This window comes from Pseudomonas lundensis (assembly GCF_001042985.1).
Lineage (GTDB): Bacteria > Pseudomonadota > Gammaproteobacteria > Pseudomonadales > Pseudomonadaceae > Aquipseudomonas > Aquipseudomonas lundensis.
The window spans coordinates 1-49,550 of record NZ_JYKY01000031.1; the positions used below are offsets into that span (position 1 = coordinate 1).

General features: G+C 59.1%; 51 protein-coding genes and 2 pseudogenes. 26 read left to right on the top strand and 27 right to left on the bottom strand.

What is annotated here, in order from left to right; translation table 11 throughout:
* Both TU74_RS19725 and TU74_RS19730 read left to right on the top strand, forming a co-directional pair.
* Positions 1–119, top strand: a 119-nt coding sequence (locus tag TU74_RS19725; RefSeq protein WP_048377417.1) for an IS3 family transposase, incomplete at its 5' end; no start/stop codon positions are given.
* 7 nt (positions 120–126) lie between these two features.
* Positions 127–309, top strand: a pseudogene (locus TU74_RS19730) (thioesterase family protein); the annotation flags it as partial.
* A 134-nt stretch (positions 310–443) separates the two neighbouring features.
* On the opposite strand, the gene TU74_RS19735 reads toward TU74_RS19730, so the two are convergent.
* The 3 genes from TU74_RS19735 to TU74_RS19745 form a co-directional block, all read right to left on the bottom strand.
* Complete coding sequence (locus TU74_RS19735) at positions 444–698, bottom strand: hypothetical protein (protein ID WP_052959377.1); 255 nt, start codon at positions 696–698, stop codon at positions 444–446.
* A gap of 99 nt (positions 699–797) precedes the next feature.
* Positions 798–2,279, bottom strand: coding sequence for a methyl-accepting chemotaxis protein (locus TU74_RS19740; protein ID WP_047274142.1), 1,482 nt, complete (start codon positions 2,277–2,279; stop codon positions 798–800).
* 124 nt (positions 2,280–2,403) lie between these two features.
* Positions 2,404–3,216 carry a TatD family hydrolase gene (locus tag TU74_RS19745; RefSeq protein ID WP_048377419.1) on the bottom strand — a complete coding sequence of 271 codons (813 nt, stop codon included), beginning with the start codon at positions 3,214–3,216 and terminating at the stop codon, positions 2,404–2,406.
* Between the two features lie 239 nt (positions 3,217–3,455).
* On the opposite strand from TU74_RS19745, the gene TU74_RS19750 reads away from it, so the two are divergent.
* The 3 genes from TU74_RS19750 to TU74_RS19760 all read left to right on the top strand — a co-directional run bounded on the left by TU74_RS19750 (position 3,456) and on the right by TU74_RS19760 (position 6,003).
* A complete protein-coding gene (locus TU74_RS19750) occupies positions 3,456–4,874 on the top strand; it encodes an MltF family protein (RefSeq protein ID WP_048377420.1) in 1,419 nt (472 codons plus the stop codon).
* 103 nt (positions 4,875–4,977) lie between these two features.
* A complete protein-coding gene (locus TU74_RS19755; RefSeq protein ID WP_047292687.1) occupies positions 4,978–5,415 on the top strand; it encodes a DoxX family protein in 438 nt (145 codons plus the stop codon).
* 279 nt (positions 5,416–5,694) lie between these two features.
* Positions 5,695–6,003, top strand: coding sequence for a hypothetical protein (locus TU74_RS19760; protein ID WP_047277788.1), 309 nt, complete (start codon positions 5,695–5,697; stop codon positions 6,001–6,003).
* 52 nt (positions 6,004–6,055) lie between these two features.
* Here the strand turns inward: TU74_RS19760 and TU74_RS19765 are convergent, their stop codons facing one another.
* The 4 genes from TU74_RS19765 to TU74_RS19780 form a co-directional block, all read right to left on the bottom strand.
* The gene (locus TU74_RS19765; protein ID WP_048377421.1) at positions 6,056–6,910 is read right to left on the bottom strand and encodes a PI-PLC domain-containing protein; all 855 of its coding nucleotides are present in this window, start codon (positions 6,908–6,910) and stop codon (positions 6,056–6,058) included.
* Between the two features lie 109 nt (positions 6,911–7,019).
* Positions 7,020–7,517 (bottom strand): transcription elongation factor GreB, encoded by a 498-nt coding sequence (greB, locus tag TU74_RS19770; RefSeq protein WP_047274153.1) that lies wholly within the window; start codon positions 7,515–7,517, stop codon positions 7,020–7,022.
* Positions 7,518–7,551: 34 nt separating this feature from the next.
* Positions 7,552–10,056, bottom strand: a complete 2,505-nt coding sequence (locus tag TU74_RS19775) for an ABC transporter permease (RefSeq protein ID WP_048377422.1) — start codon at positions 10,054–10,056, stop codon at positions 7,552–7,554.
* Positions 10,056–10,739: an ABC transporter ATP-binding protein gene (locus TU74_RS19780; protein WP_047274157.1), complete on the bottom strand. Its 684-nt coding sequence runs from the start codon at positions 10,737–10,739 to the stop codon at positions 10,056–10,058. The genes TU74_RS19775 and TU74_RS19780 overlap by 1 nt, the downstream gene beginning before the upstream one ends.
* Before the next feature lie 10 nt (positions 10,740–10,749).
* Between TU74_RS19780 and TU74_RS19785 the strand changes: the two genes are divergently transcribed.
* From TU74_RS19785 to TU74_RS19795, 3 genes are all read left to right on the top strand, one after another.
* Entirely contained in the window at positions 10,750–11,355 is a 606-nt protein-coding gene (locus TU74_RS19785) for an arylesterase (protein WP_048377423.1), read from the top strand.
* 58 nt (positions 11,356–11,413) lie between these two features.
* Positions 11,414–11,707, top strand: a complete 294-nt coding sequence (locus TU74_RS19790) for a hypothetical protein (protein WP_003446817.1) — start codon at positions 11,414–11,416, stop codon at positions 11,705–11,707.
* A 109-nt stretch (positions 11,708–11,816) separates the two neighbouring features.
* Entirely contained in the window at positions 11,817–12,872 is a 1,056-nt protein-coding gene (locus tag TU74_RS19795; RefSeq protein ID WP_047274164.1) for a L,D-transpeptidase family protein, read from the top strand.
* 124 nt (positions 12,873–12,996) lie between these two features.
* Here the strand turns inward: TU74_RS19795 and oprI are convergent, their stop codons facing one another.
* Positions 12,997–13,248: an outer membrane lipoprotei OprI gene (oprI, locus tag TU74_RS19800; protein ID WP_003172710.1), complete on the bottom strand. Its 252-nt coding sequence runs from the start codon at positions 13,246–13,248 to the stop codon at positions 12,997–12,999.
* Between the two features lie 482 nt (positions 13,249–13,730).
* Here oprI and TU74_RS19805 point away from each other — a divergent pair, with 482 nt between their 5' ends.
* From TU74_RS19805 to ppk2, 3 genes are all read left to right on the top strand, one after another.
* On the top strand, positions 13,731–14,012 hold the full coding sequence (locus TU74_RS19805; RefSeq protein ID WP_047292697.1) for a GNAT family N-acetyltransferase: 282 nt from the start codon (positions 13,731–13,733) through the stop codon (positions 14,010–14,012).
* Between the two features lie 161 nt (positions 14,013–14,173).
* Complete coding sequence (locus tag TU74_RS19810) at positions 14,174–14,680, top strand: macro domain-containing protein (protein ID WP_047281719.1); 507 nt, start codon at positions 14,174–14,176, stop codon at positions 14,678–14,680.
* A 174-nt stretch (positions 14,681–14,854) separates the two neighbouring features.
* Entirely contained in the window at positions 14,855–16,024 is a 1,170-nt protein-coding gene (gene ppk2, locus TU74_RS19815) for a polyphosphate kinase 2 (protein WP_047274170.1), read from the top strand.
* Between the two features lie 57 nt (positions 16,025–16,081).
* On the opposite strand, the gene TU74_RS19820 is transcribed toward ppk2, so the two are convergent.
* Complete coding sequence (locus TU74_RS19820; RefSeq protein WP_048377439.1) at positions 16,082–17,158, bottom strand: 3-deoxy-7-phosphoheptulonate synthase; 1,077 nt, start codon at positions 17,156–17,158, stop codon at positions 16,082–16,084.
* Between the two features lie 131 nt (positions 17,159–17,289).
* The gene (locus tag TU74_RS19825; RefSeq protein WP_048377424.1) at positions 17,290–17,736 is read right to left on the bottom strand and encodes a PilZ domain-containing protein; all 447 of its coding nucleotides are present in this window, start codon (positions 17,734–17,736) and stop codon (positions 17,290–17,292) included.
* Between TU74_RS19825 and TU74_RS19830 the strand changes: the two genes are divergently transcribed.
* From TU74_RS19830 to TU74_RS19850, 5 genes are all read left to right on the top strand, one after another.
* Positions 17,735–18,121 (top strand): thioredoxin family protein, encoded by a 387-nt coding sequence (locus tag TU74_RS19830; protein WP_047281721.1) that lies wholly within the window; start codon positions 17,735–17,737, stop codon positions 18,119–18,121. The two genes, TU74_RS19825 and TU74_RS19830, sit on opposite strands and share 2 nt — an antisense overlap.
* A gap of 43 nt (positions 18,122–18,164) precedes the next feature.
* A complete protein-coding gene (locus TU74_RS19835; protein ID WP_048377425.1) occupies positions 18,165–19,082 on the top strand; it encodes a 5'-nucleotidase in 918 nt (305 codons plus the stop codon).
* An 83-nt stretch (positions 19,083–19,165) separates the two neighbouring features.
* Positions 19,166–19,666 carry a universal stress protein gene (locus TU74_RS19840; protein ID WP_047277774.1) on the top strand — a complete coding sequence of 167 codons (501 nt, stop codon included), beginning with the start codon at positions 19,166–19,168 and terminating at the stop codon, positions 19,664–19,666.
* Between the two features lie 114 nt (positions 19,667–19,780).
* Positions 19,781–20,755, top strand: a complete 975-nt coding sequence (cysB, locus tag TU74_RS19845) for an HTH-type transcriptional regulator CysB (protein WP_048377426.1) — start codon at positions 19,781–19,783, stop codon at positions 20,753–20,755.
* Between the two features lie 161 nt (positions 20,756–20,916).
* A complete protein-coding gene (locus TU74_RS19850; RefSeq protein ID WP_048377427.1) occupies positions 20,917–22,269 on the top strand; it encodes a hypothetical protein in 1,353 nt (450 codons plus the stop codon).
* Positions 22,270–22,286: 17 nt separating this feature from the next.
* Here TU74_RS19850 and TU74_RS19855 read toward each other — a convergent pair whose 3' ends face one another.
* Both TU74_RS19855 and TU74_RS19860 read right to left on the bottom strand, forming a co-directional pair.
* Positions 22,287–23,423: a catalase family protein gene (locus TU74_RS19855; RefSeq protein ID WP_048377428.1), complete on the bottom strand. Its 1,137-nt coding sequence runs from the start codon at positions 23,421–23,423 to the stop codon at positions 22,287–22,289.
* Between the two features lie 40 nt (positions 23,424–23,463).
* The gene (locus tag TU74_RS19860; protein ID WP_048377429.1) at positions 23,464–25,278 is read right to left on the bottom strand and encodes a di-heme-cytochrome C peroxidase; all 1,815 of its coding nucleotides are present in this window, start codon (positions 25,276–25,278) and stop codon (positions 23,464–23,466) included.
* Between the two features lie 266 nt (positions 25,279–25,544).
* On the opposite strand from TU74_RS19860, the gene TU74_RS19865 reads away from it, so the two are divergent.
* The 4 genes from TU74_RS19865 (at position 25,545) to TU74_RS19880 (ending at position 27,857) form a co-directional block, all read left to right on the top strand.
* Positions 25,545–26,282 (top strand): BamJ family beta-barrel-assembly machinery protein, encoded by a 738-nt coding sequence (locus TU74_RS19865; protein ID WP_047274188.1) that lies wholly within the window; start codon positions 25,545–25,547, stop codon positions 26,280–26,282.
* A 415-nt stretch (positions 26,283–26,697) separates the two neighbouring features.
* Positions 26,698–27,036: a helix-turn-helix domain-containing protein gene (locus tag TU74_RS19870; protein ID WP_048377430.1), complete on the top strand. Its 339-nt coding sequence runs from the start codon at positions 26,698–26,700 to the stop codon at positions 27,034–27,036.
* A complete protein-coding gene (locus tag TU74_RS19875; protein ID WP_047274192.1) occupies positions 27,033–27,401 on the top strand; it encodes a hypothetical protein in 369 nt (122 codons plus the stop codon). The genes TU74_RS19870 and TU74_RS19875 overlap by 4 nt, the downstream gene beginning before the upstream one ends.
* Positions 27,402–27,857, top strand: a complete 456-nt coding sequence (locus TU74_RS19880) for an SEL1-like repeat protein (RefSeq protein ID WP_047292714.1) — start codon at positions 27,402–27,404, stop codon at positions 27,855–27,857.
* 188 nt (positions 27,858–28,045) lie between these two features.
* Here the strand turns inward: TU74_RS19880 and TU74_RS19885 are convergent, their stop codons facing one another.
* Positions 28,046–30,127, bottom strand: coding sequence for a carboxy terminal-processing peptidase (locus TU74_RS19885; protein WP_169838526.1), 2,082 nt, complete (start codon positions 30,125–30,127; stop codon positions 28,046–28,048).
* A gap of 139 nt (positions 30,128–30,266) precedes the next feature.
* On the opposite strand from TU74_RS19885, the gene TU74_RS19890 reads away from it, so the two are divergent.
* The gene (locus tag TU74_RS19890; protein ID WP_047274197.1) at positions 30,267–31,229 is read left to right on the top strand and encodes a zinc-binding dehydrogenase; all 963 of its coding nucleotides are present in this window, start codon (positions 30,267–30,269) and stop codon (positions 31,227–31,229) included.
* A gap of 45 nt (positions 31,230–31,274) precedes the next feature.
* On the opposite strand, the gene TU74_RS19895 is transcribed toward TU74_RS19890, so the two are convergent.
* From TU74_RS19895 to TU74_RS19920, 6 genes are all read right to left on the bottom strand, one after another.
* Positions 31,275–31,928 (bottom strand): HAD family hydrolase, encoded by a 654-nt coding sequence (locus TU74_RS19895; protein WP_047282611.1) that lies wholly within the window; start codon positions 31,926–31,928, stop codon positions 31,275–31,277.
* A 34-nt stretch (positions 31,929–31,962) separates the two neighbouring features.
* Positions 31,963–32,952, bottom strand: coding sequence for an ABC transporter ATP-binding protein (locus TU74_RS19900; protein WP_048377431.1), 990 nt, complete (start codon positions 32,950–32,952; stop codon positions 31,963–31,965).
* A complete protein-coding gene (locus tag TU74_RS19905) occupies positions 32,949–33,749 on the bottom strand; it encodes an ABC transporter permease (protein WP_047274203.1) in 801 nt (266 codons plus the stop codon). Before TU74_RS19905 ends, TU74_RS19900 begins: the two co-directional genes overlap by 4 nt.
* Positions 33,736–34,572 carry an ABC transporter permease gene (locus tag TU74_RS19910; protein WP_047274205.1) on the bottom strand — a complete coding sequence of 279 codons (837 nt, stop codon included), beginning with the start codon at positions 34,570–34,572 and terminating at the stop codon, positions 33,736–33,738. Before TU74_RS19910 ends, TU74_RS19905 begins: the two co-directional genes overlap by 14 nt.
* Positions 34,569–35,384 carry an alkaline phosphatase family protein gene (locus TU74_RS19915; protein ID WP_048377432.1) on the bottom strand — a complete coding sequence of 272 codons (816 nt, stop codon included), beginning with the start codon at positions 35,382–35,384 and terminating at the stop codon, positions 34,569–34,571. Before TU74_RS19915 ends, TU74_RS19910 begins: the two co-directional genes overlap by 4 nt.
* A gap of 80 nt (positions 35,385–35,464) precedes the next feature.
* Positions 35,465–36,532: an ABC transporter substrate-binding protein gene (locus TU74_RS19920; protein ID WP_048377433.1), complete on the bottom strand. Its 1,068-nt coding sequence runs from the start codon at positions 36,530–36,532 to the stop codon at positions 35,465–35,467.
* Positions 36,533–36,866: 334 nt separating this feature from the next.
* On the opposite strand from TU74_RS19920, the gene TU74_RS19925 reads away from it, so the two are divergent.
* Positions 36,867–37,589, top strand: a complete 723-nt coding sequence (locus TU74_RS19925) for a UTRA domain-containing protein (RefSeq protein WP_047274211.1) — start codon at positions 36,867–36,869, stop codon at positions 37,587–37,589.
* Here TU74_RS19925 and TU74_RS19930 read toward each other — a convergent pair.
* The 7 genes from TU74_RS19930 to minC form a co-directional block, all read right to left on the bottom strand.
* Positions 37,586–39,742, bottom strand: a complete 2,157-nt coding sequence (locus TU74_RS19930) for a mechanosensitive ion channel domain-containing protein (RefSeq protein WP_048377434.1) — start codon at positions 39,740–39,742, stop codon at positions 37,586–37,588. The genes TU74_RS19925 and TU74_RS19930 overlap by 4 nt on opposite strands.
* Before the next feature lie 290 nt (positions 39,743–40,032).
* A complete protein-coding gene (locus tag TU74_RS19935; RefSeq protein ID WP_047281732.1) occupies positions 40,033–40,215 on the bottom strand; it encodes a hypothetical protein in 183 nt (60 codons plus the stop codon).
* Positions 40,216–40,350: 135 nt separating this feature from the next.
* Positions 40,351–41,640 (bottom strand): M18 family aminopeptidase, encoded by a 1,290-nt coding sequence (locus TU74_RS19940; protein ID WP_048377435.1) that lies wholly within the window; start codon positions 41,638–41,640, stop codon positions 40,351–40,353.
* Positions 41,641–41,762: 122 nt separating this feature from the next.
* On the bottom strand, positions 41,763–42,398 hold the full coding sequence (locus TU74_RS19945) for an RluA family pseudouridine synthase (RefSeq protein ID WP_047274219.1): 636 nt from the start codon (positions 42,396–42,398) through the stop codon (positions 41,763–41,765).
* Positions 42,399–42,488: 90 nt separating this feature from the next.
* Positions 42,489–42,743: a cell division topological specificity factor MinE gene (gene minE, locus TU74_RS19950; protein ID WP_010208824.1), complete on the bottom strand. Its 255-nt coding sequence runs from the start codon at positions 42,741–42,743 to the stop codon at positions 42,489–42,491.
* Between the two features lie 3 nt (positions 42,744–42,746).
* The gene (gene minD / locus TU74_RS19955) at positions 42,747–43,559 is read right to left on the bottom strand and encodes a septum site-determining protein MinD (protein WP_047292732.1); all 813 of its coding nucleotides are present in this window, start codon (positions 43,557–43,559) and stop codon (positions 42,747–42,749) included.
* Between the two features lie 201 nt (positions 43,560–43,760).
* Entirely contained in the window at positions 43,761–44,498 is a 738-nt protein-coding gene (gene minC / locus TU74_RS19960; protein ID WP_047274226.1) for a septum site-determining protein MinC, read from the bottom strand.
* 120 nt (positions 44,499–44,618) lie between these two features.
* Between minC and TU74_RS19965 the strand changes: the two genes are divergently transcribed.
* Together TU74_RS19965 and TU74_RS19970 are read left to right on the top strand one after the other, a co-directional pair.
* Positions 44,619–45,551, top strand: a complete 933-nt coding sequence (locus TU74_RS19965; RefSeq protein ID WP_048377436.1) for a lipid A biosynthesis lauroyl acyltransferase — start codon at positions 44,619–44,621, stop codon at positions 45,549–45,551.
* Positions 45,552–45,578: 27 nt separating this feature from the next.
* Positions 45,579–46,739: a patatin-like phospholipase family protein gene (locus TU74_RS19970; RefSeq protein ID WP_048377437.1), complete on the top strand. Its 1,161-nt coding sequence runs from the start codon at positions 45,579–45,581 to the stop codon at positions 46,737–46,739.
* Between the two features lie 83 nt (positions 46,740–46,822).
* Here TU74_RS19970 and TU74_RS19975 read toward each other — a convergent pair whose 3' ends face one another.
* Positions 46,823–47,173 carry a DUF6124 family protein gene (locus tag TU74_RS19975; RefSeq protein ID WP_047292739.1) on the bottom strand — a complete coding sequence of 117 codons (351 nt, stop codon included), beginning with the start codon at positions 47,171–47,173 and terminating at the stop codon, positions 46,823–46,825.
* 710 nt (positions 47,174–47,883) lie between these two features.
* Here TU74_RS19975 and TU74_RS19980 point away from each other — a divergent pair.
* Both TU74_RS19980 and TU74_RS19985 read left to right on the top strand, forming a co-directional pair.
* The gene (locus TU74_RS19980) at positions 47,884–49,182 is read left to right on the top strand and encodes a hypothetical protein (protein ID WP_048377438.1); all 1,299 of its coding nucleotides are present in this window, start codon (positions 47,884–47,886) and stop codon (positions 49,180–49,182) included.
* Positions 49,183–49,222: 40 nt separating this feature from the next.
* A pseudogene (locus TU74_RS19985) lies at positions 49,223–49,550 on the top strand (transposase); the annotation flags it as partial.

Below are 49,550 nucleotides of genomic sequence, written 5' to 3' on the forward strand. Positions count from 1 at the left end.
GAGATATTAGCCAGTACCTGATGGGCCACTACAACTGGCTCCGGCCCCATCAATTCAACAATGGACTGGCTCCGGCCAAAGCTGAAGAAAAACTCAAAACCGTGTCCGGAATGAGTTGACCACTACACTTTGACCTGGACCATTGAGTTTGTGCAGCCGCAGGTTCACATCAGCACCCTTGAGTGGTGCAAATACCTGGCCGTGATCGAGCATGCGCAGGATGGCTATGGCCATGTGGCGGCTAATCTGTGGTCGCCTGCGGGCGAGCTGATTGCGATCAGTCGCCAGACCGTCACGGTGTTTGGCTAGAGGATGAAAGACCACATGGCGCAGGTCGGCGTTGATCGATGCTTATTGGCTACAACTCAACCCCGCTTCTCTCGCCTTGCCCTGCACCCCCGTGGGTGTTCGTCGCGGCGGCTATTAAACGGGAACCGCCGCAGTCAGAACGCCTGACTGTGTGGTTCTTCATGCGCCTTGTGACGCTGGTGTTGCAGGCGTGTGGCCGCAAACAGCGTCACCAGGCCGATCAGCGCGCTGGTGGCGTTGCCACTGAAGATGCCCGAGGCCAGTAGCAGAAAGGCCACCACCATCAACGCGACAGCCATCAGGTCAATCGCCTGATGCGAGGCGCTCGCGTGGCTCTGTGGGTTCGAGCGCCATTGCCAGGCAGGCAGGTTGGGATGACGTTTGCCCATGATTGCACTCCTTGTTCGAGGGTTCAGCGATGGCTGAACCGGATGAACAGAGGATAGGCCCGCGCAAAGCACGCGGCGAATCGACAATGGCTATTGGCCTTATAGCTTTAACTGACCGATGGCCCGGTTCAGTTCACCGGCCAGCGTCGCCAACTGGTTACTGGTCGTGGCTGAGTCGACGGTTTGTTGCACTGTGTTTTCAGTGACGTCGCGGATGCTGACCACGGCGCGGTTCATTTCTTCGGCAACATGGCTCTGCTCCTGGGCGGCCACCGCAATTTGCGTGTTGCTCTCGCGCATCTTGGCCACCGCGTCGGTGATTTCCGCCAGCGCCTCGCCCGCCTCTTGGGCCTGCTGCACGCAGTCATCGGCCTTGAACGAGCTTTCCTGCATGAAGTCCACCGCGTCTCGGGTGCCCGCTTGCAGGGCCGATACCATGGTGGTGATTTCGTCTGTCGAGGCTTGCACGCGCTTGGCCAGGTTGCGCACCTCATCGGCCACCACGGCAAACCCGCGACCCATCTCGCCAGCCCGGGCGGCCTCAATCGCCGCGTTGAGCGCCAGCAGGTTGGTTTGCTCGGCAATGCTGTGAATCACACTGACGACGCCGTTGATCTTCTGACTGTCTTGGGCCAGTTGCTGAATCATCTCGGCGGTTTGTTGCACACCGTTGGACAGGCTGGCGATGGAGTCCTGAACCCGGCTGACCACTTGCTGACCACTGCCGGCGAGGGTATCGGCGGTTTGCGACAGGTCGCGGGTGGCGCCAGCGTGCTGGGCAATGTGATAGACCGTGGCAGACATTTCATTGATGGCAGTGGCGGCCTGATCGGTTTCGCTTTGCTGACCGAGCATGCCATGACGCACTTCGTCCATGCTGCTGGCCAGTCGCGCGGCACCGGCATCCAATTGCGCGGCGGTGTCGGCGACGGTCTGTACGATACGTTGATAACCGGCTTGCATGGCATTGAAGGCTCCCGCCATTTGCCCCACCTCGTCGGTGCAGGCCAAAGGCACGCGGGCGGACAAGTCGCCGGTTTTTTCGACGTGCAGCATCACGTCTTTGAGCGTGTTGAGCTGGCTGAGCAAGAACTGAATCAACAGTTGCGAAGCGCAGAGCATCGCCAGCATCAGCACGAACACCGCTACCGCGTAGTTCGCCAGACGTTCGACAAACACTTGCGCCAGGCTTGGCGCGTAGGCCAGTACCGCAACCCGTTGGCCGTCAGGGCGGGTGATGACCTCGGCGCCCAGCAGCGGGTTGTGCCCGAAGAACGGCATGGCGTGGAGGGAGACCCACCCATTGCCCTCACTGAGTTGCGGCAGGGGGTGTTCGTCCACGGTGGGAACCTGGCCCGGACTCATCGGCAGCAAGAAGTCGACGGCGGGCAAGGCCTGACCGCCCGGCCAGGCACTGAGCAATTGCGCCTGCGCATGGGCATTCGCGCGGGCGGCATCGGCGCGCGATTGTTGTTCGAGCTGCACGGCGTAGAGCACCAGCAACAGCGTGGTGACGAAGGCCACCGCGTTGACGGCCCAGAATTTGTATTTGAGCGAGATGTTGCTAAGCCAGGCACCCATGGAAGGTCTTCTCTGATTTGGCGGAAACAATATTGGCAAGGTGCCATCATTGTGCCGTCAAACCATGACGATCCTGTTGATGTGGGTCAAGGGCGTGAACCTGTGACGGCTCACCCCTGGTGCCTCAAACGTGTTGCAGGGGCGGCAAGCCAAAAAAGGCGCGGGCACAGGCGGTGCTGTGTTCGGCAAGATCGGCTTCGCTTTCACCCCGGTGCAGCGCCACTTCACGCAGGACTTCGGGGAGGTAGGCCGGTTCGTTGCGACCGTTTTTGGGTTTTGGGCGCAGGGTGCGGGGCAGCAAATACGGCGCGTCACTCTCGAGCATCAATCGACCGCGGGGAATGTTGCGCACCAGCGGGTGCAAATGCGTTCCGCGGCGTTCGTCGCAGATCCAGCCCGTGATGCCGATGTGCAGATCCAGGTCCAGATAACTGAACAGCGCCTTCTGCTCGCCGGTGAAGCAATGCACCACGGCAGCCGGCAGGCGGTCGCGGTAGTCGCGCAGGATCTCCAGCAGGCGCTGATTGGCGTCGCGCTCGTGCAAGAACACGGGCAGTTGTAAATCCACAGCCATCGCCAAGTGTTCTTCGAGCACTTTTTCCTGTTGCGGGCGTGGCGAAAAATCACGGTTGAAGTCCAGGCCGCATTCGCCCACGGCAAGCACCCGTGGCTCTGTGAGCAAGGCATGTAAACGCCGGGCGCTGTCAGTGTTCCAGTCGCTGGCCGAATGCGGATGGATGCCCGCTGTCGAGAACAGCCGCGTGGCGCTTTCATCCTGCTCATGGCACAACTGCAAGGCGTGCTCGCTGCCGTCTACGCTGGTGCCGGTGAGCACCAATTGGCACACGCCAGCGGCGTAGGCACGCTCCAGCACGGCCTCATGTTTGCCGTCGAAGCTGGGGTTGGTCAGGTTGACGCCGATATCGATGAGTTGCATGGTGCTACCTCAGGCCACAGGCCGCGAAGCATATCAGAGCTGTCGATTTAATAAGAAAAACCAAGAACTACAGAGAGTTGTGGTTGTCTTTGAATGCCGCAATTGCGCAATTCCCGGTACAGGATTCGCTGTATCCGCGCAATTGCACACGTCTCGCAGCGCACCTTATGCCCCAAAAAGGGCGACCGGTTGTCGGGTAATCCGGCACGCTGACGGGCTGTATTCTTTGCGGAGAACGGATGACAAGACTGACGCTGTGGATTGCGCTGTGCCTGATGCTGTTGCCCGGTCTGGCAACGGCACGCCTGCCCGGACCGCTCCAGGCGGCGCAGCCGAATCAGGTCCGCGATCTGGCCCAGATTCGTAGTAACCAGGTGCTGCGCGTGCTGGTCAACCAAAGCCGCAACAGTTCCGGTGAAGTGCAGGGCCAGTCGATTGGTGTCGAATACCATCGCTTGCGGGCCTTCGAGCGTTACCTCAACGGCCATGCGCGAACGGGTCAACAGATCACCCTCAAAATCATCCCTAAAGCCAAGGATCAACTGCTGGGTGCGCTGTTGCGCGGCGAAGGCGACTTAATGGCGCCCGGCGAGCTGCTGGACGTCAAGCCGAGCCATGCCATTAGCCCGAGCGAGCCGATCATTGATCGCGTGTCGCTGATTCTCGTGGGGGTCAAGGGGGAGCGACGCTTCACCCGGCTTGAGCAATTGTCGGGCCGCACGGTGGCGCTGACGACGGGCAGTGCGGCTGGCGAAGCGGTGAACCTGATCAATCAAAAACTGACACTGCGCAAACTGCCGCCGGTGAAAATCGAATGGGTGGACCCGACCCTGGCGGTAGAAGATGTGTTGGAGATGGTGCAAGCCAAAATCTACCACCTGACCCTGGTCGAACAGCCGATTGCCGAGCGTTGGGCTGCATTGATGCCCAAGCTGCGCTTTGATCGCAAAGTGCTGGTCAGCGAGCCAGGCGCCATACGCTGGTACGTGCGTCGCGATGCGTCGATGTTGCGGGCCAGCATCGATCGCTTCCTGACGACCTACCGCGTGCCTGACGATCAGAATGTGGCGTTCGAGCGCGTCTATCGACGCCTGTATCGCGTGCACTACCCGCTGGCGCGGGCAGACCGGCAGAAGCTTGAAAAACTGCGTCCGGTGCTGCAAAAGCATGCGCAGCAACAAGGCATGGACTGGCTCAATCTGGCGGCGCTGGCGTTCAAGGAGTCCACGCTGAACCCGAATGCCAAAGGCTCGGGCGGCGCCATGGGGCTGTTGCAGATCACGCCCTCGGCGGCGCAGCGGGTGGGCGTCAACAATATTCAAAGCGTCGACAGCAATGTGCAGGCCGGTGCCAAGTACCTGGCGATGATCCGGCGCAAGTTCTTTGCCAGCCCCAAATTAAATGAACGCGAGCGCATGGCGTTTGTGCTGGCGGCTTACAACATGGGGCCCGAACGCGTGCAGGGCATGCGCGCAGAGGCCCGACGCAGGGGGCTTAATCCCAATCAATGGTTCTTTCAGGTAGAGCGCATTGCCATGGAGCAGGTGGGAATGGGGGCGGTCAGCTATGTTAATAGTGTGAATAAATACTATTTGGCCTTCGACCGTGAACGCGACGCGCTGGAGCCCACGGAGCCGAAGTTGGCTTCCCGCAAATAATCGATAAATTCGATTGTTATTGGGCATTTATTCGGCTTTTAACCGGATAAAAACTGATTAATATGGCGCCACTCCCAACCTGACTGACGAAAAGGACTGCACCATGAATAAATTCACCCACACCGTTTTGGGGACTCACGCGGGCTACGGCTTGACCGTGTTGCGGGTTTTGGTCGGCATTATCTTCGCCGCCCACGGTTCGCAAAAACTCTTTGGCTGGTTTGGCGGGGGCGGTCTGGCGGGTACGGCGCAATGGATGGAAAGCATCGGTCTGGCGCCCGGGACCCTGATGGCGCTGCTCTCGGGCGGGACGGAGTTCTTTGGCGGGCTGGCGCTGATCATTGGGCTGCTGGCGCGGCCTGCCGCATTGGGGCTGACCTTTACCTTGCTGGTGGCGATTTTCACGGTGCATATCAGTAACGGTCTGTTCATGGCCAACAACGGCTATGAATTCGCCCTGGCGCTGCTGGGCGGCACCCTGGCGGTATTGATCGAGGGCGCGGGCAAATTGTCCCTGGATCAGGCGATTGCCCATAAGTAAGCGCAAAGGCCTGTTCGTCTGACCTGACTACAGACGAGCAGGCGGTTGCTCTCGGGGGTTCACTGCTTGGCGGACTGCCTGAGAACGTGATTCTTGACAGTTGTAACCGGGTTTATCTAGGATGTTTTCTTGCGCCGATTTAAACAGCTACTTGCGGGGCGCCGGGTGTTCGACTGAACACCCAAGAGGCTTGTAACAGGCCTTGAAATACCGCTAAAGCGCTGGTTCGGTGTTGCCTCTCACCTGCCACGCAGAATCCTGAGGCGGAGAAACCGATAGATGAGTCAGCCACGTCCCCTTGTACGTCTTGCGCCGATCACGGCGAATCAAACCTTCCGTAATCCAAAAATCCTGTTGGGCGGTAAACACCAGCCGACGCTGTTGCGTTATCTGGACGGTTGGCCGCGTCGAAAGGGACGGGCTTCGGCGTTCTTGATTCAGTTTGTAGAAGGCGACGACAGCCTGGCGCGGTTTGCCAATGACAGTTTTGATCTGGCCGTGATTCAGTCGCCCACTGCCCAACAGGCCGAGTCGGTGATTGGCAACTTGATACGTATATCCCGCCAAGGGCTGATTACCTTGCGTTGAGGCACGCGTGCGCCGAGTGTTCTGAACTATGCCCGGCGCCTCTACAAGCGTGTCAGGTTACACGTTGGGCTTTGACTTGATTGGCGTGTTTGCAGTTGTTGACCAGTTCACTGCGGGTTGCCCAGTCGGTATTAATAATGAAGAAATTTTGAATGTAACTTTCTGCATGCTCCGACTTGAACCACTGATTGATTTCCTCTTTGAAATCATCAGGCACATGCAGCGGCAAGACATATTTCGCGCACTGGATGGCAACCAACGCGTTTCGGCCTTTGTAACGGGTAATGGTGCTGTCCATAAAGTGTTTGAGGTCTGCCGTCGAGATCAGGTTTTTACCGCTCCAGCGTTGATTGACGCCCTCCCAGAGCGGCGTCGAACCGGTGTAATGGTTGTAAGCCGCGACCACGTTGGCCCCCGGATGGGTGGTGTAGAGTTCATCGAGCGTTAAGCCGGCCCATTTTTCAGACACGAGGCGTTCGCCCAGCAGGGAGAGGATCAGCGCCTGAAGTTCGCTGTGTGCCTCTGCCGTAAAGTCCCTGAACTCATGAAAGTCCAGGACGACGATCTCTTTAGATGCCCGTTTATCCGCGTAAAACGTCTTGAGCGCGTTCAGGATGTCGCCAGCGACCGTGCGCCCGGATGATGTTTTGTGAAACAGTTGAAAGCGGCGCGCGTCACCGCGCGGATACTTTCCGTAAAACGCGACCCTTAAATCCAGTGCCCTGATCCCGTGCCTGAGTTGCTGAAGGGGGGCGAAGTCTTGGGTGATTTCTTGTGGCCACTGGAAGTCGGGTGCTTGTTTATCGCTGCCTGAATCATGACTGCCGGGGAGGATAAGTTCGCCGATGCGCAGTCTGTTGATGTCAGGGACTTCACTCATCCAGTAATGGTTAGTTGTTGTGCTCATGGTCTTTCGCTCCTTGAATGACCGTTGGTGGATACACCTGAGCATAGGAGGGGAACTGAGCTTTTAAACGGCTGCTACATATGCCGCTACATCTTTGTGGGGGTATCGGTCAGGGGTAATCGATGGCGACGATATACACCCACTGTTCGCCGGTCGGCGTCTGGACCTGCACTTCAGCATCCAGCGCCTTGCCGATGAGCGCGCGCGCCAGAGGCGAGTCAATGCTGATCAAGCCTTGTTTCAAATCCAGCTCATCCGGGCCCACGATGCGGTAACGCGCCTGCTTGCCGTCTTCATCCTCAATGGTGACCCACGCCCCGAAATACACTTTGTTGGGGTCGCTGGGCTTGTCGCTGACCACTTTGAGGCTTTCGAGGCGCTTGGTCAGAAACCGCACGCGGCTGTCGATTTCACGCAGCATTTTTTTGCCGTAGGTGTATTCGGCGTTTTCCGAGCGATCGCCCTGCGCCGCAGCCTCGCTGACAGACTGCGTGACTTGCGGGCGACGCACGTGCCACAACTCGTGCAGTTCGGCCCGCATCCGCGCTTCACCTTCGGGGGTGATCAGCGCGGTGCCGGCGGGGCGAGGGGGGCGGTAGCGGCTCATGGGCAATCCATTGGCAGAGAAGGCGGCGAGTCTATCAGCCCTCGCGCAGCACTGTCAGGGGGCTGGTATTGAGCGCTTTGCGTGTGCCAAAGACACCGGCCGCCCCTACCATCAATGCCCCCGCGACCGGCAACAGCAACAGCCACGGGTGAGGATGCCAGGGCAGGTCAAACGCGAAGCGGTACAGCACCAGGCTGACCAGTTCGGCGCCGATCGCAGCGAGCAGACCGCTGGTTGCACCGAGCAGGCCGAACTCGATCCGTCGGGCCTTGATCAACAGTGCGCGCCGTGCCCCCAGTGCCCGGAGCAAGGCCCCTTGGCGGATGCGTTCGTCCAAGGTGGATTGCAGGCCGGAAAACAGCACGGCCATACCGGCCGCGAGAACAAACAGCAGCACGTATTCGACGGCAATGGTGACCTGCGCCAGGATGCTGCGCAGTTGGGCCAGCAAGGCTTCAATGGGCAAAATCGTCACGGCCGGAAAACGGCGGGATAGCTCGATGATTTCCCGGTCATGGCCCGGCGCCAGATAGAAGCTGGTGAGGTAGGTGGCCGGTAAGTCCTGCAAGGTGCCGGGCTGGAAGATCATGAAGAAGTTGGGTTGGAAATTGTCCCAGTTGATGCTGCGCAGGCTGGTAACTTGCGCTTCACGTCGCGCCCCGCCGACGCTGAAGGTCAGGTGGTCGCCCAGTTTGAGTTTCAGGCTTTGGGCCACTTTGGCCTCGACCGAAACGCCGGGGATGCCGTCGCCGGGGTCTTGCGTCCACCATTGGCCCTCCGTCAACTCATTGCCCGCTGGCAGGTTGGCGGCCCAGGTCAGGCTCAAGTCGCGCTGAATGGCTTTGTCGCCGCTGGAGTCCTTGCTGACGAGCCCTTGCACGGCTTGGCCGTTGATGCTGATCAGGCGCCCCGGGACCACCGGATACAGGGGCGCTGCCGTGGCCTGCAATTGCATCAGCCGCGTGCCAAAGGCCTCTTTGTCAGCGGGCAGGATGTTCAGGGCAAAGTAATTGGGCGCATCTTTGGGCAGTTGGTTCTGCCAGGTGTCGAGCAGCTCTGTGCGCAACAGGGCAACCAGCGCCATCGACAGCAAGATCAAGCCGAACGCCAGGGCTTGGCCGGCGGCGGCCAGGGGATGGCGCAGCAGTTGCCCCAGCCCCAGACGCCACGGCAGTGAGGCGCCAGCCAACAGGCGACGCAGGCTTTGCAGGCCCAACAGCAACAGGCCGCCCAAGCCCAGCGCAGCCAGCACTCCGCCACCCAGTAGGGCGAAGGTGAGCACCAGATCAAGGCTCATGCGCCACATGATTAACCCCAGGGCGAGCAGGGCGGCGCCATAGACGCTCCAGGTACTGGCGGGTATCGGCAACAGGTCGCGCCGCAATACCCGCAGCGGCGGCACCCGGCCCAGCGCCGCCAGCGGCGGCAGGGCGAAACCGGCCAGCGCCACCAGCCCGGTGCCCATGCCGGCGAACGCAGGCATCAGACCGCCCGGCGGGACGTCAGAGGGCAGCAGGTCATGCAGCAGCGCGAACAGGCCGAGCTGGGCGAGCCAGCCCAGCAAGGCGCCCACCAGGCTGGCCAGCAGCCCCAGTACGGTCAATTGCAGGGCAAACAGCCGCAAGGTTTCGCGACGGGACAACCCCAGGCAGCGCAGCAGCGCGCTGGCATCGAAGCGGCGATTGGCAAAACGCGTGGCGGACAGTGCCACGGCCACGCCCGCCAGTAACACCGCTACCAGGCTGGCCATGTTCAGGTAGCGCTCGGCTTTGCCCAGTGCGCCGCCTATTTGCTGGTTGCCGTCGCGGGCGTCCAGCAGGCGTTGATTGGCGTCAAGGCCGGGCTGGATGACTTGCCGGTATGAGGCAAGCGCGGGCGCTTCGCCGCGCCACAGTTCACGGAAATTGACCCGGCTTCCGGGCTGTACGATGCCGGTCGCAGCCAGGTCATCCAGGTTGATCAGTACCCGTGGGGTCAGGCTGTAAAGATTGCCGGCCCGGTCGGGTTCGTACGTCAGGACACGGGTAATGCGCACCGTTTTTGAACCCACGTCGATCGGGTCACCGACCTTCAGGTCCAGCGCTGTCAGCAGGCGTGATTCGGCCCAGGCCTCGCCCGGTTCAGGGCCGCCGCCGGGCTGCTCTTGGGCGTAAGGTTGGGCAGCGCTTTTCAGTTCGCCGCGCAGGGGATAGGCATTGTCTGCGGCCTTGATGCTGGACAGTTGAATGCCGTTGTCGGTGGCAATCACGCTGGAGAACTCCACGACCCGCGCATGCTTGAGGCCCAGTTCCTTGCCGAAACGAACCTGTTCGTCCCGGGCCGGGGAGGTGCCATCGAGGACCAGGTCGGCGCCCAGGAATTCAGTGGCACGCAGCAGCATGGCGCCGTTCAGGCGTGCGCCGAAATAACCGATGGCGGTACTTGCCGCCACCGCTACCAGCAGGGCGAAGAACAGTACGCGTAATTCTCCGGCACGTGCATCGCTCAGCAATTGGCGTACGGCGAGGCTCAACAGGCGTAACAGTGGCATGCGTGCCATCAAGGCTCCAGAGGGCCGACCAGATGGCCAGCTTCAAGGCGGATCAGGCGCCGGCAGCGGTGTGCCAGGCGTTCGTCATGGGTCACCAGCACCAGCGTGGTGCCGCGCTCTTGATTGAGCTCAAAGAGTAAATCGGTGATGCGCTCACCCGTGTGACTGTCGAGGTTGCCGGTGGGTTCATCGGCGAACAACACGTCGGGCTCGGCCGCGAAAGCCCGGGCGATGGCCACGCGTTGCTGTTCACCCCCGGACAATTGACGCGGGGAATGGCTCAGGCGCTGCCCCAACCCGACGCGCTCCAACAGGTGCCGCGCGTGATCGCGCGCGTCTGTGCGGCCCTCCAGCTCCATCGGCAACATGACGTTTTCCAGCGCATTGAGGCTGTCGAGCAATTGAAACGACTGGAATACAAAACCGACGTGTTCGGCACGAACCCTGGCGCGCTGGTCTTCATCCAGCGTGCTCAGGGCGTGCCCGGCGAGGATGACTTCGCCTGCGCTGGGCAGGTCGAGCCCGGCCAGTAATCCCAGCAGGGTCGACTTGCCCGAGCCGGATGCGCCGACGATGGCCAGGCTGTCGCCTTGACGCAGTTCAAGGCTCAGCGGGTGAAGGATGGTTAACTCGCCTTCCGCGCTGGGTACCACTTTGCTAAGGTTCTGCGCGGTGAGAATACGTTCGCCCATGGAGAATCCGATGCGTGTGTGGTTTGTAAGTGCTGCTCTGGCCCTGATGTGTATGGCGCAGAACGCAGCGGCGGGAACAATCTTGATCGTCGGCGATAGTATCAGCGCGGGTTTCGGCCTGGATACCCGGCTGGGCTGGGTGTCCTTGCTTGAGCAGCGACTTGAACGCGAAGGTCATGACGACCGGGTGATCAATGCGTCGATCAGTGGTGACACCAGTGCGGGCGGGCAGGCCCGGTTGCCCGCACTGCTTACAGAGCATAAACCGGATGTGGTGATTGTCGAACTGGGCGGCAATGACGGGTTGCGCGGTCAGCCGCCTGCGCAATTGCAACAAAATCTTGCCGCGATGATCGATACCGCCAAAACCGCCGGCGCTAAAGTGCTGCTGTTGGGGATGCAGTTGCCGCCCAATTATGGCCCGCGCTATACCGAGGCGTTTGCCGGTGTTTACACGCAGCTGGCTGACGAAAAACAGATCGCGCTGGTGCCGTTTTTCCTTGAGGGCGTAGGGGGGCATCCCGAGCTGATGCAGGCTGATGGCTTGCACCCTGCAGCCGCCGCACAGCAGCGCCTGCTGGATAATGTGTGGCCTGCGCTAAAACCGTTGCTTTGATGCTTTTCTAGTCGCAGCGTTTCGGCTAAGGTGGCGCCCCCCCGATTTGGAGCCCCCGATGTCGCGTCCTGCCTGGTCTTTATATGCCTATCAACTGATCGAGCCCGATGAACAGCTCGATTTGTTCGCCTGCCAGGAGGTACGGGTGCATCTGGTGACGCGTCAATTGGAGCTGGGAGGCACCATTGACCGTACGTTGTGCGGCTCGTTGCTGCCTGCGCAGCCGCGTTGGTCGGACGTCACGCGCAAGGTGTTTCAGGACCACCGCCTCTGCCCGCTGTGCCGCGCAATCATTGAATCGCAGCGCCGCGGCACCGAGCCAATCTGGCCCGAATTGCGCTTTGAACTATGATCTACCTTGCCTGACTGTTTCGGCGAGGTACGCCGCCTCCTGAACCCGGCAGGCTGCGTGTACACTTTCCCCCTTTTGTCCCCCGTTGATTATGCGAAGGATGTTCCGGATGTTGTCGCGCCTACCTGCCGTCACCCGTTGTCTGTCAGTTGCCGCACTGTGTGTGGCAGGCCCTGTTGCTGCTCTTGAGTTTCCGTTGCCACCGCCCGGTGAAGACGTGGTGGGGCAGGTACAGGTCATCAAGGGCCGCTACGAAGACTCCTTCGCAGACTTGGGCAATGAGCATGAGCTGGGCTATTCGGAGATGATCGCGGCCAACCCCGGCATCGATGCCTGGCTGCCGGTCAAAAAGCACCCCGATGGCACGCTGGTGGACACCGACATCGTGCTGCCAACCCAGTTCATCCTGCCACCCGGCAAGCGGGAAGGGATCGTGATCAACCTGGCCGAATACCGGTTGTATTACTTCCCCAAAGGTCAAAACAAGGTGTACACCTTTCCGCTGGGGATTGGCCGTGAGGGCTGGGGGTCGCCGTTGGGCCAGACCCGAATCACCGCCAAGACGCCGAACCCGACCTGGACGCCCCCTGCGTCGATCAAGGCTGAACATGCCCGCAATGGTGATCCGCTGCCCAATGTGGTGCCCGCGGGCCCGGACAACCCTCTGGGGCCTTTCAAGTTCACGCTGGGCATGCCGGGTTACCTGATCCATGGTTCCAATGCCAAGTTCGGTATTGGCACGGGCACGAGCCACGGCTGTTTCCGCATGCTGAACAAGAACGTCTTGCAAATGTCGCAGTTGGTGCCTGTGGGGACGCCCGTTCGCATTATCAACGAGCCCTACAAGATGGGCGTAAGTGGCGGCAAGGTGTATCTCGAAGTGCACGAGCCATTGAACGTCAAAGACGGGTCCCTGCTCGCCAAGAGCGACAAGTCGCATCTGACTCAAGAAGACAAAGAACAAAAGTGGGCTGGTTTCATGAACTTCGTGCTCAAGCACAAAGCACTGGAAAACAGCATTCAGATCGACAAGGAAAAAGCGTTCCCGGTGGTCGTGGCAGAAACGGGAATACCGGCTGAGATCGGAATCAGCACCGCTGTCGTACCGCAAGTGCCTGGCGTGCTTGAAGTGCCAGAAGGGCAATCGCTCGATTACGTGCAGTAATCGATCTGTTTAAAAGCCGCCGCAGTCACTGACTGCGGCGGCTTTTTAATGCCTGTTGAAAATACCTCAGGCAAAAAAAACCGACCCATAAAATGGGTCGGTTGGTAACAGCCCCGAAGGACTATTACTTGCGGCTTGCTTTTTCAAGCATGCGCAGAGCACGTTCGTTTGCTTCATCAGCAGTCTGTTGTGCTTTTTGAGCAGCAGCCAGCGCTTCGTCAGCTTTACGGTAGGCTTCGTCAGCACGAGCCTGGGAACGTGCTGCTGCATCTTCAGTTGCAGTCAGACGGGCTTCAGTTTCTTTAGATACGCTGCTGCAACCGGTAGCCAGAACTGCGGCCAATGCCAGAGCAGAGAATTTCAGAACGTTGTTCATCGTGTTCCCCTTCAAGGACTTTCTAATTGAAGCTGCTCCTTCAACATGAGGAAACAGCCGGCGTACATACTACCCATTACTTGTAGTAAGTAAACTGACCTAGCGCAAGAACCAAAAAAAATAATTGGTAATGACTGGCCATGGGCTAGCTTTAACAGATTGTGCTTGTAAAACAGTCGGTTTGACGCACTAAGCACATCGCCCTATTTGGGGACAGGTCATCAGGTTTCAAGTGACTTTAGTGCCGGAGTCACGTCATAGCTTCCACATTGCGCAAAATGTTCAATGGTCTGGCACGAGGCTGGGCGAAAGATGCTCCGGCCACGTCGCGTGCACCGAGCGTTTATGCCGAGTTTGACTACTCTTTACACAGGCTGGCGTCTTGCTATTGCGCGAGGTGCAAACCTGGTGCCCAGTGGTTCCCTCGGCCGACAAACAACAGTAAGGTAGGGGTCACGGTTCAAGACCCGCGAGGAGTAATGATGAGCGAGGCGTTGTCCATCCACCATGACCAGGCAGGTCACCAGTTTGAGACCACTGTCGACGGTCATCGTGCTTACCTGACCTACATGGATCTGGGAAAGCAGACTCTGGATATCTACCGCACCTTTGTTCCGAACGCCCTGCGTGGCCGTGGAATTGCCGCTGCATTGACCGAAGAAGCCCTCGATTACGCCGAGAAGATGGGCTATGACGTGATTCCTTCATGCTCTTACGTCGAGCGTTACATGGAGCGTCACAAGCGCGCTCAAGCCAAAATCTGACCCTTTACTGCTCGCCGTCTGCCCGCCCCGGGCGTTGCCCGACGCCGCTCTTGCCGCTATTGACCTGAATCAACGTGATCACTGACCCCCTCGCTTAGTCTGGAATCAGGCGGGGGCGGCGCGTTGCCGAGCCCGGGTTAATGACTGTGGAGAGAACGCATATGATCCGTGAAGTCGAAGGCGACATTTTACTGAGTCAAGCGCAGGTGATTGCTCACGGCATTGCGCCTCAGGATCCTTTCGATACCGGCCTGGCGCTGGCTCTGCGCGAGCGTTGGCCATCCTTGGTGGCGGATTATCGTCACGCCGCCCACAGCAAGGCCCCACAGCCCGGTGAAATCTGGTGCTGGTCAGGGGTTGATGACAAGGGCGCAGTGCGCAGCATTGTGAACCTGTTGACTCAGGATTCGTTGCATACCGGTCATGCGGCCAAGCCCGGCAAGGCAACCCTGAAAAACGTAGGGCATGCTTTGCGCGAACTGGCCCGGTATGTGGCTGACGAACACATTAAAAGTGTGGCGCTACCGCGGTTGGCCACGGGCGTCGGCGGGCTGGAATGGCACGACGTCAAGCCATTGATTGAAAAGCACCTGGGCGAACTCAACGCTGATGTCATCGTGTATGAGGTGTATCGCAAGGGTGTGAAAGCGGACGAGCAACTGGGTTAGATCCGCCGCACCCCCGTATAAAACGCACCCCCTGCACCCCGCGAGTCCTTCGTTCTCGCGGGGTGTCTGCGTTTGCTGCAAGGGTGATCGAGGGGGGGTTGATCTGTGTCTAGGCGGTCGGGCGACAGATGCTGTATTTATTTGAATCATCCGCCGTTCATTTAAGGAAATCTCATGACCGATGTGGTCACTCGCACTGCCTCCGTAAAGCCCGCAGCCAAAAAAGCGGCACGTACCTCCCGCCCACGCCGCACACAGTCCGGTGATGTCGCACCGACGCAAAGCCCTGCGCAACTTCAGCGGCATGTAGTCGAAGACAAAATTCAGTCGCGCCAGGCGGCCACCAGTGCGGCGGTCAAAGACATCCTGCAGCAGATTCCGCAGGGCGATACACAGGGCCTTATCCAGACCTTGGGCACCTTGATGTCGGGCATGTCTCCCGACGATGCGGTGGTGTTGCGCAACGCATTGCTCAGCCAGGAAAGCGAGTCGGTTTTCCACCAGCGTCCCCTGCACCCGGACGATCAATTGGCACCGGACTGGCGCAAAGGCAACTACCCCTACAAGAACCTGATGTCGCGGCGTAACTACGAGCGCGAGAAATATCGCCTGCAAGTTGAGCTGCTCAAGCTACAGGCGTGGGTCAAGGAAACCGGTCAGAAGGTCGTCATTCTGTTCGAAGGGCGAGATGCGGCGGGCAAGGGCGGATCGATCAAGCGCTTTATGGAGCACCTCAACCCACGGGGTGCGCGGATTGTCGCCCTGGAAAAACCCAGCGAAGTGGAACGCGGCCAGTGGTATTTCCAGCGCTATGTTCAGCATTTGCCCACAGCCGGCGAAATCGTGATGTTTGACCGGAGCTGGTATAACCGCGCGGGTGTTGAGCGCGTGATGGGCTTCTGTTCGGACGATGAATACCTTGAGTTCATGCGCCAGACCCCGGATTTCGAGCGCATGCTGGTGCGCAGTAACGTTCACCTGATCAAGTTCTGGTTTTCAGTCAGCCGCGACGAGCAACGTCGACGCTTCAAGGAGCGCGAGAAACATCCGCTCAAGCACTGGAAACTCAGCCCGATCGATCTGGCGTCGCTGGACAAGTGGGACGACTACACCAAGGCCAAGGAAGGCATGTTCTCCTACACCGATACCTCGGATGCGCCCTGGACGGTGATCAAGTCCAATTGCAAGAAACGCGCGCGGCTGAGCGCCATGCGCTATGTGCTGCACAAGCTGCCGTATGCCGACAAGGATTTGAAAGGTATCGGGGCGCTCGATCCTTTGATCGTGGGGCGCGCCAACGTGGTGTATGAGCGCGGCGAACGCCGGGCTTCGATTCCGCTGTAGCGCTGTAAAACCCCTGCAGGAGCGGGCGCGCTCCTGCAGGTTCAACCGTGGCTGTGCTTAGCCGCGAGCACGGTTTGGCAGTACATCCTTAAGCTTGGTCCGCATGCTGCGCAGGGTGCTCTCGGTGCTTGCCCAGTCGATGCACGCATCGGTAATCGACACGCCGTACTGCAAGTCTTCGAGGTTTTTAGGAATGGCCTGGCAGCCCCAGTTCAGATGGCTTTCGACCATCAGGCCGATAATCGACTGATTGCCTTCGGCGATCTGGTTGGCCACGTTTTCCATGACCAGTGGCTGCAAGGCCGGGTCTTTGTTGGAGTTGGCGTGGCTGCAATCGACCATGATGTTCGGGCGGATGTTCGCTTTGTTCAGCGCTTGCTCGCACAAGGCGACACTCACTGAATCGTAGTTCGGCTTGCCGTTGCCGCCGCGCAGCACGACGTGGCCGTACGCGTTGCCTTTGGTGGTGACAATCGAGACACCGCCTTCCTGGTTGATGCCCAAAAAGCGGTGCGGGCTGGAAACCGACTGCAACGCGTTGATCGCCACCGTCAGGCCGCCATCGGTGCCGTTCTTGAAGCCGACGGCCGAAGACAGGCCCGAAGCCATCTCACGGTGGGTTTGCGATTCGGTGGTACGCGCACCAATGGCCGACCAGCTGATCAGGTCTTGCAGGTACTGCGGGGAGATCGGGTCCAGCGCTTCAGTTGCGGTCGGCAGGCCCATTTCAGCCAGGTCCAGCAGCAGTTTGCGCCCGATGTGCAGACCGTCTTCGATCTTGAACGAGTCATCCAGGTACGGGTCGTTGATCAGGCCTTTCCAGCCGACGGTGGTGCGGGGCTTTTCAAAGTACACCCGCATGACCAGGTACAGCGTATCGCTGACTTCAGCGGCGAGGGCCTTGAGGCGCTCGGCGTATTCGTGGGCAGCCTTGATATCGTGGATCGAGCAAGGCCCGATGACAACGAACAGTCGATGGTCTTTGCCATCCAGGATGTTGCGAATCACCTCACGGCCCTTGGTCACAGTCTGCAAAGCAGTTTCACGCAGAGGCATCTCGCGCTTGAGCTGTTCGGGTGTGATCAGGGTTTCGTTGGAGGCAACGTTTAGGTCGTCGATCGGTAAATCAGCCATCGTGTTACTCGTCAGGTCACGGGTGCTGGCCGCCAGCGATCCCCGTGCGGCGGAGCACAGCATGATTGAGCGCAACGGGGAGCCGAACCTTAACGCGTAAAGCGGTTATCCGACAATGGGCACGCGCAGGTTTAATCCAGTGCCGGCTGGGCCAGCGCGCGCTCCAGAGTGGCTTGTGAGAAGTCCACGGCGTTCAGGCTGATCCATTCCAGTGCCAGCGCTTGCAGGTTGTCCACCTGCGGGTTTTGTAGTCGCTGCAAGCGGTAAAAGTGTTCGATCTGGCACACCTGTTCCCCCATGCGGGCACCAAACAGTGTTTGGGCATCGGTGAAGGCAATGCCCACGCGGTAGCCCTGTTCACGTTTTTCACACCACGCGATATAGCCTTGGTAATGCGCATCCTCGCCCAGGGTGGGCATGTGAATGTCAACGGCCGCTCCATGCTTCCAGCCTCGGTCGCTGTTGCATGAAACGCCGCCAAGGCTGATAGAGTGCAGCTTGTGGCGTGAAAGGGCGGGGTGTTTGCGGGGCGTAATCTCAGCGGGGATATCATCTGGGTGAGGTAAAAAACGACCCATGAATGCACACTCCAAGTGCCAGCACTTTGATATTGTTTGCCTCAGTATAGTGGGTGAAATGGAACTGACAGATTTTGATGCGGACCAGCACCTGCTGGCGCTGCCCGGTACATCGCTGGTGATCTTCACCAGCGTCGGGTGTTCGAGCTGCCGTGTCGCCCGGCACAGGCTGCCTGCGATGACGCTGCCCATTGACCGGCTGTGCTGGATCGATGCGGGTGACAACGGCGGGTTGGTGCAGCGTTATGGGATTTTCCATTTGCCGACCCTGCTGGTGGTGCGTGACGGCCAGTTTTATGGCGAGTTGAAATCGCGTTTGAGTGAAGGCGAGCTGGCGCATCACATCCGGCTGGCCTTGATGACGGAACCGGACGAACTGCCTTGACCCGGTCGTCCACCCCCCCCCATGCACTGCCAGCGGAGGCGACATGAATAAAGGCTTGAAAGGCAAGTTGGTGCTGGCGATCTCGTCTCGCGCCCTGTTCGATCTGAGTGCGAGCCATGAGGTGTATCTGGCCCACGGTATTGAGGCGTATCGCCAGTACCAGATTGAACACGAAGATGAAGTGCTGGCGCCGGGGGAGGCTTTTGCGCTGGTGCAAAAGTTATTGAGCTTCAACGCCACCCTCGGCCGCGAGCGGGTAGAAGTGGTGCTGGTCTCGCGCAACAGTGCCGATACGGGCTTGAGGGTCTTCAATTCGATCCAGCATTACGGGCTGGCGATTTCACGAGCGGCCTTCTCCGGGGGACGTAACCCGCATCCTTATCTCAATGCCTTTGGCTGCGACCTGTTTTTATCGACCCACGCCGACGATGTCCGCAGTGCGCTGGATGCCGGTTTTGCGGCCGCGACGATCCTGTCCGGGGGCACGCGGCGGGCTGAAAACAAAGAACTGCGCATAGCGTTCGACGGTGATGCGGTGCTGTTTTCCGACGAAGCCGAGCGCGTGTATCAGTCGGGCGGCATTGAAGCGTTTCAATCCCTGGAGCGTGAATCGGCGCGCAGCCCCTTGCGCGGCGGTCCCTTCAAAGGGTTCCTGGAGGCGCTGAACCTGTTGCAGCGTGAGTTCCCGGACGACGCCTGCCCGATTCGTACCGCACTGGTGACGGCGCGTTCGGCACCCGCCCATGAGCGGGTGATTCGCACCCTGCGTGACTGGGATATCCGGCTGGATGAGTCGCTGTTTCTGGGCGGCCTGGACAAGTCGGCCTTTCTCGAAGCGTTCGCGGCCGACGTGTTTTTCGACGATCAGGCCGGTCACTGCGAGCGCGCCCGCCACGTCGTAGCAACCGGGCATGTGCCCCACGGTATCAGCAACGAACGGCAGGATTTGCCTGCCGACTGACAGCACGGTGATAGCCCTCGCACTTCCCTTGGCGCTGCTAAGCTGAATCCATCTCGGCCACTCATTGAGTCGGGGGAGGTCGCATGATTCGCTCGATACTGTTTGCCAATGACCTCGGTATTTATGCGCCACTGGTGATGCAGCACGCCTTGGGGCTGGCGCGTACCTTCCGTGCGGACTTGTATGTGGTGCATGCCGTGGAGCCGATGGGGCTGTTCGCGGAGTCGGTGTTGCAGAGTTATCTCGATGAAGAGGCGTTCAGTGCGCTGCACCAGCAGGGCATGAGCACCATGCTGTCGAACATTGAGGGACGGGTGTTGCAAAGTCTGCGCGATGAGCTGGGCGAAGGCGGGCAGGAACTGGCCCTGATTCGCTCGGTCAAGGTGATTCAGGGCGAGCCTGCGCACGTGATTTTGCAGCAGTCCGACAGCCTGGCGGTTGACCTGTTGATCCTCGGCAGTCACGGCCAGCCTTCGGGCGGGCTCAGCCACTTGGGACGCACGGCGGCGCGGGTGATTGAGCTGGCACGCATGCCGGTGTATCTGGTGCCGCTGCTGCAGCGCCGTCGTCGCACGGAGGGTTAAGACGCTTGCAGGCTTGATAACGATAAAAAAGTTCTAGATTTCTTCTTCTGACCTTCCATATAGTTATATATCGCCGCCGATACCCTTGGCGTCTAATTGCTTTGAGGGATGCATATGAAGCTTCAACAATTGCGCTACATCTGGGAAGTGGCGCACCACGACCTCAACGTTTCCGCCACTGCGCAGAGCCTTTACACCTCACAGCCGGGTATCAGCAAACAGATCCGCTTGCTTGAAGACGAATTGGGCGTCGAAGTGTTTGCCCGCAGCGGCAAGCACTTGACCCGCGTCACGCCGGCCGGCGAGCGCATTATCACCACGGCCGGCGAGATCCTGCGCAAGGTCGAAAGCATCAAGCAAATCGCTCAGGAATTCTCCAACGAGAAAAAAGGCACCCTGTCGATTGCGACCACCCACACCCAGGCGCGTTATGCCTTGCCGCCGGTTATCAGCAACTTCATCAAGCAATACCCGGACGTGTCCTTGCACATGCATCAGGGCTCGCCGATGCAGATCGCCGAGATGGCAGCCGATGGCACCGTTGATTTCGCCATTGCCACCGAAGCCCTCGAACTGTTCGGCGACCTGGTGATGATGCCGTGCTATCGCTGGAACCGTTGCGTCGTGGTGCCCCAAGGGCATCCGCTGACCAAATTGCCCAAGCTGACCCTTGAAGCGCTGGCCGAATACCCGATCGTGACCTACGTGTTTGGCTTCACCGGCCGCTCGAAGCTCGACGAGGCGTTCAGCCATCGTGGCCTTACGCCAAAAGTGGTGTTCACGGCCGCCGACGCCGACGTCATCAAAACCTATGTGCGACTCGGGCTGGGGGTTGGCATCGTGGCCAAGATGGCCGTCGACACCAACCTTGATAAAGATTTGGTGGTGCTGGATGCCAGCGAGCTGTTCGAGGCGAGCATTACCAAAATCGGTTTTCGTCGGGGCACGTTCTTGCGCGGTTTCATGTGTGACTTCATCGAAAAATTCGCCCCGCACCTGACCCGCGAAGTGATGGCCAAAGCGATCCAGTGCCATAACAAGCAAGAACTTGAAGACCTGTTCGAAGGCGTCGAATTGCCTGTGCACTGAGGCTCGATACCTGCCCCGGCAAGCGGGGTACGTATTAAGGGGGCGTTTGCCGGGTAGTAACCCTGTAACGCCCTGGCACCGGGAATGACCTTGACACTGTTGCGTGATGGCCCGTTGAACCAAGTCGGCTCAACCCCCCACGCGACCTCAAGGACCCCCTTATGGACGACTCCACCCTCGACACCCCCCGCCCTTACTCAACGCTTGTTCCCACCCTGAGTCCTGCGTTTATCAGCGCAGACGATGCGGCGGTGTATGCCCACGATTTAATTGGCGATCAACGCGAAGAGGAGTACGGCGGCTTTATTTTGAGCAAAGACCATCAGTACTTTGCGACTATCCCGCAGAGCAGTGATGGCATTCTCTTCCGGCCCGCAGACGTGCTGTCGCCGGGAGAAAATGGCGATATTTTGCCGCCTGAAGGCTATGCCATTGAAGGGCTTTATCACTCACACACTGTTTTCGCGCACCCGCTGAACCTCAGTGATGAAGAGCGAGCCCTGCAAGACAACTTCTTCTCCATGATGGATCTGCGTACGGCCATTTCATTTCGCCACAATTACGGACGTTTCTACTTATCCAATCCCGATGGCAGCCTGCTGTGCTACGTCTCCAGCGATTCGCAGCTGGAGCGCGCCTTGATGCCTGTGTTCAGGTTGGTCCATCCGGGCCCGCGAGGGCACCTTGAACAATCAGATGCCGAGAATGTGCTGCTGCCGAGCAATTTTTTGGCGATGGTGTATCTGGCCGGGGAATTGAGTGTGGTGTGCCCCGGTACTTTCTGGCGTCGACGCGCTCGCATAACCGGCGATTGGCGAACCGGCCAGGTCATTGACACGCAGGTTGATGACCGGCCGCCTCTGTGCGGGCCGGTCGCGGCAACCGCTAACGCCGCCGCCAGACTGGCCCATGCCCAGATTCCAAAAGGCGAAAGGGTTCAACGGGTGGGCTTTATTCTCAAGCACGCGGAACACTCGCGCTTTGTCAGCACACGGCCTCACATTGCCGCGTTCGAACGATACGACCGCCCGCACGCCTATGGCAGAGAGCGCTCAGGTGCGCCTCTGCTGCCTGCCGGCTATCGGGTGGTGGCGGTGTATCACTCGGCTGATGACGCTGGCGTGCCTGTGCCGGCCAGCCAGCGCTTACTCATGAACAACTGTTTTTCGCCGGATAACGTGTGCATGGGTTTTTGGCTGATGCAAAACGCGATGGGCCACAAAATCTATTTTTCGGCGCCACAAGGGGCCTTGTTGTCGTATCGCCGGTTGCCAGAGGGCATCGACCGCGCCTTGATTGCCAGCGTGACCCGGCGCGAAGGTGAAGTCAGCGACTTCGAGCACTTGCTCAGTCTCGGTGTTCTGAGTGCCGCCGATTATGTCCGGCATGTGGCCCAGGGGGCTGTGTTGGAGGTGTTGGTGACTGACACGGTGTGGACGCGCAAAGGTCGGGTGACCGAGCGCTGGCAGCCCTTTTTGGTGCTTACGGATCAGGGGCAAAGCCCGTCTGCCTGAGACGGGCCTGTTGGCCTTTATTGTTCGGCGTTGCGCGAATGACGGTATTCACTGACCGACTCATACACGGCCTTGCGCAATCGGTTAATGCCGCCAATCGGCCGATGCGCCTCGATCCCGTGCCAGGGGTTGAAGGACAGGTTGTCGCACGTCAGGTTCTGGCGCGGGGTGTCAAAGTCCTGAGCCGGTACGTTGATGAGCGCGACGGTCTCGAACGGTGCATCGGACGTTTGCCACTCGATGCTGGTGTCTTCAATCGGCATGTAGCGATTGGCGTTCTGACGCTGGATTTGCAACACAAAACACGCCGGTACACGGTCAGTCGACAGTTGCCGGGTCAGCGCCTGGCGCAAGAAATTGGGCAGCGCCTGATTCTGCTCGGGCAGCGTGTAAGCCGGGCATCGCTCAGGGTCCGGGGCTACCCGGAACTTAGCGTTCACGCTGCCAAACTTGTAAGGCGAGACCGAAAAATAGGTGGTCTGCGTCGGGCTGGCCGGCGCCGGTGACAACGTCGCCAAGGCAATGAACAAATGGCGAACTTGCCAGTCTTTCGGGTTCCACGATGGGAAGAACGCCATGACCTTTTTGCCGTCAGCCTGCGCCCCGATGTTTTGTCGGTACTCGGCCACATCACTGACGAAGAAGTTGGGATGGTTGAACATCACAAAATCCTGTTCGGTGCGGCCTTGTTGACTGGGCATCAGTTGAGTGCCCGGGACGTCCAGCAGTTTGATGGCCATCCCCCGGGCATCGCGAATGCTGTCAAATTGCGGGTAGGCGTTGCCGTTGGACAGGCGCATCACGGCGTGCCAGGTCTTGCCCGGTTCGGCGAAGACACCCTGACGCAAGGCCGGATCTAGGTCGCTCAACACCTCAACCTCGGCGTTGACGCAACCATGTGCCTTGGCGTGAGCATCGCGCAGGTAGCGGGTGTTTTCCCGGTGCTGATCGACAATTTTGAGGGCGGTCTGAATCGTATCCCGGGTCATCGCGGCTTCGCCGGTCGGGATTTCCTCTTGCGTGGACACCGGCCCGCGGTGTTGCCAGGCATACCAGCCGCTGGCCAATGCCCAGCCGATCAACCCCAGCGCTATGAGTGCCAGCAGCAGCTTGCCCAGCCATGAGCCCAGGCGCATCCAAAGAGTGGTCAGCATGCAAAGATCCTTTCAGTTACCGTGCGTTGGAATGGCCTTTTCACAGTGCGGGCACCTGTTGTTCGAGCGGGCTGCCGAGGACTTTCAGGTACTCCAGCAAGGCCCAGCGCTCTTCAGGTTGCAGAAAGCGCCCGATGACCCCGTTGCCCTGCGGCCCGGCCCGAAACTCATGGCCGCTGTTGTGGTTGCCGCTGATGCGGGTGTCGAGCACAAAGCCCCCGTCAAAGGCTTCAGTGCGATAACCCAGATGGCGTGGATCGTACTCAAACGTGCCGCGGTAAAACGTTTCGTCGCGCTCGGACTGAGGCGACAGCAATTGATACAGCGTGGGCACCGAGCCGTTGTGCAAATACGGCGCTGTGGCCCAGATCCCGTCCAGCGGCCGCGCCTTGTATGCGCGCACTTCCTGCACGGCAATCGGCAGCCCGTAACCATTGAGGCGATCCTGTTCCTGCGGGCTGAGCCCGGCGGCGTCGTACGCATGCTTTTCAACAAAGGCGGTGATGTACGCCAGCCCCTTGGCAACGGACAGTTGATGCAAGTCCAGCGGTTCATCGCTGTGGGGAAACAGCGTCACGTTCATCTTCGCCAACTCGGCCGGGTCCCATTGCAGGGCGCTGACGTCATAGCGGTTATCGGCGATGTTATTGGCGGTATTGGGGTCCGTGCCGATCACGTCCAGTGCAATGACGGTCAGCTGTTGCACGCGACGGCCTGCTTCGTCCTTGACCTGCGGCACGTGACACCCGGCGCAGTTTTCCGTGAACAGGGCGCGCCCTTTGGCGGCCAGCGGGCGGTCGATCTGGCCGAAGAGTGCTTCAGGCCACACGGGCGGTTTGAGCTTTTGCAGGGTTTCTTCGATCAGGTGCAAGTCATGCACCCGCACACTGGAGGGGTAGCGCGCATCCCCTTGCAAAGGCTGGCCGTGGCTGTCGAAAAAGTTCAGGGTGGCGCCGACACCCAGGGCCTCACCGATGTTGCGTGCCATGGGTTGCTTGGCCGATGCGGTCCACTGCACCCAGTCGAATGTCCACATGTCCCACAGGTGCGGGTAATCGACCGGCGCATTGGCGACGCGGTAGTTGTCAGGGGAAATCGCGTCGCCAAAACTGGCATTGGCAATACGGCCGAAGGCGTCGGTACGGCCGGGGCCTTCCAGGGTGGGGTAGAGGCCGCGATGGGTGTCATTCCAGGCCACGGCGAGGAAAGTGTCCAGCGCGGTTTTGAATTCGCGGCGCAACTGTTTGTGCTGCGCTTGATAGTCATCGCCCAGCACGGCGTGGGCGAACCGCTCGAATTTCCACGGGTTGTAATAGGTGGCGGCCAGGCTGGCCACCAAGGCCTGGCCGAAGCTGCCACCGCGCAGGGTCGGCACGCTTGAAGGCAGCACGTGCTGGGCCGGGGCGCCATCTACGCGCAGGGCTTGCCCTTGATAACGCAATTCGCCGGTGTGGCAGGCGGCGCAGGTGATGTCGAGGTACTCAACCGTGCTGCCGGGATTGCTGTGACGGGTAAACCCCACAGGCAAATTGCCGGGGTTGGCAGCACTGGCTTTTTGTTGAGGGTCGACCAGAAAGCCGAAGCGCGCCAAGTACTCGGGCGCGGCAAAAGGTTGCTGCGAAAACGGCAACTCCAACGCGCTGAACCAGTTGTAGCGCAAGCCTTTCACTTGAGTGCCTTGGGGCGTGTAGTAATAAGTCTGGCGGTCTGCCGGGCTCCATTGATCCAGGTAATGCAGCTGCTGCGGTGGCTGATAGGCCGGTAAGTGTGGATGGGCGGTGAAATAGACCACCACGGCAATCAACCCCGCCACGGCCGCCAGCAGGATTAGCAGAACACGGTAAAACAGACGCACAGTCACGCTCCTTGTCAATTTTTTACCGTCTTATGCCTTACAGAGTGGCTGGCATCAAGTAGCCATTAGTTCCTGCTGAAAAATAGGCATCCGCCTTGACAGACCGTCTTAAGTGTTAACAAAAGTTGCAGCGATTATGAATTGTCTTTTAGGCGTGAACTTCTGATCGTTTTGTGGCTCTCATGCCGGTAGCCATTGGTCGCGGCCGCCTGATAAGCTCGCGGCTTTATTCGATTGCCCATTTGGCGCATGAACAAGGAAATAGCATGAAACAGCATCGGTTGGCGGCAGCTGTGGCTCTGGTAGGCCTGGTACTGGCGGGTTGCGATTCGCAGACCAGCGTAGAGCTGAAAACTCCGGCACAAAAAGCTTCTTATGGCATCGGCCTGAACATGGGCAAAAGCCTGGCTCAAGAAGGCATGGATGATCTGGATTCCAAAGCCGTCGCCCTGGGCATCGAAGATGCCGTTGGCAAGAAAGAGCAAAAACTTAAAGATGACGAGCTGATCGAAGCCTTCTCCGCACTGCAAAAGCGTGCTGAAGAGCGTCTGACCAAAATGAGCGAAGAAGCCTCGGCAGCTGGCAAAAAATTCCTCGAAGAAAATGGCAAGAAAGCCGGTGTCACCACCACCGCTTCTGGCCTGCAATACGAAGTGATCAAGAAAGCCGATGGCCCACAGCCAAAAGCGACCGACGTGGTGACGGTTCACTACGAAGGCAAACTGATCGACGGCAAAGTGTTCGACAGCTCGGTTGAGCGTGGCAGCCCGATTGATCTGCCAGTGAGCGGCGTGATTCCGGGTTGGGTTGAAGGCCTGCAACTGATGCACGTTGGCGAGAAGTACAAGCTCTACATTCCTAGCGAACTGGCTTACGGCGCGCAGAGCCCAAGCCCGGCCATTCCAGCCAACTCGGTGCTGGTGTTCGACCTGGAGCTGCTGGGTATCAAAGACCCGGCCAGCGCTGATCAGGAAGTTGCCCCGCAAGCACCTGCCAGCAAGTAAGCGAGTTGCAGCACATAGCGCCCCGTCTCGACGGGGCGTTTTCGTTTCTGTAGTTCATTTCCTACGCTCTGTTTGACCTCTGATCGGAACATCCCCAAAGCGCTGTGTGCGGGTTGCTAGTGCCACTCGGCTGCCAAGTCAATGAATTTATGGGTTTTTTTATGTGTGTAAAAAATGCCCGATCTGAGCGCAGCCCTTATGGAACGGGGCTTTCAGGGATCGAAATCAGCTCTGTTCACAAGGTTATCCACAATTTGTGTGGATAACATTTGCAGCGCCCCGCCCCGTTTTCCTCGCCGGTCGTAGGTTTATCTGACCTCACATCAAAAACCCCCAAGACCTTAGCGGCTGTTAGGATTAAGCTTCTAGGGAAAGTTCCGACTCGATTTATTTAAAAGTCTGACGGGGTTTAGTAATGGATCTTCAAATTATCAAGCGCAACGGGGAACCCGAATACGCGGTTCTGTCATGGGAAAGCTATCAGGCACTGCTCAAGGCCGCGGGTATGAGCCAGCAGCCAGCACCCGCCGAGGCGCCAGATGCGCCTGTTCCTGAGCACACGCTGCCAGGGCTTGATCAACTGCGAAGCTTGCGGGAAGCAAAAGGCCTGGCGCTCGACACGCTGGCGCGCACGGTCGGTATCAGCCCGTCTTACCTGAGCATGATCGAACGGGGTGAGCGCACGCCGGACAGCGCCATCAGCCGCAGCCTTGGCTGGGAGTTGGGGATCACCGGCTGGAGGGACGCGTCATGAGCGTACGCATCAGTCGTCAACATTGGGACGCTTTGCTGGCAGAACTCGATCAGGCCCGCCGCCAGCGGCACCTGGTGACCTATCGGGCCTTGCTGGAGCGTTTGCAATTGCCCAGCCCGGCCATGTTGACCCTGACCGCCGCACTTGAGCATCTGGCCGCGCTGGACACCAAAGCGGAACAGCCGATGCGCAGTTCATTGGTCATCAGCCAGGGGGCGAGCCGTTTGCCCCGTACCGGTTTTTTCGAATGCGCAGAGCGGCTCGGCCGTTTCAGCGGGCCGCCTGACGGTATTGCAGCTGCTTCCTGGCATGCCGCTGAAGTGGTTCGGGTCTTTGAACATGTTTACGAACATGAGGAAGCCTGAGTGATGTGGCGACTCAAGGCGCGCTTAAGCTACTGGCTGGCGCGCAAGTTGTTTCACTGGCGCTGGTGTGTTCGCCAGCCACGGTTATGGCGCTGGATGGAAGGCCAGTTCGCGCGCATGGCCAACCTGGGTGATGCCGATGCCCAGAGCTTCTATGGGCACATTCTGGCGTTTCGTGGGCAAGGGCTGGGGGCCAAGGAGGAGGGCGTGCGCCTGTTGCGCCTGGCGGGTCTGGCGGGCGATGGCAAGGCCGCGTACCAAGTAGGTGTGTTCAGCCTCGCGGGAAGTGTGAGCAAAGCCCCTGACGCCGCTGAAGCCGTTCGCTGGTGGACAATGGCGGTCAAGGCAGGCCACCCGCTGGCGCCGATCAAACTGGCGGCGCTGTACGAGCAAGGTGCTGCGGGGGTGCAAGCCGATCCCGAACAGGCTCAGCATTATCGGGCCGGGTTGCGTTAAGCCCCCGACGTGACAAAAAAAGGGCGGACCGCTTTGCGCGGCCCGCCCTTTTTGGTCAGTGAACAACACGGCTGTTCCCGATCAAACGCCCGTGCCGGGGTGGATCAGAAACCAGGCTGAGATCGGGATCGGCTTTAACGGCTGATCCCGATCGTGCGCTGCCACTGCGCCACGACACGCGTGCGTCGTTAGCGGGTGGCCACCTGACCATTGAGCTTGAGGTAGTCGAGCAAGATGCGCCCGGTCTCGCTCAGGTAGGCGTCATCTTCCGGTTTGGTCTTTTCAGGCTCGACCGGCAGCGCGTCTTCGTCTTCTTTTTTCATTTCCTTGAGCGGTGCTTCGCCTTTGGCCTGACGACGGGCGTTTTCCATCGCCAGTTGCTTGGCTTCAATGTCGGCGTGCTGCGCGCGGCGCTCGGCTTCATTGAGGCTGACGGTCTTCTCGTTCATCAGCTTGTCAGCCAGCGCCAGCTTGTCACGGATAAAGATGAATTCTGCATCCTTGGCCGTGCGCGCTTCATGGTCCGCCTTGAGCTTGGCAATGAACGGCTTGAACGGGTCGACCGCAGGCTTGATTGCCGGGCGGATGGTGTCCCATGGCATGGCTTCAGGCAGGGCGCTTTCACCGATTTCCTTGGTGTCGATGATCGACGGGAACGCGACGTCAGGCAGAACGCCCTGATGCTGCGTGCTCTGGCCGGAAACCCGATAGAACTTGGCCAGTGTCAGTTTCAGTTCACCATGGTTGAGCGGTTGAATGGTCTGCACGGTGCCTTTGCCGAAGGTCTGGCCGCCGATGATCAGTGCACGGTGGTAATCCTGCATGGCGCCAGCAAAAATCTCCGAGGCCGAAGCCGACAGGCGGTTGACCAACAACGCCATCGGGCCTTTGTAGAAGGCGCCCGGATTTTCGTCTTCCAGCACGTCTACCTTGCCGTCCGCGTTACGCACCAGCACGGTCGGCCCTTTGTCGATAAACAGGCTGGTCAGCTCCGTCGCTTCCTGCAACGAACCGCCGCCGTTGTTGCGCAGGTCGATAATCACGCCATCGACTTTTTCTTTCTGCAACTCGGTCAGCAGTTTCTTGACGTCGCGGGTGGTGCTCTTGTAATTCGGGTCACCGGCACGGAATGCCTTGAAGTCCAGGTAGAAGGCCGGAATTTCAATCACGCCCAGCTTGTAGTTCTTGCCGTCCTGTTTCAGGTTCAGGATCGACTTCTTGGCCGCCTGTTCTTCCAGCTTCACGGCTTCGCGGGTGATGGACACCACTTTGCTGGTCTGGTCATTCGGCGCATTGCTGGCCGGAATCACTTCCAGACGCACCACCGAGCCTTTAGGGCCGCGAATCAACTTGACCACTTCATCCAGACGCCAGCCGATCACGTCGACCATCTCTTTGTCGCCCTGGGCAACGCCGATGATCTTGTCCGCCGGGGCCACCTGCTTGGTCTTGTCCGCTGGGCCTGCCGGCACCAGACGCACGACTTTCACTTGGTCGTTATCGCTTTGCAACACGGCGCCAATGCCTTCCAGCGACAGGCTCATGTTGATGTCAAAGTTTTCCGCGTTATCGGGCGACAGGTAATTGGTGTGCGGGTCGTAAGACATGGCGAAGGTGTTGATATATGCCTGGAAGATGTCTTCGCTACGGGTCTGGTCAAGGCGCGACAGTTGGTTCTTGTAGCGCTTGGTCAGCAGTTCCTGGATTTTCGCGGGCTCTTTGCCGGCGATTTTCAGGCGTAGCACTTCGTCCTTCAGACGTTTGCGCCACAGGTCGTTGAGTTCGGCTTCGGTCTTGAGCCATGGGGCGTCCTTGCGGTCGACCTCCAGGGTCTCTTTGGCATTGAAGTCGAACGAGTCGACCCCCTTGTTCAGTTCGGCAAGGGCGAAGTCCAGACGCGATTTGACCCGGTCCAGGTAGCGCTTGTAGATCGTGAAGCCGGGGTTGAGGTCGCCGCTTTTGAGGAAATCGTCAAATTGGGTTTTCCATTTGTCGAATTCGGCAATATCGCTGGCCAGGAAATAACTGCGCGAGGGGTCGAGCAGTTTCAGGTAGCTGTCATAGATGATCACGGAACGTGCGTCATCCAGTGGCGGCTTGCTGTAATGATGGCGTTTGAGCAGCTCAACAACGTTAAGACTGGCAATTACCTCATCACGATCGGGCTGAAGGTTATCCCAACTGTTAGCGGCGAATGTATTGGCCGAGAGCGGCAAAACGCTGAGGCCAATGAATAGGGCAAGTGCGGTGCTAGGGAATAAATGCTTCATGCTGATTCGACGCGGGGGCAATTGATAACGCATATTAGGCCGTCTTTGAAGTCGCCGGTTCCATCAAGGACCGGTCGCATAATGCAAAAAGCCCGGTGCTTCAGCGCCGGGCTCAGTCCGGACTCACTATGGAGGCACTGTGAAAGCATTGCAAGGCGTTGAAGGTCATGTGAAGTGGGTTGAAGAGCCAAGTCCCACCTGCGATGCAGGGCAAATTCGGATTCGTGTGGCGGCAGCGGGGCTTAACCGCGCCGATCTTTTACAGCGTGCGGGGCTCTATCCACCCCCGCCCGGCGCCAGCCAGGTGTTGGGCCTGGAATGCTCGGGCGTGATCAGTGAAGTCGGCCCCGGATCGTCGTGGCAAGTGGGTGACCGTGTGTGCGCGCTGCTGGCCGGCGGCGGCATGGCTGAAGAGGTTGTGGTGGATGCGCGCCACGCTTTACCGGTGCCCGAAGGTCTGTCGCTGGTCGAAGCCGCGGCCTTGCCCGAGGTGTACAGCACCGCCTGGTTGAACCTGTTCCAACTGGCCGGTTTGAAACCCGGTGAAAAAGTGCTGTTGCACGCCGGAGCCAGTGGCGTCGGTTCAGCGGCCATTCAATTGTGTAAAGCCTTTGGCAGCCCGTGCTGGGTCAGCGTGGGGTCTGCAGAGCGTCTGGCGTACTGCCAGTCTCTCGGTGCTCAAGGTGGCGTTTTGCGCAATGACGGGCTCGACAGCCTCAAGGCGCTGGGACCGTTCGATGTGGTACTGGACCCGGTGGGCGCCAATTACGTGGAGTCCAACCTCCAATTGCTGGCCCAGGACGGTCGCTGGGTGCTGATCGGTCTGATGGGCGGGCGCAAGGCTGAGCTGGATCTGGCCCTCGTACTGGGCAAGCGCATCCAGCTGTTGGGCTCGACCCTGCGCAGCCGCGATGACCAGTTCAAGGCGGATTTGCTCAGCGATTTGGGTCAGCAAGTGTGGCCTTTGTTCACCGAGAAGCGCTTGAGCCCGCAACTGGCCAAGACCTTCCCGATCGAGCAGGCACAAGCAGCGTTTGATGAACTGGCCGGCAATCAAGTGTCCGGCAAGCTGGTGCTGGTGATCGACCCGGACCTGCTCTAAAACGGCGGCCATGCCCCTGTCCCTTGTGGTCAGGGGCTTGTTCGCCTACTTCCAGTGGTGGATCGGCCACCCGGCTTTTTCAGCGTGTTCACGCAAAACCGGGTCAGGATTGACCACGTGTGGGTGATCCACTTTCAACAGCAACGGCAAATCGTTGCGTGAGTCGGAATAAAAACTCGCCCCTTCCAGATTTTCTTCTTCGGCGTCCAGCCACTCCAGCAAGCGCGTGATTTTGCCTTCCCGGTACGTCAACGTGCCGACAGTGTTGCCCGTGTAGACCCCGTGCTTGACCTCCAGCTCAATGCCCAGCACCTCGTCGATGCCCAGTCGTTCGGCAATCGGCTTGACCAAATGGGTGCCCGACGCAGAGATCACCAGAATCCGGTCTCCGGCCTGGCGATGGGCAGCGATCGTGCGGGTGGCATCACTGAAAATGATGGGCTCGATATGGTCCTCGACCCATGGGCCCACCAGGTGGGCAACTTCTTCAGGCGTACGACCGATCATCGGCTCCAGGCTGAAGGCCATGTACGTCTCCATAGCCAGTTCGCCCCGGCTGTAGGCGTCCATGAGTTCGTTGTTACGCTGCATGAACGAAATGGGATCGACCCAGCCAAGACGGCCCATCTGTTCGCTCCACAAGGTGGCGCAGTCGCCGTGAATGAGGGTTTCGTCCAGATCAAAAATTGCCAAAGCCATCAGCGCCACTCTCTTTGCAATGAATTGAAGCGCATCAGGCTACCTCACACAGGGTGCCCGGATCGATGGTCAGGGCAACCCGTTGGCCATCTGCAAGCAAATCCGCGGATGAGCGATTGAGTACGTCAACGATCAACTCCACGCCGCGCACCTCAACCCGATAGCGAATCACATTGCCCAACAAGCTGTGGCCGCGGATCACCGCGTCCGGCTCACCGTGCAGGCTTAAAGCGAGCGTTTCGGGACGGATTGCAATGCGGCTGGTGACCGGGCGTTGCAACAGGCGCGTGGCGGCCTCGGGGTCAAGCAGGTTGTAGTTGCCAATGAAACCGGCCGCGAAGGCGTCCACCGGGGCCGCGTACAGGGTTTGAGCATTACCGCTCTGGACGATGCGGCCCTGATTCATCAGGAAGATGCGATCACTCATCGTCAGCGCTTCTTCCTGATCGTGGGTCACGAAAATGGTGGTCAGGTTCAGTTCGCGCTGGATCTGCCGGATCTGCTCGCGCAAGTGTTTGCGAATGCGCGCATCCAGGGCAGACAGCGGCTCGTCCAGCAGCAACAGGCGTGGGCGGGTGACCAGCGAGCGCGCCAGTGCCACGCGCTGGCATTGCCCGCCTGACAACTGATGCGGGTAACGTTTGGCGTAGTCATTGAGCTCCACCAGTTGCAGCGCCTCTGTCGCCCGCTTGTGGCTGTCATTGGCATTGACCTTTTGCATGCGCAGGCCAAAGGCCACGTTTTGCTCGACCGTCATGTTGGGGAACAGCGCGTAACTCTGAAACACCATGCCAATGCCGCGCTTTTGCGGGCTCAGCGGGACGATGTCCTGACCGTCGAGCAGGATCTTGCCGTCATCCACGGGGGTGAGCCCGGCGATGCAGCGCAGCAGGGTGGACTTGCCGCAACCCGACGGGCCGAGCAGGGTGACGAACTCTCCCTGGGCGATGCTGCAATTGATGTCGCTGAACACGGGCGTGCCGGAATAGCTTTTTTGCAGATGTTCGACGCTGACGAAGCTCATTGGCTTTTGTCCTTGTTCAATAAGGTGGCAACCCAGGTCAGCACCAATACAAAGAGGAAATACGAGATCACCAGTGCGCTGGTGAAATGGCCGCTGCTGTTGCGCATGTTGTTGAGGAACACTTGCAAGGTTTCGTAGCGGGTGCCCACCAGAATGTTGGCAAACACGAACTCACCGAACAGGAACGAGAACGACAGCAGCAGTGCCACCAACAAGCCTTTGCGCAGGTTGGGCAACACCACCAGAAACGCCGCTTGCCAAGTGTTGGCACCCAGCAATTGCGCGGCGTCCATCAGGTCTCGCAGGTTGATCGCCTGCAGGTTGTTGGTGATGGCGCGGTACATGAACGGCAGGGCCACCGTGAAATAGCAGCCGATCAGAATCCACGGGGTTCCGACCATTTGCAGGGGGCCGGAGCCATACAGTTGCAGCAGGCCCACCGACGACACCACGGGCGGCACGGCAAAGGGCAACAGGATCAGAATGTTCATCAGCGCGTCGAGCTTGGGAAAGTGGTAATGCACCACAAACAGCAACGGCAAAATCAGCACCACTGACAGCGCCAGTGCCGCCACGCACACCAACAGCGACTGCCCGAACGCTGCAAGGAACCGTGGATCGCCCCACAACTGCACATACCACTTGAACGTAAACCCGCTGGGCATAACGGTGGCCGACCAACTGCTGGCGATGGAGTAAATCAGCGTGCCCAGTAGCGGCAGCAGCAGGATCAGGAACAGCAGCCAGACCACGCTGCGGTGGTAGAGGCTGGCGGAGGTGGATTCAGCGCGCGACATGGTAAGTCCTCTTCAACAGCCACTGATGCACCAGCGTTACCAGGGTCATCAAACCCACCAAAATCACCGCCAGCGCACTGGCCATGTTCGGGTCGAGGCTGATATCACCGGACACCAGCGCAGCAATCCGGATCGGCAATACGTTGAAGTTGCCGGTGGTCAGGGCGTACACCGTGGCGTATGCGCCCAGGGCGTTGGCCAGCAAAATCACAAAGGTGCCGAGCAGGGCGGGGGTAAGCACCGGCAAGCCGATAAAACGCCAGAATTGCCAACTGCTGGCGCCCAGCAGCGAAGCCGATTCGCGCCAGTCTTCACGCAGCGCGTCGAAGGCGGGGTACAGCAGCAATACCCCCAGCGGGATCTGGAAATAGGTGTACAGAATGATCAGCCCGGTTTTGGAGTACAGGTTGAAATCTTCGATGATCCCCGCCTGTTTGAGCATGATCGTGATGCTGCCGTTGAACCCCAGCAAAATGATGAAAGCAAAGGCCAGCGGCACGCCCGAGAAATTACTGGTCATGTTGGCGAAGGCGTTGACGAAATTGCGCAGCCGCGAATCCACCTTGCGCAGCGAATAACTGCCGAGCACCGCGATCACAATGCCAAACACACTCGACCAGAAACTGATCTGCAGGCTGTGCTCAATGGCCTGTCGGTAAAACTTTGAGCTGAAAATCTTGCTGAAGTTGGCCAAGCCCCAGCCGCTGTCTTGCGATTGCACGCTGTGGATCAGCACCCACACCAGCGGCGCAATCTGAAACACAATAAAAAACACCGCGAACGGCAACAGACACAACAGCGCCAGCCCTTTGCTTCGACTCATACGGCGGGCCTCAGCAGGTCGCGGCACACCGGCTTGTCATGGGCCACGCCCAGCAACGCGCAGACCGTGCCGCACAGCTCGGTTTGCCGGGGTTCGACGTCGGGGTTGAAGCTGAACGCATCGCCCAGCACAAACAGCGGCACCTGGCGTTCCTCCTCCAGCAAACCGTTGTGCGAGCGGTCGTTGTTCATGCCGTGGTCGGCCGTCACCAGCACCTGATAACCTGCGTCCAGCCAGCCTTGCAGATAGTCGGCCAGAAGGATGTCGGCCGAGCGCGCACTGTTGCGGTACTGCGACGAGTCCAGACCATGCTTGTGCCCGGCATCATCAATGTTCATGGGGTGAACCAACAGAAAGTCAGGCGAATGCTTGACGCGCAAATGCTCCGCGTCAGCGAACAGGTGCGAGTCGGGGTAATGATCGTTCCAGTAAAAATGCCCGTACTGGATCGGGAAGTCCGGTGCTTCGGTATGACGGTCGCGGGAGATGACAAACGGCGAGCGGTTATACAGTTCGCTGACCCAGTGATAGGCCGCCGCGGCCGTGCTCAGGCCCGCTTCACGTGCGTAGTGGAACACGCTGCGCTGGTGGGACAGGCGCGACACATTGTTGTGCACGATGCCGCTGTCAATCGGCGGCACGCCGGTCAGGATGCACTCGTACAGCGGGCGTGACAGGGCGGGCAATTCGCACGTGAGCGTGTACAGGGCCGCGCGCCCGGCGGCGGCATACGCTTGCAAGTGCCCCATGGCATGGCGGGCAACGCCATCGTTGAGCCCGTCGAGCACCACCAGAATGACCTTGTGTTTCATGTACGACTCCACCAGGGAAAGAGCATGCCTTCCAATCGCGGCTGCCGCAGTCTGCGACAGCCGCTCCAGGGTTAAGGGCGTTACTGCATATTGATGATGACTTCTTCCTGCCACATCTGCGGCAGTGCCTTTGAGGTGTTCTCCCAGGCTGCGGCATCCTTGATGGGCGTTACATGTTTGTACTGTTCATTGGGCAGCAACTGCTTTTGCACGTCTTCGGGCAGCTTCAGGTGTTCAGCCCGAATCGGCCGTGCGTTGCCGCGTGCCAGGTTGGTCTGCCCTGCATCGCTGAAAATGAATTCACGGGTCAATTTGGCCGCGTTGGGGTGCTTGGCGTATTTGTTGATGATGGTGGTGTAACCGGAGATGACCGAGCCATCTGACGGGATCAGCACCACGTAGTCATCCGGGTTGGCCATCTTGGCTTTATAGCTCAGGCCGTTGAAGTCCCAGACCACGCCCACTTCGACTTCACCTTTTTCCAGGGTGGCGATGGTCGGGTTGGCCAGCGACAGGCGCCCTTGTTTGGCGATGTCAGCAAACATCAGCAACGCCGGTTGAATGTTCTTTTCGTCCCCGCCATTGGCAAGTGCGGCGGCCAGTACCCCATTGGCGGCTTGGGCCGCTGTGCTGACATCCCCGATAGACACTTTGTATTTTCCATTTTTCAGGTCCGCCCATCGGGTGGGGACGTCGGAGCCGTGCAACAGTTTTTTATTGACGATAAACGCAATGGTGCCGGTGTAAGCCAGCGCCCAGTTGCCGTCTTTGTCCTTGGCCCAGTCGGGGATTTGCGCCCAGGTGGTCGGCTTATAGGGCTGGGTGACGCCCTTGGCCACGGCAATCGGGCCGAACGCCGCGCCTACGTCACCGATGTCGGCGCTGGCGTTATCTTTTTCAGCCGCAAACTTGGCCACTTCCTGTGCCGAACTCATGTCGGTGTCGATGTGTTTGAGGCCGTAGAGCCGGTTCAAATCGGCCCAAGTGCCTTTCCAGTTAGCCCACTCATCGGGCATGCCCACGCTGTTGACAGCACCCTCGGCACGCGCAGCGGCTTCCAGGGCTTTCAGATCGACGTCGGCGGCCATGGCCGTGCTGCACAGAGCGATGCTTGAACCTAACAGTGATGCCAGAAAAAACTGTTTCATCCGTAGCTCCTTGGGCGTTTTCACGCTGATTTTTTATGGGTCTTTTGCAGGTGTTGGTCTAGGTCAGCAATACCCGAGCCAATTTAGGCCGGGCGTATGACACTTTGATGTCGGCATCAACCGTGCAAGGGCTGAACGAGCCCGATGCGCTCATTGCGAGTAAGCGTAGACCATGCCTTTGCCCCCGTTTTTCGGGGCGTTGAGGGTGCAGTGGGCCTGCAGTGTCATCGAACGGTCATGTGAGCTGCCTAGTCTTGGTACCTCAGGAACGCGGGGCAGATGACCCTGCCTTTGCCCATATTTGGTGCTGGACTAGTCCAGATAGGTAACGTTGATGCGTGAAGAGGCCCCCAAGGCGGTGACAGCCATCAGCCGTGCGTTGCAGGAGCAAATCGGGCACGGTTTGCTGGCGTGCGGCAGCCAGTTGCCTGCCGAGCGCAAGCTCAGTGAGTTGTTCGATACCACGCGCGTGACAGTGCGCGAAGCCCTGTTGCAACTCGAAGCCCAAGGGGTGGTGTACCGCGAAGAGCGGCGCGGCTGGTTTATCTCGCCACCGCGACTGGCCTACAACTTGATGCAGCGCAGCCATTTTCACGCCATGGTCAGCGCCCAGGGGCGAGTGCCCACCACAGATGTGATATCGGCGCGGCTACAGCCCGCGTCGGCAGCGGTGTGCGAGCGTTTGAAGTTGCCGGCACTGTCCAGCGTGATTCAAATTTGCCGGGGGCGGCGTATCGACGGACGACGGGTGCTGTATGTCGAGCACTACTTGAACCCGCAGTATTTCCCGCGAATTTTAGAGTTTGATCTGACGCAATCCATCACCGAGCTGTATGCCCGGCACTTCGACCTGCATTACGGTCGGGTGCAATTCGAAATTGTGCCGACTGCGTTACCCACACAAGCCGCCGCCACGTTGAAAGTCTCAACGGGCAGCCCGGGGTTGTGCATTGCGCGGGTCAACTACGATCAGCACGGGCGGCTGATCGATTGTGACCTGGAGTACTGGCGCCATGACGCGATTCATGTCGGCGTGGAGGTGCCGGCGCAGGGTTAATCCTTCTGCAAGATCCCGCTGCCGGCCGTGACGACTTGTACGCTCAGGCGCGGCGTGGCCAGATCAAGCCCGGCTTCGTCCAGATGGCGTTTGAGCGACAGGTTGAACGCACGTGATACTTCCCATTGCTTGATCGGCGCGGTCTTGAAGCGCGCCCGCAAAATGGCGCTGCCCGATTCAAAACTTTCAACCCCCTGAATTTCCAGCGGTGACCAGATGTTGCGGCGCTGAAGCGGGTCGGAGCGCATCTTTTGCCCCACTTCGCGCATCAGCTTGATCGCGTCGTCGATTTCCATGTTGTAGGGAATGGCCACGCGAAAGATCGCGTAGCCGAATTCGCGGGAGTAGTTCTTGATGCTTTTGATTTCGCTGAACGGAATGGTGTGCACGATGCCGTCGATGTCGCGCAAGCGCACGGTGCGAATGGTCAACCCTTCGACCGTGCCCAGGTGGCCGCCAACATCCACGTAATCATCGATGGCCAATGAGTCTTCAATGATGATGAACAGGCCGGTAATCAAGTCCGCGACCAGCGATTGCGCACCGAAACCGATGGCCAGACCGATGACACCGGCACCGGCCAGCAGCGGCGTCACGTTCATGCCCATGTTGGCGAGGGCAACGATCAGCGCAATGATGAAAATGGCCGCGAACAGCACGTTGCGGATCAGCGGCATCATGGTTTGCGCGCGGGCGTTGGCCAGCCCTTTGCGCGAGCGGGTCAGGGCGTGGTGAATGGCGGTGTCGGCCAGAATCCAGATCAGCCAGGCAAACAGCAGCGTGCCGCCCAGCCCGAACAGCTTGACGGTGATCTCGTGGCCGTCGCCCTCGGTGATGCGAATCAGCGACAGCCCCCACACCCGCAGCCCCAACTCAATGAACACCAGCCACACCACCAGGTGCGCAAGGGTGTAGACAAAGCCTTTAAGGCGCTCGGAATACAGGGCGTGACGTTTGTGACCGCGTTGCGGTTTTTGCGCGTGGCGACGCACCAGCCCGTTAATCACCATGCACAGCACCACCAGCACGGTGCAGATCAATGACTGACGCAACGCGGTGCTGGTGTCGCCGGCCGAAATAAACGTCGCGGCCAGCGAGATGGCCACCAGAATCAGCGCCGCAATCCACCAGTACGTGCCGAGCAATTCAATGGTGTCGCTCAAGGCACGACGGGTCAGGCGCCGCGACAAAGGCTGGTTACGAATCAGGTGAGCAATCGGGCGCCGGAAGCGAATGATGAACAAACCGGTGGACAGCGCCGCCATCACATTGGCAAACGTGGCGGCCGTGTGGGCCAGGTGCACGCCCAAGGTGGCGACCAGTCGCGGGTCGCTCAGGGCCTCGCCGAAGGCGGCAAAGCTGCCGATCCACCACAGCGGACGAAAGGCCTGATGCCGCAGGATGTGCAGGGCGCGGTGGCGGTGCGGGCCGTCGAGCAGGGAAAAAGCAATCACGCAAATGGCCGAGAAACAGGTGCCGATGACCAGCGCATACGCCAGCACCATCGCCAAGTCCTTGCCCAGCGACGACGGCAACGAATAGCTCATGTACACGGTAATCACCAACGCCACCAGCCACGGCCCCAGCTTGCGCAAGGCAAACCGCAGCATGTCCACCGCCTTGGGGTGTTGCGGCAACTCTTCGCTCAGGCCAAAGCGCAGGCGCACCCGGTGGCTGACCCAAATCAGCAGCGCGGCCAGCAGGCTCCAGACCATGATGATCAGCGCAAAGGCAAAAATGATCGGCAGCCATTGACTGGCCGGCAGCATCAGCGCCTTGAGTTCGTCCTGTGCCTGATCGATCTCCCGTGCCCAGCGCGAGGTCGGGCTGTCATTGCCCAAAAACTGTTTTTCGAGGTCGGTGAGGGTGCTACCTATCAGCCCGAGCACGCCGATCTCGGCCTCGGGTTGCGCCTTTTTGGTGGCGTCGCGCAGCTTCTTCAAGTCGGCCAGCAGCTTGCTGCGTTGCTGGTCGTTCTCCAGGTTTTTGATCACTTCGTCCAGCGATTGACCCAGGGGCTCGGTGGGTTGGGCCTGGGTTTTATCCGGGCTGAGCAGGCCAGGCAGGCCGACAGCCTGCGCAGACGTGATGGGGAGCAGCGTCAGCATGCAAACGAGCAGTAAATACGGCAGGGCGAACAAACGAACAAGCACTGGGCGGTCAACCTCAAGGGGGCAGGTCGACCGAGTGTACGCTAGGGTCTGTTCCCGTTTCACTGCAAACCGCGTCGCGGGGTCACATTTAGCCAGGCAAGGCGCAGAGCGAAGGCAATGGTTGTTCCCTTCTCAAGCGCTGCAATGCAGCCTGACTAAATGCAACCCGCGCCCCGTGGGTGTTCGTCGCGGCTGCTATGAAACGGGAACAGACTCAGGGGCAGCGCTGATTCGTTTCTTGTGACACATGAAATCAATCAGCGCTGGATTTTGCGAAAAAACGCAGGTGTTCAGGAATTCAGCTTGGCCAGAATCTTGAACACAATCGTGCCGAATATCAGCAGCATGCCGCACCAGATCATCAGGACGCCGATGCCGCTGGTTCGCTCGCGAAGGGTGAAACCGACAGTCAGCAGCAACATGCCGCACACAATGGGAATCATCATGGAGTGGAACGCAGACATCTCGATCATTGTTATGGACCTGAAGGAATGAATGGGCTCCAGTCTAGGCCCGATTGTGAAAGTGTGCGGTGACGTGTATCAAAATTGAGCGGCACGCCTGGACTTTGCAGGGTTTGGAGCGGGGCAGGCCCGCTCCGAGGCCCTTCACGGGAGTTGCTGGCTGGCGTAGAACGCGCTCAGCACTTTGACCAGATGCGCCAGATCATGGCTGCCGGCCAATTCGCGAATGGAGTGCATGGCAAACGTTGGCAAGCCGATGTCCACCGTGCGCACCCCCAAGTGGCTGGCGGTGATCGGGCCGATGGTCGAGCCGCAGCCCATGTCACTGCGTACCACAAAACTTTGCACCGGCACTTCTTCGGCCATGCACAGGTGGCGGAAGAAACCGGCCGTTTCGCTGTTGGTGGCGTAACGCTGATTGCTGTTGACCTTGATCACCGGCCCGGCGTTGAGTTTCGGGCCGTGGTTGGCGTCGTGTTTGTCGGCGTAGTTGGGGTGAACGCCATGGGCGTTGTCAGCCGACACCAGCAGGGATTTCTGGATGGTGCGTACGAACTCATCCCCTTCTGGCAGCAGGCGTTGCAGGATTTGCTCCAGCATCGGGCCATCGGCGCCGCAGGCCGAGCAGGAGCCGACTTCTTCATGGTCATTGGCCACGAACAGGCAGGTTTCGTCGGTCTCGGTATTGAGCAACGCTTGCAGGCCGGCGTAGCACGACAGCAAGTTGTCGAGACGGGCGCCGGCGATAAAGTCACCATTGAGACCAATCACCGCAGCGCTCTGGGTGTCGTAGAAGCTCAACTCGTAATCGAGCACCACGTCAGCGTTCAGGCCGTGTTCGCGGGCCAGTTGGTCGGTCAGCAAGGCACGGAAGTCCACACGTTCATCGCCCGCGACCTGGGCCAGAATCGGCGGCAACTCGGTTTGCGGGTTAATCGCCCAGCCTTCGTTGGCGGTACGGTTGAGGTGGATCGCCAGGTTCGGAATGGTCGCAATGGGCGCCCTGAAATCGATCAGCTGGCTTTCGACTTTACCGTCGCGGCGGAAGGTCACGCGCCCGGCCAGTGACAGGTCGCGGTCAAACCACGGGGCCAGCAAGGCGCCGCCGTAGACTTCGACGCCCAGTTGCCAAAAACCCTGGCGTTGCAGTTCGGGTTGAGGCTTGACCCGCAGGCAGGGGCTGTCTGTGTGCGCGCCGACCATGCGAATGCCGCCGTGCAAGAGCGAGTGTCGGCCCAGCTTGAACGCGACAATGGAGGAGTCGTTGCGAGTGACGTAATAGCGACCGTTGGCTTCGGTGAACCAGGTCTCGCGCTCATCGAGGCGCTGATAACCGGCGGCCTCCAGACGCTGCACCAGGCTGGCGGTGGCATGAAAGGGGGTAGGGGAGGCCTTGAGAAAGTCGATCAGGCCTTGGTTCAACTCTTCGCGCATAAGTTACTCCAGACAGCAAGGCCGCGAGTTTAGCGCATTGGTCACAAAAATTGACCCCGATTGAACCTCAATCCCGCAGCCGCCGCCTGTGTTGCCTGGCAGCGACCACGCAGGGGCGGGTGTCAGAACGGCGCCGGGCACTCGAAGCGCAAGCGCTCACCGGTTTGCGGGTGAGTGAAGCTCAGCATGCTGGCGTGCAGGCACAGGCGTGGGTAAGCCGCTAGCGCCTGTTCATGGGCGTACAGGCCGTCGCCCAGCAGCGGGTGGCCGATGGACAGCATGTGGACCCGCAGTTGATGCGAGCGGCCGGTGATCGGCGTCAGTTCCACGCGGCAGTAATCTCCACAGCGCTCCAGGACTTTCCAGAACGTCAGGGCGTTTTTGCCAAACTCGTGATCCACCACGTGCCGGGGTTTGGTCGGCGGGTCGTAGCGCAGCGGCAGATCAATGGTGCCGCTGTCCAGCGCCGGTTGGCCCCACGCCAGTGCGGTGTAGGCTTTTTCGGTTTCGCGGTCATGAAACTGGCGAGACAGTTCGCGGTGGGTGTCAGCATCCCGCGCCAGCAAAATGATCCCGGACGTTTCCCAATCAAGGCGGTGTACGATCCGCGCTTCGGGGTAGCCGTTTTCTTGCAGGCGGGTAATCAGGCAATCCTTGTTGTCTTCTGCGCGGCCGGGCACGGACAGCAGCAACGTCGGTTTGTTGACCACAAGAACGCCAGCGTCCTCGTGGATGATGTGGATGTTGGACAACGGCATTAAAACAGCCTCTTGAGAAACGCCAACGGCGACGTGGGAACCGTCTCCGCAAAGAAGGTGCCCAGGTCGCCGTGGTGTCGGCCGGATCGGTTAACGATCTGGCAGGGTGATGTTGAGTTCCAGAATCGAGCAACTGCCGTCGTTTTCCAGCGCGACATGCACGTCATCGTTGCCGATATTGACGTATTTGCGAATCACTTCTACCAGCTCTTTCTGCAAGGCGGGCAGGTAATCCGGCGTGCTCCGTTGGCCGCGTTCGTGCGCCACGATGATCTGTAGACGCTCTTTCGCGACCGACGCGGTGGTTGGCTTTTTGTTGGCGCGAAAGAAGTCGAGAAATTTCATTGTTTAGTTGCCTCCAAAGATACGCTCGAAGAATCCCTTCTTCTTGACATCGAGGAATCGATGTTCCACGGACTTGCCCAGCAAGCGATCGACGGCATCGCTGTAGGCCTGGCCAGCGTCGCTCTGGTCGTCAAGAATGACCGGCACACCTTGGTTGGAAGCCTTCAAAACAGCCTGGGACTCCGGAATCACGCCCAGCAGGGTCACGGCGAGGATTTCCTTGACGTCTTCAACGCCGAGCATTTCTCCGTTGCTGACACGCTCCGGGTTGTAACGGGTGAGCAGCAAGTGCTCCTTGATCGGGTCCTGGCCTTCTTCAGCACGCTTGGACTTGCTGGCCAGCAGGCCGAGCATGCGGTCCGAGTCACGTACCGAGGACACTTCAGGGTTGGTCACGACAATCGCTTCGTCAGCGAAGTACATGGCCAGGTGCGCACCGGTTTCGATACCGGCCGGGGAGTCGCACACCACGTATTCGAAGGTTTGTTTAAGTTCCATCAGAACTTTTTCGACGCCTTCTTTGGTCAGTGCGTCCTTGTCACGGGTCTGGCTGGCGGCCAGCACGTACAGGTTTTCCAGGCGCTTGTCTTTGATCAGGGCCTGTTGCAGGTTGGCTTCGCCGTTGACCACGTTCACGAAGTCATACACCACGCGGCGCTCGCAGCCCATGATCAAGTCCAGGTTACGCAGGCCGACGTCGAAGTCGACGATCACTGTTTTATGGCCGCGCAGTGCGAGGCCGGTACCGATAGCGGCGCTGGTGGTGGTCTTACCCACACCACCCTTGCCGGATGTAACCACGAGAATCTTGGCCAAGGTGTTTCACCCCTAAGGAAAAAGGACTTTTTAGCCCCTGAATAACATCTCTATTAACGACGGCAGGTGAACAGTCCTGGCGGATGATCGTTCAGGTCGGCGTTTACAAGCCGTAAGCGCTGGCTGATTGTTGATTTCCTACAAGGTTTAAACTGTTTTCTCTACGCTGTTGAGATGGTTGGAAAATGGCGAGAGTATCCGTTAAAGACGGGTGATGTTCAACATGTCACTTGACAGACTGATTTGAACCCCTGCACCCCACAATGGATCACGGCGCAGGTCTTCCGACACTTTGTACTTGCCGGCAATCGACACCAGCTCGGCGCTCAACTGCTGGCAGAAAATGCGCGCCTTGGTGTTGCCTTTATGCCCGGCCAGTGCTCTACCGCGCATTGGCCCGTACACATGGATGTTGCCATCGGCCATAAGTTCCGCACCGGGGCTGACCGCCGCCATGACCACCAGGTCGCCCCCTTCGGCATACACCGTCTGGCCGCCGCGTACGGGGCTGGTGATGATGCGGGTCGGCTTGACCACAGGCTCGGGCGGTTTTTCGGGTTTTTTCTTGACCTCGGCTTCGACCGGTTCAATCGGCCGCTCACGGGCGCCGGACGGCGGCAGCACAGGCAGGTCGATAGCAATCGCGGCGGCAATGTCTTCAATGCGGCTGGCGCGAATGGCCAGTGTGCGCAGGCCATGTTGACGGCAGACACGCATCAGGCCTGGCAAATCAATCGCACCTTCACCGGCGGGCATTTTGTCCAGCGCCAGGACGAGCGGGGTATTACTGAAAAAATTCGGGGCTTGGGCCACTTTGGCAGCCAGTTGGCGATCCAGGGCTTCAAGGTTGTTTTTGGCCAGTTCCAGCACCGTGATGGCGAGCATACTGCCCTTAAGCTGGAACACAGGGGCTTGGTCTAGCGATTCGGTTTGGCTCATGGTCGGCTTAATGCGGCTTGTCACTTAAAGTGCTGAGACTTATAACGAGATCGCCCGCGAGCCGCAAGCGGGGTCGAACGATGTAGAATGCCCGGCCCTTGTGTCTGTCCGGAATCATTAATGGATCGCCCGCGTTTTCGTGCTGCTTTTTTTCACCCGCGTTTTTGGCTGCTGTGGCTTGGCCTTGGCCTGCTGTGGCTGGTGGTGCAGCTGCCTTATAAAGTGCAATTGGGGTTGGGGCGTGTGTTGGGCGCGCTGATGTACCGGGTCGCCGGTGATCGTCGGCGCATTGCCGCGCGCAACCTGCAATTGTGTTTCCCCGAAAAGTGCGCCGCCGAGCGCAAGCACTTGCTCAAGCAGAACTTTGCGTCCACCGGTATCGCATTTTTTGAAATGGCCATGAGCTGGTGGTGGCCCAAGCCGCGTCTGGCCCGGCTGGCCCACGTAGAAGGGCTGGAGCACCTCAAGCAGGCGCAGCTGGAAGGCAAAGGGGTGATCCTCATGGCGTTCCACTTCACCACGCTGGAAATCGGCGCGGCCCTGCTCGGGCAAAAGCACACCATCGATGGCATGTACCGCGAGCATGGGAACGCGCTGTTCGATTTTATTCAGCGACGGGGCCGCGAGCGCCACAACCTGGATTCGCTGGCCGTGGAACGTGATGAGGTGCGCGGCATGCTCAAGCTGCTGCGCTCGGGGCGTGCGATCTGGTATGCGCCGGATCAGGACTACGGCGCCAAGCAGAGTATCTTTGTGCCCTTGTTTGGCATTCAGGCGGCCACCGTGACCGCCACCAGCAAGTTTGCCAAGCTGGGCAAAGCGCACGTTGTGCCCTTTACTCAACAACGACTGGCGGATGGCAGTGGCTACAAGTTGGTGATTCATCCGCCTTTGAAGGATTTCCCCGGAGAAAGCGATGAGGCCGATTGCCTGCGCATCAATCAGTGGGTCGAGCGGGCCATTCGTGAATGCCCCGAGCAATACCTGTGGGCCCACCGCCGTTTCAAGACCCGCCCGCCGGGCGAGCCCAAGTTGTACGACAAACGCCGCTGACCCGCGCTGCCTGCAGGGCGCCCGTCGATGAGCGGCGTGGCGCCGGTAACCGGCCTGATTCTCTCGGGCGGCGGCGCGCGTGCCGCGTATCAGGTGGGGGTGCTGGCGGCCATTGCCCAGTTGCTCCCCAGCGGGGCGCCTAACCCGTTCCCGGTGATCGTCGGCACCTCGGCCGGGGCGATCAACGCGGTCAGCCTGGCCAGCGGCGCGCTGAACTTTACCCTCGCCGTCGAGCGATTGACCGCCTTCTGGCAGCACCTGCAAAGCCATCGGGTGATGCGCAGTGACTGGCCGGGCGTGATTCATCAGGCCAGCCGTTTTGTGAGCCGCAGTGTGTTGGGGCTTGGCCCTCAGGCGCCGGTGGCCCTGCTCAACAGTTCGCCATTGCGCGATTTGCTCAACGACAACATCAGCTTTGCGGGGATCGATCAGGCCATTGCGGCGCAGCAGTTACGCGCCGTGGCACTGACTGCCTTTGGCTATACCTCGGGTCAGGCCGTGACCTTTTACCAAAGTGAGCGCGCCATCGATGGTTGGTTGCGCCATCGCCGTATCGGGCGGCCAGCCGCCTTGACGGTCGAACACCTGCTGGCCAGCTCGGCCATCCCGCTTTTATTTGCTCCGGTCAACATTGGCGAAGAGTACTTCGGCGATGGCGCCGTTCGTCAGTCCGCGCCCATCAGCCCGGCCTTGCACTTGGGGGCCAATCGGGTATTGGTGGTCGGTGTCAGTGGCAACCCGCGCGGGCCGGACCCGCAGGGTGCGCAACGGCGCCCGTTCAATGCCCGGCAGCCGACGCTGGCGCAGATCGGCGGGCACCTGCTCAACAGCACGTTTATTGACAGCCTTGAGAGCGACATTGAACTGCTGGAGCGCCTTAACCACTTCAGCCGTTTACTGCCCGACCAGCCCCACAGCCTGGGCCTGGCGCCCGTGGACGTGCTGGTGATTGCCCCCAGCCAGCCCCTCGACGAAATTGCCGCCCGTCATCGCCACGAACTGCCTGCCGCCCTGCGCCTGTTTTTACGTGGGCCGGGTGCGACCAAAACCAGTGGCGCAGGTGTGCTCAGCTATTTGTTGTTCGAGAAGGGTTACTGCACCGAGTTGATCGAACTGGGGCGCAAGGATGCGCTGGCCCAACGTGCGGCACTCTCGCGCTTTTTAGGCAGTGACGCCCACAGTCTGTAAGGGGTGCTGACGCGCACCGGGAGCAGATACCCGGCGGCACACGCTGTTGTGTCGCGCCTGCTTGCACTCAGGCGCGTGCTGCATCAGTGCGTTGTCAGACTGTCCAGCGATTTATCAACGTAGGCTTTGGCCAGTGCAACCAAATGCGTGATCGATAACACCAGGTCGCGCGCCGGCCCGCTCATGCCATTCCCCGCCTCAGTCGCCGATGCCCCGGCGCAGCGCAACAAGTCTGACGCTTGGGCCAAAGCCGCTTCTAAATTGACACTGTTCGCGATGGCATACGTGGTTGTGTCCACGGGGCGAGTGGGCTTATGGCCGTGCAGGTAGTAATCAAGCGCGCGATTGGCGGCGGCCCGGTCCAACAACTGTGGATCGCACGGCGCAGCGTCTTGCGGGGTGAAAGCGGGTGGGTCGGGGACGAGCTTTTTCATGGGTCAACTCCAGATGCATGCAAAGGAGCTGTCACCTGTCGCGACTAAACGAGGAGGTGGCAGCCGTACGCAGGTTAGTCGACCGGTGCATCTGGAAACCGGCGCGCCACGAGGGCGCCCTGCGCACGGCCACCATAAAACGCAGGCCGTAAAAAAGCGCCTCGCGGAGGTGGCGCCTTGCGCCAGATGACAAACCGGGCGACTAAACCCGACCGCTGAATGGGCAGCGATGGGCCGAGACTAGCCCTCGATTGGCAGCGGCGCAAGCGCGCGGGATTTTCTCGGAAATTTCGCATGATTGAAAGGGAATTGTCATACGTGACGGCCGCACAGTGAGAGTGAGGGGCGGAACGGTTTAGGGGTTAATTGGCCGGTGAGCTTTTCGAGCCAGAAGTTGTCGAGCGGGTTTGCTGGGTGGTGGCGTGTTTGGAGGGGAGGGACGGCGGTGGGTGTCCTAATGGAAAAGTGGGGTACCTGTCATTTCTGACAGTATTCAGCCGCCATAAAAAGGCGTTCAATATTTTTAAGCGTTTAGAAATATTAAGGTACTCATAGCGGAAACTATTCGTTCGATAGTGTCATGCCTCATTAATTTGTTTTTGGCTTCGGCGCTTTAACAAGCACTTTACCTGTTCGTGCAAGGCGAAAACCAAGTTTCTATCAGTGGTGCTGAGGTACTGGTACTTTATCTGTGAATTGAGGGTTACACGATGAATATGCTTGAAAGGAAATTGGCTGCCAAAAATGCGCGTAAGGCTTTTTTTAAACGTCGTGGTGAGTTAAGGCGTGCGGGTGAGCATGCCAAGCCTACGGTGCAAGGTGTTTTGCCTGGTGATCCGCAAGGGCTCATCCCTATAACGCTTTTGACAGCCCCTCTGAAAGTTGAAATACCGCATTGGGTGAATTTTCCAGTCGATCCAAATAAACCGGGTGATGAATTAAGGCTGCAATGGCGGCCGCAAGGTAGCACAGATGATGCAGCTTATACAGACCTCCTAGATCCTCCTGTTATGGTCATAAAAGGGAATTACCCAAATCCCATGATTCAAGAGATACCGCTAGTTTCTTTTGAATATATCCACGGTGCTTTTGAGTTTAGATATCTCGTAGTGGGCGGAAATGATGGCGGAGCTGCTACACCTTCAGAAACCACACCCATCGTGCTCGATATTATTCCGCCTTATGGCAATGAATATCCCACAAACTTAGATCTTACTGATGGCCCTATTACGGATGCCAACAGCAATGCTGTAGTAGCGACTATTCCTTCGTATCCAGACCAAGCGGATGGCGATAAAATTGGCGTCTATTGGGTAAAAGACAAGGTGCCCGAAGATGTTTCAAATTGGCCACCCATCGGTGGCTTTCAAGCTATTCCGACAGACCGAAAGTTCCCCATTCCTGAATCAACTATCCTCGAGGAGGGGGATGGTGACTTTTTCGCGTGTTATATCCTGCTGGATAAAGCGGGTACTGACAGTCGCGTTGGCGGGTCCGAGAAAATTTCAGTAGCGCTTGGGCCCTTACCTACGGCTCCGTTCCCTGCGCTAGCGGTGCGCCATGCCGATGAGATTTCAGATGACTTAATTGACCGTGATGATGCGTTTTTGGGTGTGTATGCCGATATCAAGACGGAGATAACCAACTGGAAAATTGGCGATAGTCTTACGGTCACGTGGGGAGACCAAACACTGGATACCCCTTATCCGATCAACCAGTTTCCAGTTAATATTCCTGTGCCGTGGACTGTTTTGAAAGCGGCCTATGATTTTCAGACGCCTGGTTCTCAAGATACTATTGTCCAGTACGATTATTTTCGGGGCTCGCTACTCTTGGGTTCTGCCAATGTAACGATTAAGGTTGATTTGTCCAAGGTAGGCCCTGAAAATCCGGATGAGCCTAATCCAGTAAACCCAGCACTGGGCGTAGTGACCGTAAAAAGTTACACGAGTTTAATCGATAAGATAGAGACTGGTGATGTTAACCATGAATCGCCCCTAGTTTCGTAGACACCTCCAAGCCTTAAAATGAGGCCCATTAGGAGGTGCCATGAGCAACCAGCGATATCCCGAAGAATTCAAAATCCAGGCGGTCAAACAAGTGACCGAAAAGAAGCTTCCTGTCTCGGAGGTGGCTGCACGATTGGGTGTGTCCGTGCACAGCCTCTATGCCTGGGTTAAGCGCTACACCAAGCCCCAGGAACAGCGCGTTGAGGAGGATGATCAGAGCGCTGAGGTTCGTCGTCTACGGGCCGAGCTGAAACGGGTGACGGAGGAGCGAGACATCTTAAAAAAGGCCGCCGCGTACTTTGCCAAGGAGTGCGGCTGAAGTACGCCTTTATTAAGCAGCAAGCGGGTCATTACGCGATTCGACGGCT

Coding starts and splice junctions, on each gene's coding strand:
- TU74_RS19945 (WP_047274219.1), bottom strand. CDS start 42,398: ATGCCGTTGTCCAACATCCACATCATCCACGAGGACGCTGGCGTTCTT.
- TU74_RS19875 (WP_047274192.1), top strand. CDS start 27,033: ATGAGCGTACGCATCAGTCGTCAACATTGGGACGCTTTGCTGGCAGAA.
- TU74_RS19835 (WP_048377425.1), top strand. CDS start 18,165: ATGAATAAAGGCTTGAAAGGCAAGTTGGTGCTGGCGATCTCGTCTCGC.
- TU74_RS19980 (WP_048377438.1), top strand. CDS start 47,884: ATGAATATGCTTGAAAGGAAATTGGCTGCCAAAAATGCGCGTAAGGCT.
- ppk2 (WP_047274170.1), top strand. CDS start 14,855: ATGACCGATGTGGTCACTCGCACTGCCTCCGTAAAGCCCGCAGCCAAA.
- TU74_RS19940 (WP_048377435.1), bottom strand. CDS start 41,640: ATGCGCGAAGAGTTGAACCAAGGCCTGATCGACTTTCTCAAGGCCTCC.
- TU74_RS19795 (WP_047274164.1), top strand. CDS start 11,817: ATGTTGTCGCGCCTACCTGCCGTCACCCGTTGTCTGTCAGTTGCCGCA.
- TU74_RS19900 (WP_048377431.1), bottom strand. CDS start 32,952: ATGAGCTTCGTCAGCGTCGAACATCTGCAAAAAAGCTATTCCGGCACG.
- TU74_RS19805 (WP_047292697.1), top strand. CDS start 13,731: ATGAGCGAGGCGTTGTCCATCCACCATGACCAGGCAGGTCACCAGTTT.
- TU74_RS19765 (WP_048377421.1), bottom strand. CDS start 6,910: ATGAGCACAACAACTAACCATTACTGGATGAGTGAAGTCCCTGACATC.
- TU74_RS19935 (WP_047281732.1), bottom strand. CDS start 40,215: ATGATCGAGATGTCTGCGTTCCACTCCATGATGATTCCCATTGTGTGC.
- minE (WP_010208824.1), bottom strand. CDS start 42,743: ATGAAATTTCTCGACTTCTTTCGCGCCAACAAAAAGCCAACCACCGCG.
- TU74_RS19825 (WP_048377424.1), bottom strand. CDS start 17,736: ATGGGTCGTTTTTTACCTCACCCAGATGATATCCCCGCTGAGATTACG.
- TU74_RS19910 (WP_047274205.1), bottom strand. CDS start 34,572: ATGAGTCGAAGCAAAGGGCTGGCGCTGTTGTGTCTGTTGCCGTTCGCG.
- TU74_RS19920 (WP_048377433.1), bottom strand. CDS start 36,532: ATGAAACAGTTTTTTCTGGCATCACTGTTAGGTTCAAGCATCGCTCTG.
- TU74_RS19830 (WP_047281721.1), top strand. CDS start 17,735: ATGAATGCACACTCCAAGTGCCAGCACTTTGATATTGTTTGCCTCAGT.
- TU74_RS19915 (WP_048377432.1), bottom strand. CDS start 35,384: ATGAAACACAAGGTCATTCTGGTGGTGCTCGACGGGCTCAACGATGGC.
- TU74_RS19745 (WP_048377419.1), bottom strand. CDS start 3,216: ATGCAACTCATCGATATCGGCGTCAACCTGACCAACCCCAGCTTCGAC.
- TU74_RS19925 (WP_047274211.1), top strand. CDS start 36,867: ATGCGTGAAGAGGCCCCCAAGGCGGTGACAGCCATCAGCCGTGCGTTG.
- TU74_RS19735 (WP_052959377.1), bottom strand. CDS start 698: ATGGGCAAACGTCATCCCAACCTGCCTGCCTGGCAATGGCGCTCGAAC.
- cysB (WP_048377426.1), top strand. CDS start 19,781: ATGAAGCTTCAACAATTGCGCTACATCTGGGAAGTGGCGCACCACGAC.
- TU74_RS19965 (WP_048377436.1), top strand. CDS start 44,619: ATGGATCGCCCGCGTTTTCGTGCTGCTTTTTTTCACCCGCGTTTTTGG.
- TU74_RS19870 (WP_048377430.1), top strand. CDS start 26,698: ATGGATCTTCAAATTATCAAGCGCAACGGGGAACCCGAATACGCGGTT.
- TU74_RS19970 (WP_048377437.1), top strand. CDS start 45,579: ATGAGCGGCGTGGCGCCGGTAACCGGCCTGATTCTCTCGGGCGGCGGC.
- TU74_RS19740 (WP_047274142.1), bottom strand. CDS start 2,279: ATGGGTGCCTGGCTTAGCAACATCTCGCTCAAATACAAATTCTGGGCC.
- greB (WP_047274153.1), bottom strand. CDS start 7,517: ATGAGCCGCTACCGCCCCCCTCGCCCCGCCGGCACCGCGCTGATCACC.
- TU74_RS19905 (WP_047274203.1), bottom strand. CDS start 33,749: ATGTCGCGCGCTGAATCCACCTCCGCCAGCCTCTACCACCGCAGCGTG.
- TU74_RS19855 (WP_048377428.1), bottom strand. CDS start 23,423: ATGCTGACCACTCTTTGGATGCGCCTGGGCTCATGGCTGGGCAAGCTG.
- TU74_RS19895 (WP_047282611.1), bottom strand. CDS start 31,928: ATGGCTTTGGCAATTTTTGATCTGGACGAAACCCTCATTCACGGCGAC.
- TU74_RS19975 (WP_047292739.1), bottom strand. CDS start 47,173: ATGAAAAAGCTCGTCCCCGACCCACCCGCTTTCACCCCGCAAGACGCT.
- TU74_RS19785 (WP_048377423.1), top strand. CDS start 10,750: ATGCGTGTGTGGTTTGTAAGTGCTGCTCTGGCCCTGATGTGTATGGCG.
- TU74_RS19885 (WP_169838526.1), bottom strand. CDS start 30,127: ATGAAGCATTTATTCCCTAGCACCGCACTTGCCCTATTCATTGGCCTC.
- TU74_RS19750 (WP_048377420.1), top strand. CDS start 3,456: ATGACAAGACTGACGCTGTGGATTGCGCTGTGCCTGATGCTGTTGCCC.
- TU74_RS19850 (WP_048377427.1), top strand. CDS start 20,917: ATGGACGACTCCACCCTCGACACCCCCCGCCCTTACTCAACGCTTGTT.
- TU74_RS19760 (WP_047277788.1), top strand. CDS start 5,695: ATGAGTCAGCCACGTCCCCTTGTACGTCTTGCGCCGATCACGGCGAAT.
- TU74_RS19790 (WP_003446817.1), top strand. CDS start 11,414: ATGTCGCGTCCTGCCTGGTCTTTATATGCCTATCAACTGATCGAGCCC.
- TU74_RS19865 (WP_047274188.1), top strand. CDS start 25,545: ATGAAACAGCATCGGTTGGCGGCAGCTGTGGCTCTGGTAGGCCTGGTA.
- TU74_RS19820 (WP_048377439.1), bottom strand. CDS start 17,158: ATGGCTGATTTACCGATCGACGACCTAAACGTTGCCTCCAACGAAACC.
- TU74_RS19840 (WP_047277774.1), top strand. CDS start 19,166: ATGATTCGCTCGATACTGTTTGCCAATGACCTCGGTATTTATGCGCCA.
- TU74_RS19810 (WP_047281719.1), top strand. CDS start 14,174: ATGATCCGTGAAGTCGAAGGCGACATTTTACTGAGTCAAGCGCAGGTG.
- TU74_RS19780 (WP_047274157.1), bottom strand. CDS start 10,739: ATGGGCGAACGTATTCTCACCGCGCAGAACCTTAGCAAAGTGGTACCC.
- oprI (WP_003172710.1), bottom strand. CDS start 13,248: ATGAACAACGTTCTGAAATTCTCTGCTCTGGCATTGGCCGCAGTTCTG.
- TU74_RS19755 (WP_047292687.1), top strand. CDS start 4,978: ATGAATAAATTCACCCACACCGTTTTGGGGACTCACGCGGGCTACGGC.
- minC (WP_047274226.1), bottom strand. CDS start 44,498: ATGAGCCAAACCGAATCGCTAGACCAAGCCCCTGTGTTCCAGCTTAAG.
- TU74_RS19775 (WP_048377422.1), bottom strand. CDS start 10,056: ATGGCACGCATGCCACTGTTACGCCTGTTGAGCCTCGCCGTACGCCAA.